At 42.6% G+C, this 57,671-nt stretch carries 57 protein-coding genes, 1 rRNA gene and 1 riboswitch (1 of these 59 running past the window's edge); of the genes, 2 read left to right on the top strand and 56 right to left on the bottom strand.

Translation table 11 applies throughout. The annotated features are described in order from the left end of the window. From cysK to AC1TO9_RS23465, 40 genes are all read right to left on the bottom strand, one after another. Positions 1–195, bottom strand: the start of a protein-coding gene (gene cysK / locus AC1TO9_RS23660; RefSeq protein WP_482057683.1) for a cysteine synthase A. The gene continues 744 nt to the left of window position 1, outside the view; only the first 195 of its 939 coding nucleotides appear in the window; it begins with the start codon at positions 193–195; its stop codon lies off the left edge, out of view. Between the two features lie 180 nt (positions 196–375). Then, the gene (locus tag AC1TO9_RS23655) at positions 376–1,296 is read right to left on the bottom strand and encodes a peptidylprolyl isomerase (protein WP_482060682.1); all 921 of its coding nucleotides are present in this window, start codon (positions 1,294–1,296) and stop codon (positions 376–378) included. A 10-nt stretch (positions 1,297–1,306) separates the two neighbouring features. Further along, positions 1,307–2,191 carry an Hsp33 family molecular chaperone HslO gene (gene hslO / locus AC1TO9_RS23650; RefSeq protein WP_482057685.1) on the bottom strand — a complete coding sequence of 295 codons (885 nt, stop codon included), beginning with the start codon at positions 2,189–2,191 and terminating at the stop codon, positions 1,307–1,309. Positions 2,192–2,235: 44 nt separating this feature from the next. Further along, entirely contained in the window at positions 2,236–3,003 is a 768-nt protein-coding gene (locus tag AC1TO9_RS23645) for a type III pantothenate kinase (protein WP_482057686.1), read from the bottom strand. Beyond that, on the bottom strand, positions 3,000–3,875 hold the full coding sequence (gene nadC / locus AC1TO9_RS23640; RefSeq protein WP_482057687.1) for a carboxylating nicotinate-nucleotide diphosphorylase: 876 nt from the start codon (positions 3,873–3,875) through the stop codon (positions 3,000–3,002). Before nadC ends, AC1TO9_RS23645 begins: the two co-directional genes overlap by 4 nt. Beyond that, positions 3,865–5,481 (bottom strand): L-aspartate oxidase, encoded by a 1,617-nt coding sequence (gene nadB, locus AC1TO9_RS23635; protein ID WP_482057732.1) that lies wholly within the window; start codon positions 5,479–5,481, stop codon positions 3,865–3,867. The genes nadC and nadB overlap by 11 nt, the downstream gene beginning before the upstream one ends. Positions 5,482–5,520: 39 nt before the next feature. Next, entirely contained in the window at positions 5,521–6,459 is a 939-nt protein-coding gene (gene nadA, locus AC1TO9_RS23630; RefSeq protein ID WP_482057733.1) for a quinolinate synthase NadA, read from the bottom strand. A gap of 293 nt (positions 6,460–6,752) precedes the next feature. Beyond that, positions 6,753–8,822: an ATP-dependent zinc metalloprotease FtsH gene (gene ftsH / locus AC1TO9_RS23625; RefSeq protein ID WP_482057688.1), complete on the bottom strand. Its 2,070-nt coding sequence runs from the start codon at positions 8,820–8,822 to the stop codon at positions 6,753–6,755. Positions 8,823–8,926: 104 nt separating this feature from the next. Continuing rightward, entirely contained in the window at positions 8,927–9,466 is a 540-nt protein-coding gene (hpt, locus tag AC1TO9_RS23620) for a hypoxanthine phosphoribosyltransferase (protein ID WP_482057689.1), read from the bottom strand. 44 nt (positions 9,467–9,510) lie between these two features. Next, positions 9,511–10,950, bottom strand: coding sequence for a tRNA lysidine(34) synthetase TilS (tilS, locus tag AC1TO9_RS23615; RefSeq protein WP_482060681.1), 1,440 nt, complete (start codon positions 10,948–10,950; stop codon positions 9,511–9,513). A 246-nt stretch (positions 10,951–11,196) separates the two neighbouring features. Beyond that, complete coding sequence (locus AC1TO9_RS23610) at positions 11,197–12,144, bottom strand: serine/threonine protein kinase (RefSeq protein ID WP_482060680.1); 948 nt, start codon at positions 12,142–12,144, stop codon at positions 11,197–11,199. Beyond that, positions 12,128–12,868 (bottom strand): vWA domain-containing protein, encoded by a 741-nt coding sequence (locus tag AC1TO9_RS23605; protein ID WP_482057692.1) that lies wholly within the window; start codon positions 12,866–12,868, stop codon positions 12,128–12,130. Before AC1TO9_RS23605 ends, AC1TO9_RS23610 begins: the two co-directional genes overlap by 17 nt. A gap of 95 nt (positions 12,869–12,963) precedes the next feature. Next, entirely contained in the window at positions 12,964–15,393 is a 2,430-nt protein-coding gene (gene spoIIE / locus AC1TO9_RS23600) for a stage II sporulation protein E (RefSeq protein ID WP_482060684.1), read from the bottom strand. Positions 15,394–15,812: 419 nt separating this feature from the next. Then, positions 15,813–16,349, bottom strand: a complete 537-nt coding sequence (locus tag AC1TO9_RS23595; protein ID WP_482057693.1) for a S1 domain-containing RNA-binding protein — start codon at positions 16,347–16,349, stop codon at positions 15,813–15,815. Between the two features lie 123 nt (positions 16,350–16,472). Then, a complete protein-coding gene (locus AC1TO9_RS23590; RefSeq protein WP_482057694.1) occupies positions 16,473–16,808 on the bottom strand; it encodes an FtsB family cell division protein in 336 nt (111 codons plus the stop codon). Positions 16,809–16,821: 13 nt separating this feature from the next. Further along, complete coding sequence (gene yabQ, locus AC1TO9_RS23585) at positions 16,822–17,391, bottom strand: spore cortex biosynthesis protein YabQ (protein ID WP_482060679.1); 570 nt, start codon at positions 17,389–17,391, stop codon at positions 16,822–16,824. Then, positions 17,388–17,672 carry a sporulation protein YabP gene (yabP, locus tag AC1TO9_RS23580; RefSeq protein ID WP_482057696.1) on the bottom strand — a complete coding sequence of 95 codons (285 nt, stop codon included), beginning with the start codon at positions 17,670–17,672 and terminating at the stop codon, positions 17,388–17,390. Before yabP ends, yabQ begins: the two co-directional genes overlap by 4 nt. Before the next feature lie 353 nt (positions 17,673–18,025). Then, positions 18,026–18,385: a hypothetical protein gene (locus AC1TO9_RS23575; protein ID WP_482060678.1), complete on the bottom strand. Its 360-nt coding sequence runs from the start codon at positions 18,383–18,385 to the stop codon at positions 18,026–18,028. Between the two features lie 201 nt (positions 18,386–18,586). After that, positions 18,587–18,868 (bottom strand): RNA-binding S4 domain-containing protein, encoded by a 282-nt coding sequence (locus AC1TO9_RS23570; protein ID WP_482057697.1) that lies wholly within the window; start codon positions 18,866–18,868, stop codon positions 18,587–18,589. A gap of 2 nt (positions 18,869–18,870) precedes the next feature. After that, positions 18,871–19,143 (bottom strand): HU family DNA-binding protein, encoded by a 273-nt coding sequence (locus AC1TO9_RS23565; RefSeq protein WP_438348304.1) that lies wholly within the window; start codon positions 19,141–19,143, stop codon positions 18,871–18,873. Positions 19,144–19,243: 100 nt separating this feature from the next. Further along, positions 19,244–20,758 (bottom strand): bifunctional methyltransferase/pyrophosphohydrolase YabN, encoded by a 1,515-nt coding sequence (gene yabN / locus AC1TO9_RS23560; RefSeq protein WP_482057698.1) that lies wholly within the window; start codon positions 20,756–20,758, stop codon positions 19,244–19,246. A 237-nt stretch (positions 20,759–20,995) separates the two neighbouring features. Further along, entirely contained in the window at positions 20,996–22,672 is a 1,677-nt protein-coding gene (locus tag AC1TO9_RS23555) for a putative polysaccharide biosynthesis protein (RefSeq protein ID WP_482060677.1), read from the bottom strand. A 322-nt stretch (positions 22,673–22,994) separates the two neighbouring features. Then, entirely contained in the window at positions 22,995–23,537 is a 543-nt protein-coding gene (spoVT, locus tag AC1TO9_RS23550; protein ID WP_482057700.1) for a stage V sporulation protein T, read from the bottom strand. Positions 23,538–23,714: 177 nt separating this feature from the next. Continuing rightward, entirely contained in the window at positions 23,715–24,791 is a 1,077-nt protein-coding gene (locus AC1TO9_RS23545) for a peptidylprolyl isomerase (protein WP_482060676.1), read from the bottom strand. Further along, positions 24,778–28,302 (bottom strand): transcription-repair coupling factor, encoded by a 3,525-nt coding sequence (gene mfd, locus AC1TO9_RS23540; protein ID WP_482060675.1) that lies wholly within the window; start codon positions 28,300–28,302, stop codon positions 24,778–24,780. Before mfd ends, AC1TO9_RS23545 begins: the two co-directional genes overlap by 14 nt. A gap of 180 nt (positions 28,303–28,482) precedes the next feature. After that, positions 28,483–28,713 (bottom strand): anti-sigma-F factor Fin, encoded by a 231-nt coding sequence (locus AC1TO9_RS23535; RefSeq protein WP_482057703.1) that lies wholly within the window; start codon positions 28,711–28,713, stop codon positions 28,483–28,485. 78 nt (positions 28,714–28,791) lie between these two features. Next, positions 28,792–29,352, bottom strand: a complete 561-nt coding sequence (gene pth, locus AC1TO9_RS23530) for an aminoacyl-tRNA hydrolase (RefSeq protein WP_482057704.1) — start codon at positions 29,350–29,352, stop codon at positions 28,792–28,794. Positions 29,353–29,460: 108 nt separating this feature from the next. Beyond that, positions 29,461–30,414, bottom strand: coding sequence for a ribose-phosphate diphosphokinase (locus AC1TO9_RS23525; RefSeq protein ID WP_482057705.1), 954 nt, complete (start codon positions 30,412–30,414; stop codon positions 29,461–29,463). A gap of 42 nt (positions 30,415–30,456) precedes the next feature. After that, positions 30,457–31,851: a bifunctional UDP-N-acetylglucosamine diphosphorylase/glucosamine-1-phosphate N-acetyltransferase GlmU gene (glmU, locus tag AC1TO9_RS23520; protein ID WP_482060674.1), complete on the bottom strand. Its 1,395-nt coding sequence runs from the start codon at positions 31,849–31,851 to the stop codon at positions 30,457–30,459. Between the two features lie 111 nt (positions 31,852–31,962). Next, a complete protein-coding gene (gene spoVG, locus AC1TO9_RS23515) occupies positions 31,963–32,256 on the bottom strand; it encodes a septation regulator SpoVG (protein WP_482057707.1) in 294 nt (97 codons plus the stop codon). A 208-nt stretch (positions 32,257–32,464) separates the two neighbouring features. Further along, positions 32,465–33,292 carry a pur operon repressor gene (purR, locus tag AC1TO9_RS23510; RefSeq protein ID WP_482057708.1) on the bottom strand — a complete coding sequence of 276 codons (828 nt, stop codon included), beginning with the start codon at positions 33,290–33,292 and terminating at the stop codon, positions 32,465–32,467. Between the two features lie 78 nt (positions 33,293–33,370). Beyond that, positions 33,371–34,225 (bottom strand): 4-(cytidine 5'-diphospho)-2-C-methyl-D-erythritol kinase, encoded by an 855-nt coding sequence (ispE, locus tag AC1TO9_RS23505; RefSeq protein ID WP_482057735.1) that lies wholly within the window; start codon positions 34,223–34,225, stop codon positions 33,371–33,373. Between the two features lie 361 nt (positions 34,226–34,586). Further along, positions 34,587–34,769: a protein sspF gene (locus tag AC1TO9_RS23500; RefSeq protein ID WP_482057709.1), complete on the bottom strand. Its 183-nt coding sequence runs from the start codon at positions 34,767–34,769 to the stop codon at positions 34,587–34,589. Positions 34,770–34,958: 189 nt separating this feature from the next. After that, entirely contained in the window at positions 34,959–35,234 is a 276-nt protein-coding gene (gene veg, locus AC1TO9_RS23495; RefSeq protein ID WP_438348317.1) for a biofilm formation stimulator Veg, read from the bottom strand. Positions 35,235–35,423: 189 nt separating this feature from the next. Beyond that, positions 35,424–36,320 carry a sporulation peptidase YabG gene (gene yabG / locus AC1TO9_RS23490; protein ID WP_482057710.1) on the bottom strand — a complete coding sequence of 299 codons (897 nt, stop codon included), beginning with the start codon at positions 36,318–36,320 and terminating at the stop codon, positions 35,424–35,426. A gap of 101 nt (positions 36,321–36,421) precedes the next feature. Further along, the gene (gene rsmA, locus AC1TO9_RS23485) at positions 36,422–37,306 is read right to left on the bottom strand and encodes a 16S rRNA (adenine(1518)-N(6)/adenine(1519)-N(6))-dimethyltransferase RsmA (RefSeq protein WP_482060673.1); all 885 of its coding nucleotides are present in this window, start codon (positions 37,304–37,306) and stop codon (positions 36,422–36,424) included. After that, complete coding sequence (rnmV, locus tag AC1TO9_RS23480) at positions 37,299–37,856, bottom strand: ribonuclease M5 (RefSeq protein ID WP_482057712.1); 558 nt, start codon at positions 37,854–37,856, stop codon at positions 37,299–37,301. The genes rsmA and rnmV overlap by 8 nt, the downstream gene beginning before the upstream one ends. Before the next feature lie 122 nt (positions 37,857–37,978). Next, entirely contained in the window at positions 37,979–39,136 is a 1,158-nt protein-coding gene (locus AC1TO9_RS23475) for a ubiquitin-like domain-containing protein (protein ID WP_482057713.1), read from the bottom strand. 269 nt (positions 39,137–39,405) lie between these two features. Then, a riboswitch (cyclic di-AMP (ydaO/yuaA leader) is annotated at positions 39,406–39,618 on the bottom strand. A gap of 201 nt (positions 39,619–39,819) precedes the next feature. Further along, on the bottom strand, positions 39,820–40,590 hold the full coding sequence (locus tag AC1TO9_RS23470) for a TatD family hydrolase (protein WP_482057714.1): 771 nt from the start codon (positions 40,588–40,590) through the stop codon (positions 39,820–39,822). Positions 40,591–40,758: 168 nt separating this feature from the next. Further along, positions 40,759–42,045 (bottom strand): HD domain-containing protein, encoded by a 1,287-nt coding sequence (locus AC1TO9_RS23465; RefSeq protein WP_482057715.1) that lies wholly within the window; start codon positions 42,043–42,045, stop codon positions 40,759–40,761. A gap of 288 nt (positions 42,046–42,333) precedes the next feature. Between AC1TO9_RS23465 and AC1TO9_RS23460 the strand changes: the two genes are divergently transcribed. Next, positions 42,334–42,588 carry an AbrB/MazE/SpoVT family DNA-binding domain-containing protein gene (locus AC1TO9_RS23460; RefSeq protein WP_438348324.1) on the top strand — a complete coding sequence of 85 codons (255 nt, stop codon included), beginning with the start codon at positions 42,334–42,336 and terminating at the stop codon, positions 42,586–42,588. A 280-nt stretch (positions 42,589–42,868) separates the two neighbouring features. On the opposite strand, the gene rsmI is transcribed toward AC1TO9_RS23460, so the two are convergent. The 10 genes from rsmI to AC1TO9_RS23410 form a co-directional block, all read right to left on the bottom strand. Continuing rightward, entirely contained in the window at positions 42,869–43,753 is an 885-nt protein-coding gene (rsmI, locus tag AC1TO9_RS23455; RefSeq protein ID WP_482057716.1) for a 16S rRNA (cytidine(1402)-2'-O)-methyltransferase, read from the bottom strand. Continuing rightward, entirely contained in the window at positions 43,750–44,511 is a 762-nt protein-coding gene (locus AC1TO9_RS23450) for a tRNA1(Val) (adenine(37)-N6)-methyltransferase (RefSeq protein ID WP_482057717.1), read from the bottom strand. The genes rsmI and AC1TO9_RS23450 overlap by 4 nt, the downstream gene beginning before the upstream one ends. Positions 44,512–44,677: 166 nt before the next feature. Beyond that, entirely contained in the window at positions 44,678–45,034 is a 357-nt protein-coding gene (gene yabA / locus AC1TO9_RS23445) for a DNA replication initiation control protein YabA (protein ID WP_482057718.1), read from the bottom strand. A 31-nt stretch (positions 45,035–45,065) separates the two neighbouring features. After that, on the bottom strand, positions 45,066–45,866 hold the full coding sequence (locus AC1TO9_RS23440; protein ID WP_482057719.1) for a PSP1 domain-containing protein: 801 nt from the start codon (positions 45,864–45,866) through the stop codon (positions 45,066–45,068). A 50-nt stretch (positions 45,867–45,916) separates the two neighbouring features. After that, positions 45,917–46,888, bottom strand: coding sequence for a DNA polymerase III subunit delta' (gene holB / locus AC1TO9_RS23435; protein ID WP_482057720.1), 972 nt, complete (start codon positions 46,886–46,888; stop codon positions 45,917–45,919). Between the two features lie 57 nt (positions 46,889–46,945). Continuing rightward, positions 46,946–47,389, bottom strand: a complete 444-nt coding sequence (locus AC1TO9_RS23430; protein WP_482057721.1) for a YaaR family protein — start codon at positions 47,387–47,389, stop codon at positions 46,946–46,948. A gap of 78 nt (positions 47,390–47,467) precedes the next feature. Next, the gene (locus AC1TO9_RS23425; RefSeq protein WP_438348331.1) at positions 47,468–47,797 is read right to left on the bottom strand and encodes a cyclic-di-AMP receptor; all 330 of its coding nucleotides are present in this window, start codon (positions 47,795–47,797) and stop codon (positions 47,468–47,470) included. A 76-nt stretch (positions 47,798–47,873) separates the two neighbouring features. Then, on the bottom strand, positions 47,874–48,542 hold the full coding sequence (gene tmk, locus AC1TO9_RS23420) for a dTMP kinase (protein WP_482060672.1): 669 nt from the start codon (positions 48,540–48,542) through the stop codon (positions 47,874–47,876). Further along, the gene (locus tag AC1TO9_RS23415) at positions 48,539–50,170 is read right to left on the bottom strand and encodes an aminotransferase class I/II-fold pyridoxal phosphate-dependent enzyme (protein ID WP_482060671.1); all 1,632 of its coding nucleotides are present in this window, start codon (positions 50,168–50,170) and stop codon (positions 48,539–48,541) included. The genes tmk and AC1TO9_RS23415 overlap by 4 nt, the downstream gene beginning before the upstream one ends. A gap of 180 nt (positions 50,171–50,350) precedes the next feature. After that, positions 50,351–50,542 (bottom strand): sigma factor G inhibitor Gin, encoded by a 192-nt coding sequence (locus AC1TO9_RS23410; RefSeq protein ID WP_482060670.1) that lies wholly within the window; start codon positions 50,540–50,542, stop codon positions 50,351–50,353. Positions 50,543–50,790: 248 nt separating this feature from the next. Here AC1TO9_RS23410 and AC1TO9_RS23405 point away from each other — a divergent pair, with 248 nt between their 5' ends. After that, a complete protein-coding gene (locus AC1TO9_RS23405) occupies positions 50,791–51,315 on the top strand; it encodes a hypothetical protein (RefSeq protein ID WP_482060669.1) in 525 nt (174 codons plus the stop codon). Between the two features lie 174 nt (positions 51,316–51,489). Here AC1TO9_RS23405 and AC1TO9_RS23400 read toward each other — a convergent pair whose 3' ends face one another. From AC1TO9_RS23400 to rrf, 6 genes are all read right to left on the bottom strand, one after another. Beyond that, positions 51,490–51,906 (bottom strand): hypothetical protein, encoded by a 417-nt coding sequence (locus tag AC1TO9_RS23400; RefSeq protein WP_482060668.1) that lies wholly within the window; start codon positions 51,904–51,906, stop codon positions 51,490–51,492. A gap of 188 nt (positions 51,907–52,094) precedes the next feature. Next, positions 52,095–52,982 carry an AraC family transcriptional regulator gene (locus AC1TO9_RS23395; RefSeq protein ID WP_482060667.1) on the bottom strand — a complete coding sequence of 296 codons (888 nt, stop codon included), beginning with the start codon at positions 52,980–52,982 and terminating at the stop codon, positions 52,095–52,097. Positions 52,983–53,274: 292 nt separating this feature from the next. Then, positions 53,275–54,351 carry a Gfo/Idh/MocA family protein gene (locus tag AC1TO9_RS23390; protein ID WP_482060666.1) on the bottom strand — a complete coding sequence of 359 codons (1,077 nt, stop codon included), beginning with the start codon at positions 54,349–54,351 and terminating at the stop codon, positions 53,275–53,277. A 121-nt stretch (positions 54,352–54,472) separates the two neighbouring features. Further along, positions 54,473–55,651, bottom strand: a complete 1,179-nt coding sequence (locus AC1TO9_RS23385; RefSeq protein ID WP_482060665.1) for a Gfo/Idh/MocA family protein — start codon at positions 55,649–55,651, stop codon at positions 54,473–54,475. Between the two features lie 17 nt (positions 55,652–55,668). Then, a complete protein-coding gene (locus tag AC1TO9_RS23380) occupies positions 55,669–56,535 on the bottom strand; it encodes a sugar phosphate isomerase/epimerase family protein (protein ID WP_482060664.1) in 867 nt (288 codons plus the stop codon). Between the two features lie 185 nt (positions 56,536–56,720). Then, positions 56,721–56,837: ribosomal RNA gene (gene rrf / locus AC1TO9_RS23375) — 5S ribosomal RNA — on the bottom strand. Positions 56,838–57,671: the final 834 nt, after the last annotated feature.

Below are 57,671 nucleotides of genomic sequence, written 5' to 3'. Positions count from 1 at the left end.
ACCTGGTTTAAGACTACCATCTTTCTCCGCTTCTTCCACAATGCTTATTGCAATACGGTCTTTAACACTTGCACCTGGGTTCTGGTACTCCAGTTTAAGATAGATCTCTGCACTATCTTCAGATACTAAACGGTTCAAACGAACAAGCGGTGTTCCACCAATTAATTCAGTTACATTGTTGACGACTTTTGCCATGGATAAGCCCTCCCTAGGATAATGGTTAATGAATATAAAGCGTTACTAATACACGTTCTTTATTTAATCCGACTAGATCAGTAGGTATTTCGTATCATCATATTATCAAACCTTTTAGTCCCTTGTCAACACAGTATATAAAAAAAAGATACTTTACTGACAGTCATCATAAACCGTACATTAAAGTATCCTAGCCTCATGCTTCTCCCTAAGACTGTCTTCTAACAGGATTAGAGGTATTGCTTCATTCAGAGCAAGCTGCTTGCGGATAGATTCACGGATCAAAGTCATGTCTTCTTGCTCTTCCACAATAATATCTATTAATTGAATAATGACATATTCATCATCCCATTTAAAAGGACCTGCGATATCCCCAATCTGTAGTGAATCTGCTGCACTCATCATTTCCTGAGGCAAGAATGGATCATTCCATTCCACTGCACCGATTCTTCCACCTTTATCACGACTGCTTAGGTCTATTGAGTGTTCCTTCGCCATCTGTGCGAAATCTGCACCCTCATCGAGTTGATTCAATAGATCTTCAGCCTTCATTCGCCTGGTTACTTTAATAATGGAAAGTTGAAACTGTTTACGAACCTCGAATTGATCCTCATTCTCTACAATATAACGATCAATCTGCTCATCAGTAATAACAATATCTGATATCGCAATTTGCTCTAATGTTAATCTGTAGTTCATCTCTGTCTCAACATCTTGAGGTGTAAGACCCAATTGCGTCTCCATCTCATGATAATAAGCTTCCTCGGAGTCGTAACCTTTCATATCCCGCTTCAATCTTCTTGTCACTTCATCATTGGAGATATGAATCCCCAACTCCTTAGCTTCCTCATATACAGCCTTACGGTTCAACATATGAAGTAGTACTTCTTGCCCATGCACCCGCTTAAGTTCTTTCACCCATTCACTTTCAGTGATCGACTCCTCTTTGAAAGAGGCTACTACATTTCTAGTCCCTTCGGTTGAGGGGATAAGGGGCTTAAGTCCGCGAAACAAAATCAAGCATCCCATGAATAGGACGCCTATCACCAAAATCACATTGACTGCCAATAGCACCCTTTCTTTTCTTTTGATCCTCATCATATGGTTATCGCTACTTCACGGATTGTTCCATAATTTGTTGAAGCTCTACTTTATCAAAAGAGAATGCCTCATTGCAGAAATGACATACTACCTCAGCTTGACCATCTTCTTCGATAAGTTGTTCAAGTTCACTTTGTCCTAGACTTATCAGCGTACTTTCCACGCGTTCTTTCGAGCATTGACATTGGAAGCGGAGATCCATTTCCTCCAATATTTCTGCATCAGGCAACAACCGATGAAGCATTTCTTCCAAATCCATACCTTGATCCATAAGAGAGGTGATCGGAGGGAATGCGCTAACTGCCTGCTCAATAGCAGTAATCTCATCATCACTTAGACCGGGCATAAGCTGAATAATAAATCCTCCTGCTTCCATAACAGCATTATCCGTTCCTACCAATACACCTAAGCCGACAGCCGAAGGCGTCTGTTCTGATATCGCGAAATAATAAGTGATATCTTCAGCAATCTCACCTGAAACAATCGGCGAACTACCTGTATAGAAGTCTTTTAAACCCTGATCCTTGATCACATGAACAAAACCAGTTCGTCCAACAGCACCTGCAACATCTAACTTACCTAGACTATTACTTGGCAGATGAACATGTGGGTGTGTCACATATCCGCGGATATCCCCTATGGCATTTGCTTCTGCATAGATTTGACCAATCGGTCCGTCGCCTTTAATTTGAACGTTGATCTTTTCTTTACCTTTAAGCATCGCACCCATCATGGCGGTAGCACTCAATGTTCTCCCCATAGCAGCCGTAGCTATAGGCCACGTATCATGTCTTTGACGAAGATCCTCTACGAGCTTTGTGGTCCGCACCACGAAGGCACGCACATGGCCATTCATGGCTGTCCCTCGGATTAAGCGGTCTTTTCTGTTATCCATGTCCTCACAGCCTCCTTTGTCTCTATTATGATCCTATTTTATTATTATTGGTTTCTCTCATAAATTAAACGTAATCCTTCAAGTGTAAGCATCGCTTCGACTTCATTGATGGTCGTCGTCTCACTTGCAATCAACTCCGCCATTCCGCCTGTAGCAATGACTTTCAGTGTTGGTGCTTCCATCTCAACCTTTATACGTTCAATAATACCATCCACTTGTCCGGCATATCCAAAAATAATACCCGACTGCATAGCATGTATTGTGTTACGACCAATAACTTTTTTAGGCTTCTCCAACTCAATTCGCGGTAATTTGGATGCCCGTTGGTAGAGCGCTTCTGTTGCAATACCTATGCCAGGGACGATGGCACCTCCAAGATAATTACCTTCATGATCAATGCAATCAAATGTAGTCGCTGTTCCGAAGTCAACAACAACTAGCGGCCCCTTATATTTACTCACAGCAGCAACGGCATTAACGATGCGATCAGCACCCACTTCTCTTGGGTTCTCATAGCGCAAATTCAAGCCAGTCTTGATGCCTGGTCCCACTACCAATGGAGTGATATGAATGAATTTCTGACACATCTCTTCAAAGACGTTGACGAGTGGTGGAACGACAGACGAAATAATGACACCTTCAATATCCTTTATAGATATATCGGACATGCGAAACAGATTATAGATCAATACACCGAACTCATCGACTGTCGATTGGCGAGTTGTACTCAGCCGAAAATGATGAGCCAGTTCACGATCCTTGTAGATCCCTAGCACGATGTTAGTGTTCCCTATGTCTAGTACAAGAATCATAAATCCTGAGCCTCCTTCTTAGCGTTGAGGTCAAGACTAATGTCTAAATTGTCAAACGAATATGTCAATTGCCCTACCGAGATAATATCTACGCCACACGCAGCAATCCCTTGAATCGTATCTAGGGATACGTTGCCAGATGCCTCTATTTTGACATGAGACGCCTTAGAACGGATGACTTTCACAGCCTCCTTCATGAGACTGTGACTCATATTATCAAGCATAATAATATCAGCTCCAGCCGAAATCGCCTCATGCACTTGCTCAAGATTCTCTGTCTCCACTTCAATGGTCATCGTATGTGGAATATGAGCGCGCGCGCGACTTACCGCTTGCGCAATACTACCTGCACCCTTGATGTGGTTGTCCTTAATCATGACAGCATCATAGAGACCGAATCGGTGATTGGCTCCACCACCTACCCGTACAGCATACTTCTCTAACATGCGATGTCCAGGAGTCGTCTTACGTGTATCAACAAGTCGAGTAGGCAATCCTTGAAGTGCATCAACGAAAGCTTGCGTCTTGGTAGCTACACCAGATAAACGTTGCAGTAAATTAAGGGCAAGGCGTTCACCTGTTAGAATGCTATGTGTGCTTCCCTCTACTTCTGCAAGTATCGTTCCTCTATTTATCCGTTCCCCTTCCGTTACATAGGACACAAAAGAAAGGGATGGGTCTACAACTTCGAATACAAGTTCAGTTAAAGGAATCCCGGCTATAATACCATCCGCTTTGGCATGAATAACGCCTTTAGACTCACTTCCTACAGCTATTGTTGAAAGAGAGGTAATATCGCCTGAACCTACATCTTCCCGCAACCATTGACGTATCGATTTCACTAAATCCTCATTATATCCATTAAACATCATCGCTGAGCTCCTCCACTATCTCATGGTCACGCTGCTGTAATAGATGCTTACGCCATACCCGATCATCTCGTTCTGGGTAATCTGACCGATAATGCGCGCCACGACTCTCTTTACGTGCCAAGGCAGCCCTGGTAATAAGCAACGAACATGTCAGCATGTTTGCAAATTCGAATTCTTCTTTCTTAAATAATGCCGATTGAAAAATAGGCATCTGTCGACTCAATTCTTCAATTCCCTTCGTCAACAGTTCTTCATTCCGACGGAGACCTGCATTTCGGACCATAACCTTTTGTAGCTTCAATCGCCGCTCTACAATCGCCTGCATAGGAACTTCCACCCTATTATAGTCTACCACGAGTGAGCCCGGACACCAATTCAGCGGTGGCAGTTCCCGTATACGATTCACAATCCTACGTCCAAACACTAGCGCCTCTGACAATGAGTTACTTGCCAAACGATTCGCTCCATGTACACCCGTAGAAGATGATTCACCACATGCAAACAACCGAGATATATTACTTTCACCATTTAGATCCGTCTGAACTCCACCCATCATATAATGGGCTGCTGGAGCAACGGGTATCCAATCACTCGTCATATCCAGACCGTATTGAATACAAGTCTCAACGATGGTTGGGAATCGGTGCTTGATCAATTCCGGTGTCTCATGCGTAATATCTAAATATATAAAGGTCGATGTCGTTTCTTCCATTTCGCTAACGATCGCGCGAGCTACGATATCACGTGGGGCGAGCTCAAGCATCTCATGATATTTATGCATAAACCGCTCACCTTTAATATTCCGTAGAATCGCACCTTCCCCACGTACCGCTTCTGATATAAGAAACCTAGGAGCACCAGGGTAACAAAGCGCCGTTGGATGGAATTGAAGGAACTCCATATCACGAATGTTAGCTCCAGCCCGATAGGCCATAGCAATTCCATCTGCTGTCGCTACCTCAGGGTTGGTCGTATATCGATATAATTGCCCCATCCCTCCAGAGCATAGAATCGTCGCATCCCCTTGAACAAAGATACGTTCCCCTCCTGGCCCCTGTACTAGCACTCCAACACATACGCCTTCATCCGTAATGAGATCTAGAACAAAGTGATTATCCCAAATCTCAATATTATCTTTCTTTATGGCTTGTTCAGATAATGCTCTAACAATCTCAAACCCCGTTGCGTCTCCATTAGCATGCAAAATACGTCTATGGCTATGCGCACCTTCTTGGGTGAGTGCTAATTCCCCATTATCCTCATCAAAAGTCGTCCCTAATCGGATAAGTTCTTGAACACCATGAGGACCCTCATTTACAAGAATATCAACCGCGCTAGAAGAACAAAGACCAGCCCCAGCGAGCAGAGTATCCTGTCGATGGTAGGCTGGTGAATCATCCTCTGAAATAACAGCGGCAATTCCACCCTGTGCATAGCGCGTATTACTTTCCTGTAAAGCACTCTTCGTGATCATTAACACTTGTCGATCCTTAGCTACCTTGATGGCTGTGAACAATCCCGCAATACCGGATCCAATCACAATCACATCTGTTTTTATTGTGGGTAGTGTCTCTAAATCGAAATCTACTAAATACCGTGGAATCATAACATTCCTCACCTGTCTTAAGAGAAAGAGTAACGCATGCTACTTAACTTGTAACATGCGCTCTAGGGAAATTCTAGCCTTATCTGCAACGGCTGGGGGTACGTATATTTGTGGTTTCATCGTCTCTAAACATTTCACAAGCTTTTTAAGATTATTGACCTTCATGTTAGGACATACTAGGAACTTAGTCGCGAAGTGAAAAGTCTTATCAGGACTATCCAACCGAAGTTGGTATCCCGTTCCGTCCTCAGTACCCACGATAAATTGTTTCACGTCTGATTTTCTACAGTATTCTAGAATAGCTGTTGTACTTCCGACGAAATCTCCCAATTCAACCACTTCAGGACGACATTCTGGATGAACAACAAATGGAGCATCTGGATACTTAGCCTTCATTTCATACACATCTTTGACCGTTAACATATCATGCGTATTACAATATCCTTCCCAAATAATCATCTTCTTGTCTGTATGTTGTTGCACATAATGACCCAAGTTCTTATCAGGCACCCAAATGATTTCATCCGAATCCACAGATTGAATAACTCTGACGGCATTCGCTGAGGTACAACAAATATCGGTCTCCGCCTTGATCTCAGCAGAAGAGTTAATATAGGTAACTACCTTTGCGTTTGGATGCTGTGCCTTCAGTTTACGAAGACCCTCTACATTGACCATGTCAGCCATCGGGCAACCTGCTCGTTCATCAGGTATTAATACGGTCTTATTCGGTGCGAGAATTTTTGCGCTTTCCCCCATGAAATGAACACCACAGAACACGATAACTTCTGCATCCGTTTGTGCTGCTTTTTGAGCAAGAAGAAATGAGTCTCCTCTAAAGTCAGCCACCTCTTGTATTTCATCACGTTGATAATAATGAGCTAAAATAATGGCATTACGTTCCTTCTTCAGTTGCATAAGCCTTTCGCGTAACTCCCTATTCTGTTCTGCCTTACGCTCTAATGCGAGAGCCTCCACTATCGTTTCCCCCTCTATATCTAATTGCATTGTATATGATCACCATCGTTGACTAATGAACGATATTCACTTGTCTATGATGGTATACCTAACCAGCGCAAGAAGCCATCGTTGTTTATCAACTAATCTACACAACGTTCATCGCTCTGTCAATCAATTCGCCATACCACACAATGATAAATATAATGGATTCAAAACTTACAATCCCTTATTTTTTAACAAAAGAGGCCCATATTACACGAATGTGTAATATGGGCCTCTTGAAAAATGTATCAATACGCGAGACCTACTCCTTATTTCTTGTCAGGAGGGGTCCCGCCCTCATTACCTGAATCGCTAGGATCTTCCTCAGACGTATTTGGTGTCGCTGGTATGTTTGGAATGTCTCCCAAAGGAGCAACATCATCCTCATCACGTTTAGGAACAATACGAACCGTAACATCACCCACTGTTTCAACAGTTGGTGTTGGTGTACCTTCTTGCTCCGTTGGAACTTCAGTCGGTATTACCTCAGGTGTCTTATCCTCTGGAAGGAAACCTTCATCAATCAGTTGCTTAATCTGATCAAACTCCAATGTTTCTCTTTCCAATAGAGTGTTAGCAATAAGATGCATTTCTTTCGAGTGCTTGATCAGTAGATCTTTACAACGTTCGTAACAATAGTTGGTGAAATTCTGCATTTCCTGATCAATTTCATAGGCAATGGAGTCACTATAATTCTGCTCATGTCCAATATCTCGACCCAGGAACACTTGCCCTTGGGAAGAACCGAACTGCATAGGTCCTAGCTTCTCACTCATACCGTATTCCATGATCATGCTACGTACAATACCTGTGGCTTGTTGGAAGTCACTATAGGCACCTGTACCGATTTCCCCGATAAAGATTTCTTCCGCTACGCGTCCAGCAAGGAGTCCGGTAACTCTATCCAGCAACTCATTCTTCGTCATAAGCATACGCTCTTCTTTGGGTAGCATGATCACATATCCACCTGCACGTCCACGTGGGATAATTGTAACCTTATGCACCATGTCGGCATGTTCCAAGAAATAACCTGCAATGGTATGACCCGCTTCATGGTAAGCTACGATTCGTTTCTCGCGGTCACTAATGACACGGCTACGCTTCTCCGTACCTACCATAACACGGTCAATCGCTTCATCCACTTCACTCATGGAAATATCTCGACGATTACGACGTGCTGCAATCAATGCAGCCTCGTTAAGTAAATTCTCCAAATCTGCACCGCTAAATCCGGTCGTACGCTTAGCAATAACACCCAATCTAACATCGTCAGTAAATGGCTTATTGCGTGCATGTACTTTCAATACAGCCTCGCGCCCCTTCACATCTGGTCGATCAACCGTAATTTGACGGTCAAAACGTCCTGGACGTAACAATGCAGGGTCTAATATGTCAGCACGGTTTGTTGCAGCAATCATAATAATACCTTCGTTACCACCAAATCCGTCCATTTCTACAAGCAATTGGTTGAGTGTCTGTTCACGTTCATCATGTCCGCCACCAAGTCCTGCGCCACGTTGACGACCTACAGCATCAATCTCATCAATAAAAATAATACATGGAGCATTCTTCTTCGCATTCTCGAACAAATCACGAACACGTGAAGCCCCTACCCCTACGAACATTTCTACAAAGTCAGAGCCTGAGATACTAAAGAACGGTACTCCGGCTTCCCCTGCAACTGCACGGGCTAACAATGTTTTACCTGTACCTGGAGGACCTACTAACAGCACCCCTTTAGGAATACGCGCGCCAACGGCTGCGAATTTACGAGGATCCTTCAAGAAGTCAACAATCTCAACGAGCTCTTGCTTCTCTTCATCAGCACCTGCAACGTCTTCAAATGAGACCTTCTTCTTCTCTTCGTTATATAAGCGGGCTTTGCTCTTGCCAAAGTTCATGACTTTGCCGCCGCCACCGCCCTGAGATTGATTGAAGATAAAGAAGAACAGGACGAACATAAGAATTAAAGGAATAAACGATGAAAGTAATGTCAGCCAAACACTCTGACCCTTCATCGGTTCCATTTGAAGACTAAAGCCATTCTCCTCACTGGATTGAACAATTTCCGCCAATGCAAACTCACTCGTCGGAATATAAGTCGTGAAAGATTCAGACTTACCATTTACAGACTTCTTATATTTACCAGTCACAAGATAGGCATAACCATCAAACTGAGCCTTCATTTCCTCAATATTATTTTGTTTAATCTGCTGACGTAACTCGTTATATTTAGGGGCGTCAGCGGCCTCCTGGCTATTACTGAGAAATTGAACGATGCCCACCACGACTAAAAATAGAATCAAATAAAAACCAGAATTACGGATGAACCGATTCATCCCGAACCTCCTCTCAAGACACTTAAGTTATTTTACCATAGCCAATCAGTCGATCTCAAATAGAGGAACAGTTACACAAGGACGATTGCCTTGGGATTACTGCATTACTGATTATAAATCTCCGGTTTCAGTATCCCAACGTAGGGCAAGTTCCGGTATTTCTCTGAATAATCTAACCCATAGCCAACGACAAAGGCGTCAGGCAGTATAAATCCAGTATAATCTGCTTGTAAATTTACCGTACGACCAACGGGTTTGTCAAATAGTGTAACGACACACGTTGATTTGGCTTTCCGATTATTTAACAACTCAATTAAGTAACTGAGTGTAAGTCCGCTGTCGATAATATCTTCTACGATCAGTACATCCCGACCCTCTACTGAAACGTCTAAATCCTTAATGATTTTGACTACTCCTGAAGATTGGGTGGATGCACCATAGCTGGACACTGCCATGAAGTCTATTTCTAAAGGTACGGTTATTTGTTTAACCACATCTGCCATAAAAATAAAGGCGCCTTTCAAAACGCAAATCACTAAAGGATTGCGTCCTGCATATTCGACACTAAGTTTGGCTCCAAGTTCTACAACTTTCTCCTTAATGTCTTCTTCACTGATGAGTACTTCTAGTATATCATTCTGCACTGACTGAACCCCCTAGTTTAACTTTAAGCCCACACTCTTCCTAATCAACCCAATTCCAATAATTTTGTATCTTCCAGGCATAAATGAAGAACAGAAATGGTCTCTTGATTAATAGGTGCATGGATGGAACGTCGTATGCCTGGCATCCAAATGATGTCGTTATTGCCATCAAGAAGTATAGGAATTTGAGATCGTATAGACGGAGGTATCTTATCATCAATAAGAATATCCTTCACCTTTTTACTACCGTTTAATCCCATCACTCTCATGGTATCTCCATCTAACCTGCAGCGCAAAGTCAAGGGCAATACGATTTGATCTGCATCGAACATGGCTTCATGCTCACCTAGTTCTTTTCTTGACCACGGCATCCCATTTCTCGGCTCTACCGACATTCTCAAGACTTTTCCAATCTCACTCACCATATGTTCTGGAACAGCTGTACTTAATTCATATGTATAGCTTAATCGTTGCATATGTGACTTAGGCTGAAATGTAATAATATCATATTCGCGTATGCACACAAACCCTCCACCTATATCTCGACTCCAAGTCGTGGGAAGGTTACTCATGATCGCTTCGCGAAGGGACTCGATCTTGTTATAATCAATAAGTTCAGAGTCCGCTGACATGTAATTTAATATTAGTTTAATCATCCTCCGTTGTAAAGCGACATGTAATTTCAAAAAGGAAGGCACCTCAAAGGTGAACCTTCCGTCACTTGTCTGTACGGATTCGCGGAACACTTTCCTGGCAGCTAGCTCCATGTATTCATCCTCTGCAGTCATCATACTTGCTAACTGATTCAATGACTGTATAATCTGCCCATTATATTGCCCCAAATAGGGTAGTATATCCAAACGGATGGCATTTCGTCTGTACTTGGTTTGCAGATTACTGTGATCAACGGCATATTGGAAATTTTCACTTTCACAGACATCGACCAGATCTGTTTTGTATATACGTAAAAGCGGACGAATAAGTTCCATATTTTTTATGTTTCTTTTAAACTTCATACCAACAAGACCAGAAGGACCACTTCCCCGCAGTAGATGGAGTAGCACCGTTTCTGCCTGATCATCTGCGTGATGTGCTAGAGCGATAGAACTTGCACCATATTTGAAAGCTATTTTCATTAGAAACTCATATCGCTTTTCCCTCGCGGCTTCTTGGGTTCCCTTACCACTCTCTTTCATATAGGCAGGGACATCCACGGCCTCCATCACAAATGGAATACCGAGCCCTTCTGCCGTTTCCTGCACCATCACAGCTTCATCGTCTGATTCCATCCGGAAACCATGGTGAACATGTGCACATATGAGCTTTAGGGGGATGTGCTTCCTTGATATTTCGTGCATAACATGCAAAAGAGCCACAGAATCCGGACCACCGGAGACTGCGACTACTATCGTATCATCAGGGATCCATAGACTCTGTTCTTTCGCAGTCTGAAGCACATGTTCTACTAATATGTGCATACTCATGTCCAGTTGCTCCTTTTCTAGAGGTTGTTCAAAAAATCATCTTTTGATCACGAAGTATACCAAGAAGCGTACTCGACATCGAATATTGAATTCAGCCGATCCTAGCGTATGCTTTCGAGGTATGTTTCGTTCCGAAACATTTCAGGTGCTCACGTAGGTACTGCCTACGCTCCGCTCCTCACTCCCTAGCTTCATCCAATCTTCTTGGTGCTGAAAAGCTGATTTTTTGAACTTTCATTTATAGTTTTATAACCATACCGCCACATAGACGACGCCACATAACAACAAGATGGACAAGGCAAATGCGACCCTTAACCAGCGTGGTGTCTTAGTTATGGGGCTACTAAGGGATACAGGTTTATATATCTGTTGCCTCCAATATTTCCACGCTTGATCGGACCCTTCAAATTCGCCACAAATAGCCTTCGTCAACCATGCCGCATAAGGCTTAAGCCTATGACTACGCTGCACAAGCGACAATAGATCCGACATGCTACGAGTCTGTGGAAGATGCTGAGATGATGTTGCCTTCAATGCGTCCTCATGAAGTAAATGAATACATAGAACCGCAAAGGAAAATAGATCATAGCCTTCGTCGCTAGTTCGAGTACCAGCATTCCAGTATCCCCGATCATACCATTCCGTAAATTGCTTCACGCTACGACCTATGGAACTTACACCACCATAATCAATGAGCTCAACTTCTCCATACTCCGATACCATCACATTCTCAGGTTTCAGGTCTCCGAACACAAATCCTAATTGGTGTAAATCATGAAGCTTTGCTAAGAGCCTCAGACCAACTATTCCTAGCCACTCTTTCCCACGCCTTCGTATAAACCAATGTAGGGGGCTTCCCTCTACATATCGCATCACATAAAAAGGTATATCGCGTTTCTGTACTGAATAATCATCCACTTCTAGTAAATAGGGACGATGTACAACACCATCTTTTTTATCCTTTTGCTTCCGCTCCGCCTGCAATGAAGTCAGAACATTCACTTCTGATTGTAGCTCCAGTGTATCATTGCCCATCTTTAGCGCATAATACTCCCGTTGACCTACCTTCTGAACCAAATACACAGTTCCATTCGCGCCACTTCCGAGTACTCGCTGGATTACAAAGCGGCCACTCCGCCATTTCCCCGCGATGACCGTACCGGGTGAGTAGTCGGCATTAGACGACTTTGCCACCGAGTATCCCTTCTCCCTCATCGGAATTTTCCCGCCATGTTTGATGTCTGTCTAGTGTACCATATTGAAAGAAATCAATCACCTTCATGATCGCAGGCCCCGTAGGTGTAGCGCCCTTCATTTGAATTCGATTGAACAAAGATTGTAACTTAGCAAGGTCTGTTGTCCAATTCACATTTATAATAGCATCCTCTTCACTGTTCCTTCCCGGATAATGAAATACAGCTAACTCACTAATTCCTTCCCTAGCTTGTAAACTCAACATCAAATCTCGGATCGCTTCTTCGACAGCGAACAGCTTAGGCTTCATACTTGCACTAGCATCAATAAGCAAAGCCACTTGAAGTGACGTAGTCTCTGTCAGTTCATCTACGACTTCAACAACCTGTGAACGTCGCTGTGGAGGTAAGTCTTCAATCGTTGAATCCCCTAAAATATGCCTCAATTCTTTATTCACTGCTTGTTGAATCGTTTGTACCACCGTCTTACGAGTCATCATTTGCATCGTCTGAGCTAATTTCTGAGTTCCAACAATACGACTAATCCCTCCGCCCGCTTTGGCAATCTCAGAAATCTCCAGACTGCCAAGTTCTCCAATGGTTCCATAATCTATAACTCCTACAACATTTACAGTAATCCCATCCTCCAGAGCATGTGCTGCCGCTACAACAGGACTTACCCCCATATTCGAACATCCATCTGTAATAAGCAAAATTTGCTTCATAATCGATCACCCTCCTATGGCTATATCCTTCTCTCTATCATTTCCAACAATGAGAGATTTCAAACCAAAGTTTAAAAGTGATGCCATACTACAAGCTAACTTACTGTGCGCGGTCGTTCTAGCCGTTCCAATCCTGGAATATGAAGTGTTGCCCACTTTGGCTGATAGCGTTCTACTTTGCCTACAACGACGGTCATGTCATCCATAATTTGATTCTGCTGATAACGAATCACTTTCTCTAACAAGCATTCTGCAATATATTGGGGATCATTACTCTCGATCTCTTGAATAATTCTCTTCATCCAGATCTCCTTATTCACCGCATGACCCGGAGCATCATATAGACCGTCTGTCATCATAATGACAATATCTCCAGCTTGAAGTTGTATCGTAACTAAATCTACTTCAATTTCCTGAATGATGCCGATCGGGAGATTACTAGAGGAGACGAGAATAACCTCTTGGCCTCTTTTAATAAAACTTGGAGTCGAACCAATCTTCATAAATGTCGTCTCCGCTGTGAATTGATCAATCAATGCCATATCAACCGTGGCATATATTTCATCGGGTGATCGAAGTAGTAATATAGAATTAACAGATTTGATTGCCAACTTCTCATCCATTCCCGATTGCAGAAGCTGTTCCAATATATTAAGGGCCGAGCTACTCTCTTGGCGCGCACGTTCTCCATTACCCATACCATCACTTAAAGCGACTGCAAAAGTACCATTACCCATCTCCACTGTGCTGAAGCTGTCCCCTGAGAACACATCCCCACCTTTGGCTGCGCCTGCAACTCCGGTCGTTATTTCGAATGCTTTGGCTGAGCCAAATACAACTGTCGCTAGTCCATCGCGGGTAGTAGAGGCTATCTCCTGTACCACAGCAATATGTTCATCTAGAATGTTAGAGAGTAGCGGAGCAATAATCTTGCGACACTCGTCATACCCTCTCATATAGGCATGAACAATCTCGATCTCCACATGTCCTGAGTCAAGGTTGATAATATCGATCCCATGTATCGATAACCCCATCTTCTCCAGTGCTGCCCTGATTTCTTCTTCCTGCTTATACATAGCCTGTCCTTCCCGTTTGATCTCCTGGGCTAGATCGTCCATGACCTGAGATACACCAGATAATTGTTCTGCTACCAGATGCCTACTATCGTATATTTGACGTTTCCACTGCATATCATGTTGATAGAGCTGATACTGTTTCTTCATGACTTCAAGAACATCACCTGTCTTATGACATACTCGATTCCACTCGGATGGCAACTTATCAGGAGAAAGATCCGGTTGATCCTCTATTGCACTCATCATATCCGTCATATATTTATACGTCTGATAGAACTTCGTATCCCAGCAGTGTTGGTTCTTAAAGCATCCCGCACATGTTCCCTCTGAGACAGCACTCATGAAGTGATCCATTTCTTCTGTACGCTTACTAACATCCGATGCACCTGAAATTTGACCAAAGCTTTGAGATAACTGTCTGAACACCTGAGAGAATTGCGTAACTCGATCTGCTGTCAAATCACGTACTCGCTTTGCATATTCATGCTGAGACTTCGTATGATCCTGGGTTCCAGGTACATATTTAGAAATCATGCCAATAATGGCCTTAGGTGTCATCATAAAGAGGATAATGGCCGCACATGTCTCCCAAGTAGAAGTCATCACAGTCTCTGGCCCTATGAAATAAATCGAAAGAATAGATGAACCTAAGAGCATCCCAATAGCTACCATAGCTCGATGCCCTTCGCGTAACATCCCCGCGAGCATACCGGAGAATGCGAGCAGACTCATCTGATAGATGGCTGCAATATTAGCTAAACTGAGAATAAGCCCTGTAATGACACCAACGGAAGCTCCTAACGATGCTCCACCCACGAAAGCAAATAACAGAATCAAATAACGAGAAAGAATATGCTCAATCGATAATGAATAGATATTCCAACCTACTGCCCCCGTCATAACAGATGCTAATAAAATGATTAGACAGAGAACTTCCTCATTTTTTAGATGATAGTTTTTATTGCGATAAGTAAATACCGGAATGGCTTGAATAAAAACCATCGTGAGCACGAAGCTCAGTACTGCATCCAATGTCATCATAAGCAATGTATACCATGTAAGTGATGGGCCTAAAAGAAGATAGAATACATTAACGCAGAAAGTGCATATAAATACCATCAGCGGCGCATACGATAATTCTGCATGTTCAAAAGATTCAAGTCCCTTATGAATGAGATAAAAGATGAACATCTCAGCTACAATTAACAACGGTACCGGAAATGGCGCGAATAAACTGCCCGCAATGATCGCAACCGTAACGATCGGGAGGTAATCTCTCCTCATAAAGACTATGACAGCAAAGAATGCTAATGCAAAAGGGGAGAGTTCATCCAATATCATGGCCTTGCCCAGTAAGAACCCCATGAGTGTCAGCAATAGCATCCACTTCTTTGTTGCCAAAAAATAACCCAGTCGTCGAATAACACGCCCTTGTGTTATTCGTGTCAACCAAGGTTCGGCCTGATAAGCTGACTGTGATCTTTCAGCCACCTGAACACCAGGAAAATCTACTATATTTCTCTTATCCAAAATTGTGACACCACCCTTATAAAGTTTGTTGGTATCATTATAGAGTGGTCTTCACGAGAAAGTTTGTCAGAACAGCGGACAGGCCTTTGAGAAATTTCCGACAAAAAAGCCTTGCCCGCAGAATGTCGCATATAGGCCCCAATCCCCTAACGTATAGCGCTTTAAATCTGCCATAATCATTCTCAATTGATTACGAATAGTGGGAAATCCGCCATTTCCAACTAGCGATTGAACATGAGATTACTGGAAATCAGTTGGAAGATGTCGCTAATTTATTCTATGCGACAAAAAAACCGTAGAGGCTTTCGCCTACTACGGTTATCTTATATTATTTACAATTACACGCGCTTAGCGCCACGTCCACCACGCTTGGATTCCGTGTTCTTCTTAATAGACGATGCCCGTTCTTCACTATCCTTTAGGAAGCGCGACACTTTATCCTCGAATGTAGCTTTGTTAACTGGAGGCTTAAATGAACGCCCGCCACGATCGCGATCACCGCCGCGATTGAAACCACCGCCACCTTCTCTGCCGCCGCCACCGCTAAATCGTTCTCCACCACCGCCGCCTTCTCTGCCACCGCCAGTACTACCGCTGCGTTCAGGTCTTGGACTTCTTGCTGGTCTAGATTCAACTGGCTTGTCAACAGTTTGTTTGATGGATAGTCCGATCTTACCGTCCTTGTCGACATTGATTACCTTTACGGTCACAACATCATGTATCTTCAAATGATCGTTGACGTCTTTAACGTAATTATCAGCGATTTCTGAGATATGAACGAGACCTGTGACACCTCCTGACAGATCCACAAATGCTCCAAAATGCGTTATGCCTGTCACTTTTCCCTCTAACTTAGTGCCTACTTCGATTGCCATAGAATAAAATGATCCTCCCTTAAAAATATACAGCAAAATTTATAAATCTTGGCTGTGGTGATTTGATTATACATAATGCGCAAAGTAAGGTCAATATAGTAATGACCTACATTATCGCTTATATTACGGGCTTGATACATCCGGACGAATCGGGGTTTCTTCAGGTCTATATAGACCATAATCCTTACGCGCCAGTTGCCCGATATATTCAGGGTCCTGTAATCGATTAACTTCATATTCTAATTGTAATACAGACTGGTCTGATTCGGCCTGAGTACGTTCCTTCTTCACCAACTCCATATTAATATCAGCTATCTGTGATCTCTGATTCATAAGAGTATAGCCTACCCAGCCCAGAAAGAAAATCATAAAGCACACCCATATGGTCAAACGTCTGCGCCCGCCTGCATATTTAGTTGACTGTTGACTTCTTGATGTTTGCGAGGCATATCTGCCCATGAATGAACCCTCCTTATGACCAACGATTCCACAACTCAACGCATACCTTCTTTACTTTCTTCATCCAGGTTTGATTACTTAGCCTAGATATCACCGGTAAAGTCGCCCATTTCAGCAGTTTCCAGAATGGATATAAACATCGTAATAGAATGCCCAGAATGAACATCAATAATGTCCCTATCACACGCAATATTCTTACGACTACACGATATATCGTTCTGATGGGTATCCATATGAGGACTATGAGTAATCGCTGCAGTGTATACAATACAAATTGAATTACCTTTATTAACATTACCACAAATCGTTGTGTTGTAACACTTAAGATTAAAAAATAGCTCCAAATCCCTAAAAACAATCCTAGAAATGCATAAAATCGTAGCTCTCCCTGGTTACTAATATAGAGCATTCGAAAAACAAAGACTGCCATCCCACACCAATATATCAGATCCATTAGATGGATTGTCCATTTGGGAAAGCGGAACTGGTTGGACAACACCCGGTAGCTGTCATAGACCAGTCCCATCATAGCCCCTGAGAATAACATCCAGAGCAATGTTATCCACTGAGCATAGGGATTCATCTAAATAACTTGCCTAGCATTCCTTTATTTTTACTATGCTGAGACCCGGGTTCCACGTACACAAGGGAATGCACTAGCCCATCGATAGAGAGCAAGCCATTCTCCAGACTTAAATTCTTGATATGTAAATTCTGACCCTTAATCGTCAAGTGACCCAGCTCGGTCTGCAATATAAACTGCTCACTGTCGAAACTCTCCACATTCTGAACGCCTGTCATATGAATCTGCCTACGGTTCTGCATTTGGAGATCATGGCTCTTAGCTTTACCTTGTTCAATCATAGCATGTACCCCTCCTTATACAGATAGCTTATGGCGGGCGCTATCGCATTAGAACTTCGGAAGGGGCAAGTATTTTAGGATCATGAAAAGGTTACTAGCGTGGGTATCATGCGATGGAAGTGGTAAGCTATCGCGGTATCGGATTTCTAACGGAACATAGCGACCTTATTTCATGAGAAAACACCAATATGAAATTTTAACGGAACCACAGGCCTCTATATACGAATAAACGGCCTAAATCCAGAGAAAAGTACCAAATAAGGTCCACCACTTCCGTTAGAATTTCAAAAGTGACGTTTTGGGAAGAATAGGGTCTTCCATTTCCGTTAGAAAGTTTATATAGTTTCTCTCCATTACTCTGCTCCCCCTAATAATTTCTTTTTTAATTTCGACTCAAGTGTAAGAACTACTGGGTATGCAAAAATTAAAATGAGAGTCAAATAAATCGAATTCTCAAACAAACTTCGAAACTTTCCCTGAGACCAGCCGTCTTTGCCAAGTATCCAGTACGCTACTTTATTTGAAACTCCAATTCCATCATTTGCTTCTGGGATGAGGCTCTGGGTATAGTTTTGGGCAAGGCAGACGACAGCTACAACGGATAAAACAATAGTCAGAACGAAACCTTTAGAATATGGATTTGAAATCCCGACTTTACTATACGTAATTGTCGAGATATTAACAAAAATAAGACAGATAAACATAAAGAACATCTACACATCTCCCTTTTCATTAATCGTAACGACGTATTTGATATACGAACTAAATGTAAAAAGATCAACAAACATACTTTTCTTATTCGACTTTGTATTTTTATATACCTTTCTATCTAAGTAACAAATTAACATAGCCTATATGTTAGAAAAGAGCGCCCTCTTCACAAAGAAGAGGGCGCTCCATCATCACTTGTATATCTATTGCCAGTCTAGAGTGTTATCTCTAGCAATTGGCTCTTCCTTAATCAAGGTGTAGAGGCTTGCAGCCTCTTCTTTACGAGTACTTTCGGCAAGCCTTTCAACTCGAACCGTGACCAGCTTTTGGCCAAATTGGACAGTGATCTCATCGCCCACTTTTACCGCGCTGCTAGGTTTAGACTCCCGACCATTGATGAGGACTCGACCTTGTTCCGAAATATCCTTTGCTACCGTACGCCGTTTGATTAACCTTGAAACTTTCAGGAATTTATCAATTCTCATACTTATTTTACGGCTTCTTTAAGTTTATTACCTGCTTTGAATGCTGGAACAGTAGATTCCGCTATTTCAATCGCAACACCTGTTTGTGGATTACGTCCAGTACGTCCTGCACGTTTGCGAGTTTCAAATGTTCCGAACCCGATCAACTGTACTTTATCTCCACCTGCTAACGCATCCGTAACCTCACTTAAAAAGCTGTTTAATACGGATTCCACATCTTTCTTAGTCAAACCGCTTTTGTCAGAAATGTTGTTAATAAGGTCAGTCTTGTTCATTATTCATTACCTCCTAAAGATATCTTAAACCAATTGCACTATATGGGTATTCTTGATTAAGGTTCATAATCCTTCTTTAACGCTGTAGTTTTTTATATTTTTAGTTCAGATTTTGATATTTATTGACGATTTGTGTCTTTGCTATACTCCATAGTTCTTCCATTTCTATAAGTGTACTATCTTCGATAGATCTTCCTTGTTCTTGTAAATAGGCCTCAATAAAATGAAATCGTTGCGTGAATTTCTGATTCGTCTTCGATAACGCTTCTTCAGGATCTGTATGAATAAACCGAGCTGCATTCGAAACAGCAAATAGTAAATCACCAAGCTCTAACACTTGCTCTTCCCGACTTTGTCCCTGCTCAATAGCTTCACGTAACTCGATTAACTCTTCTTCAATTTTAGCAAATACACCATCAATGTGATCCCAATCGAATCCTACTTTTGCTGCCTTTTTCTGTAGCTTGTACGCCTTCATCAAGGCTGGTAAATCGCGTGGTATTCCGTCCAGTACAGATACCTTCTCCGATTTCAATCCTTTGCGCAGCTTCTCCTCCGCTTTCATCTTCTCCCAGTTATTCAGAGCAGATTCGGCATCTCGTGCAACAACATCTCCAAATACATGTGGGTGTCTGAATATTAACTTATCATTAATGCCCTGAATAACATCATACACGTTAAATGTTCCATTCTCCTCCTCCATTTGTGAATGCAGGAGAATTTGCAACAGTAGATCGCCTAACTCCTCTTGCATATGCTCTGGATCATCCTCATCAATGGTCTCTAGCACTTCATAGGTCTCTTCAATAAGGTTCTTACGTATCGAGTCATGTGTTTGCTCCTGATCCCAAGGGCATCCCTCTGGGCTTCGGAGAATACCGACAATTTCATGCAGTCGCTCAAATGTACGTTGTCGAAGCTGATCCTCATCACTTTTAGGCACATATACTAGAGAAAGATTACCGAATCCCTCTACACGATCCAATTCATATAATGGCACATGTAAAATGCTTTCCTGTCCTTCTACACCCAAAGCATGACCCACAGTAACTATGTAATCATCTGGATAGACCTCCATAAGACTTAGCTTCACCTCCGAAGCCGTAAAGCTGTCATAGACCTGTCCAATTAAAGTATGGAGCTGTGGCTGTATAAGTATACTACTGAGTCCCACAGCATCTAATAGCTGAAAGCCTTCAATCGGATCGAACCCAAGTCTTGTAAAGGCTTCATCCAAGAAACTCTCTCCACCTAACACTTGTAATGTAATACCATGCTCGGGGCAACGTTCACGTAACAGTTGTACTGTGGACTCTGCCACCATAGGATGACCTGGAACGGCATATACAATTTCTGTCCCCGCTTCACCTTCAAGAGCCTTGCCGATCAATCGATTAGCAATCGTATCATACACCTCAGGAAAGGAATCATAAGTTTCATACACTTCATCAAAAGATTGAAGCGACACATTCCATTCTTCAAGCGTTGAAATAACAGGGTGCTCTTTGGTCCTCACATATACACTTGAAGCGTTCTGTAATATTTTCATAATCCCTACTGTGAGCCTATCGGAGTTTCCTGATCCTAAACCTACAACTGTCAATATGGAACTCATCACTCATCCCCCGCTATCATAATATAATGCCTATTGTTCTATTAGTGCGAGTTCAAAAAGTCAGTTTTTCAGCACCGAGAAGATTGAATGAAGATAGGGAGTGAGGAGCGGAGCGTAGGCAGTACCTACGTGAGCACCGGAAGGACCGGCTGAATTCAATATTCGATGTCGAATACGCCCCCTGCTATACTTCGTGATCAAAAGATGACTTTTTGAACTACCTCTATTATCCATTCCCTAACGCATGATGTGTAGTTGTTTGAGTAGATCTGCCAGTCTATGGCCAATCTTCGGTAGCATACGAAGCTCTTCTTCGCTGATCAACTTCGTAAGCGCGATGAGCACCACGAACATGGTCGCACCTGCGACGACCCCGCTAACACCTTCAATCGTAGCGACTAGCCGCCCCGAATGGAGACCAAGTGCTGCTAGCGTTACACCAGCCGCCCATTGGGCGCTGCCTGCGGCGCTGGCCAAGCCGGCAAGCACAAGCGCCGGCTTGGCCAGTACAGCGCCGGCGCGAACAGACAAGCCAGTGCTCCGGACAAGCAGCGCAACATTGAGCGCTGCAGCTAGGCCGTGTGCCGCTACGCCAGCGATAGCGGCACCAGTGATGCCCAACTGCGGCACCAATAGCAGATTGAGCAGTATCTTCGCTACAGCGCCGACGAGCAGATGCACCGCAGGCGCCTTCACCACACCGATGCCTTGCAGGAGCGCTGCAGAGATCAAGCTCACTGTACTGAACGCCGCCGTAAAGGCGATCCAGCGCATCGTATCCGTGCCTGTAGCATCCTGATACAACATTATGTTGATCGGTGTGGCCAGTACGCATAGCCCTACCGACGCGGCAAGTCCAATAAGCCAGAACCAACGAAGGGATAGACGAACCTGACTCTTTACAAGCATGCTATCTCCTTGGATTCTTGCTTCAGCTAGTGCTGGAATGAATAATACAGAGAGCGACGTCGCAAGCATGGTCACCAGTTGAACAAGTGGAATGCCGCGATTATAGACCCCGAACTGAATCATCGCTCCTGTCTCACTAAATCCATCTGATTTGAGTAAGCGGGGTAACGTAAATGTATCGACTAAGCTCATTAATGGAATGGCCAAGGAAGCTAGACAAATAGGGATGGCAAACACCAATATTCTCTTCAGGAGGCGCCAAGAGCTCTCCACGGATGTTGTTCTTTCTACCGTTTGAGCTGCCCTAGCTGCCCCCTTTAACTGTGTTCCCGCCGTCGCATCCAGCGCCCCTACCCTTGTAACATACCTTCGCCAATATACCAACATGACTAGAAACCCTGCAGCCCCGCCTGCAGCCGAACCAAGTAATGCCCCTGCTGCAATCGTCTCTGGCCCTGCTTGTCTTGCGGTCATATACAATAGCAGCAGAATCATCACACTCACACGTACACTCTGTTCTACAATCTGTGAAATAGCCGTAGGCACCATATTCTGATGCCCTTGAAAGAATCCGCGTAACAATGACATCATGGGAACAAACAAAAAGGCTAATGAAGCATACCTGATAGCAAGAACCACATGAGAGTTGTCAATAAGACGCGCAATTATTGGAGCACCGATATAGGTACAGATTCCAAGTGCAATGCCGAGCGAACCAATCAGCAATGAAGATAGACGAAGCACTCTCCTGCTTTCTCCGGCGTTTCCAGCGGCTTCATTCTCTGCTACGAATTTAGAAATAGCGATTGGGATTCCCGCCATAGCGATGGTAATCATTAGGGAATAGAAAGGATAAATGGTGTTATAAATCCCAAACACTGCATCCCCGCCTATATTCTGCAAAGGAATCTTCTGTAACGTGCCAATTAACTTCGAGAGAATGCTCGCTATCGTCAGAATAAATGCTCCGTGCAAGATTCTAGAAGCTGTATTGGTTTTCCTCATCGATTCTTCCCTACTTTATGTCCTTATTTGGAGACAACTACCTCTATTAATGCGAGTTCAAAAATTCAGCTTTTCAGCACCGAGAAGATTGATTGAAGCTAGGTACTGAGGAGCGGAGCGTAGGTAATACCTACGTGAGCACCGGAAGGACCGGCTGAATTCAATATTCGATGTCGAACAGACTCCTTGATACACTTCGTGATCAAAAGATGAATTCTTGAACTACCTCTATTATAGCTGAAAGTAGCGATACGCAAAAACTCCCGTCTCTTGTTCCATGAAACGGAACGAAGGATAACGGGAATTGGATGGTTTAGATATTCTATTGTTCCATTTGTTTGCCTAAGAACGAAGCTGCTGTCTCAGCCATCTTAACTTCCATCTGTCCCATCTTCACGGATTCATCTTTATTCATAAAGATAACGGACCCGATTGGATCACCACTCGATATAATCGGTGCAACGACAAAGGATGAAAGTGTCTCTTGGTGGTCCTTACAGACTTCATAGTCGCCTTGATTCGTTTCCAGTAATGTCTTGCGATTATCCATACAATTCTCAATAAGTACCCCAATTTGTTTATCTAGATACTCCTTCTTAGATCCTCCAGATACAGTAATAAACGTATCTCGATCAGAAATAACCGTTATATGACCCGTTCCTTCAAACAATGACTCTGCGTACTCTTTTGCAAAATTGCCAAGCTCACTAATGGGTGAATATTTCTTTAATATCACTTCACCATCACGGTCAACAAAAATTTCAAGCGGATCTCCTTCACGGATTCGCAGTGTGCGTCTAATTTCTTTTGGAATAACAACTCTGCCTAGGTCATCAATACGACGTACAATTCCAGTAGCTTTCATTTCACATGTTGCCCCACTTTCATAAGAAGATTTTTCAACTACTGTTTCAAAGGGGAAAAGGTGAATCCCATGAATCAATGTGATATCTGACCATAGTATTCAACCATTTCCTTTTCCTTATTCATACATTATTATATTGTCATATCATTGCAATTCCATCTTAGCTATTTCATGAAATTATTTGCCTGTTTCCGTTACGGGTACATCCTCTTTATCTGTACTAGCATCAGGCGTTGTCGGTACTTCTGTTTCCGTGGAGTCTTGTCCATTTTCAGGTGTTGTTGTTTCTTCTTCTACTGGCGCAGCCTTAGGTGTTTCCGGCAATTTCACTTTCTTAATTAGACCTGGTAAATCCTTCGTCATGAACTCATCAATTTTATTGGATCCAAGCAGGTTCTTAATAGAATCCTTCTGCTCTTGTGTTAGCTCGTCAAATGTCGTCTCGGTACGCGATTCCACCTTCATCACGTGATACCCGTGCATCGTCTCGATAGGCTCACTAATTGTATTCAACGGAAGGGTCAACGCAGCCTCCTTGAATTCTTCCACCCATCTACCTGCAGCAGTATCCTCATACAAACCACCGCTATCTACAGAGCCTGGATCATCGGAGTATTCCTTCGCAATCGTTGCGAAGTCGGCTCCGTTATCCAATTTGGACTTTACTTCTTTAGCAATTTTTAAAGCTTCTTCCTTAGAACGTTCCTTGCCCTCAGCATCAGTCGTTGAGATCAGGACATGTCTTACCGAAGCCATTGTATAATCTTGTTTCGTCAAGTCATATTGTGCCTTTACATCTTCGTCCTTTACCTTGAGAGTCATATCCTCCATAGAGATCATCACTTGCTCAAGATAGCCCTTCAAATCGGCTTCCGTTAACTTTTTCTCTTCCAACATCTGTGTAAAAATTTCATCCCCAACACTGGCTTTCATCTGTGTCAGCTGATCCGTAGCGGTTTGCCCGCCCTTCGTCTTCGCTTCTTCACTTGCCTTCGCACTCAAATATTCAAAAGCCACTTGTTGATTCACAAGATACGTCTTGAAATCTTCCAGTTCTACAAGTTGAGCATACTCCGGTGACAAGAAGGTAAGGACGTTCATACCAACATTATATTCTGCTAATGTAATTTCCCCGCCCTTATAAGTAGCTACAACATCTTTATTATCCTTACCGCATGCAGATAACAAAGATAGTGCCAATACCGCTACTAGCGTAATGGACAATAACTTCCATGACTTTTTATTTAACAACATTTTGAGGCTCCCCCTTTAATTTAAACGGCTCTTGGATAGCTTCAAGGAATTGTTCCAGAAGTTCCATTAGCTGCTTTTCTCCAAGTCCTTTACCCTTCACCCGGATGGTCATAACAGACTCTTGTTCAAATTGTACACGTCTTTCAAATGAATTTCCAATTCGCACAAGCTCAGATCGATTCACTGCCTTCTCTTGGCCGGCATAAAATTTAAGTGTGATGTCATCACCACGCTTCACGATCGATTCGATCCCCAGCATTTTACCGTATAATTTCATTCTGGCAACTGTAAGCAAATTTAGGACAGCTTCAGGCAATTCACCGAATCGATCCATCAGCTCATCTTCAAGCTCTGAGACCTCATCAAATGAAGCTGTAGCTGCCACCTTTTTATAGATTTCAATTTTTTGGATACTATCGTAAATATAATCAGCTGGCAAATAAGCATCTATGCCGATATCAATAAGTGTATTCCACACCTTCTCTGGTGCAGCTTCCTCCCCTAACATCGTCACTTTTCGTTTCTGGATTTCTTCTGCAAGCATTTGCGAATATAGATCGAAACCGACCGAAGCAATAAACCCATGTTGTTCCGCTCCAAGCAAATTACCTGCACCGCGAATAGACAAGTCCCGCATAGCGATCTTAAATCCTGATCCAAGCTCCGTGAATTCTTTAATGGACTGCAGGCGCTTCTCGGCAACTTCTGTTAATACCTTATCGCGCTGGTACGTGAAATAGGCATAGGCGATACGATTAGAACGACCCACACGCCCCCGTAGCTGATAGAGCTGGGATAGCCCCATTTTATCAGCATCATGTACAATTAGCGTATTCACATTAGGTATATCTACACCGGTCTCAATGATACTTGTACTAACCAATACGTCATATTCACCATCCAAGAAATCAAGAATCGTCTTCTCAAGCTCGGACTCATTCATTTGGCCGTGTCCTACACCTACTCTAGCCTCAGGTACAAGCGCTGTGATCTGACTTGCCATCTCTTGTATCCCCTGCACTCGATTGTATAAATAATACACCTGTCCACCACGAGCAAGCTCGCGCTCTATTGCTTCGCGAACTAGCGTATGGCTGTGCTCTACGACATAGGTCTGTACGGGGAAGCGATTCTCAGGCGGTGTCTCAATAACGGATAAATCCCGAACGCCGAGCATGGACATATGGAGTGTTCGTGGAATGGGTGTAGCAGTCAATGTCAATACGTCCACATTCGTCTTGAGCTTCTTCAGCTTCTCCTTATGCGTGACGCCAAATCGTTGCTCCTCGTCTACAATAACAAGCCCCAAGTCCTTAAATATGAGATCCTGTGACAACAATCGATGTGTACCGATAATGATATCCACAGTCCCCTGCCGAATTCCCTTGATCGCTTCGTTCTGTTCCTTGCGGGAGCGAAAACGACTCAGCACTTGAATATTAAGAGGATATCCAGAGAATCTCTCCTTAAATGTCTCGAAATGCTGCTGAGCTAGAATTGTCGTTGGGACTAATACAGCAACCTGCTTACCCTCAATGGCAGATTTGAAAGCTGCGCGGATAGCCACTTCTGTCTTACCATAACCCACATCACCACAGAGCAATCGATCCATAGGTCGAGCCTGTTCCATGTCTTCCTTGATCTCTTCAATCGCTCTCACTTGATCTCGAGTCTCATCGTACGGGAACATTTCTTCAAATTCTTGCTGTTCCTGTGTATCCTTTTCAAAAGCATAACCCTGCGTAGATTGACGCTCTGCATATAATTTAATCAAATCATCCGCAATATCCTGTACCGTAGAACGAACCTTATTCTTGACACGTATCCAGTCATTACCGCCTAGCTTATAAACCTTCGGTTCTTTGTCTTCTGAGCCTACATATTTCTGAATAAGATCAACTTGCTCAATCGGAACGGACAGCTTATCTCCCCCGGCATAAAGGATATGCAAATAATCCTTGTGAATACCGTTAATATCCAAGGTGCCAATCCCCATATATTTACCTATTCCATGATTCTGATGCACAACATAATCGCCGACCTTGAGCTCTGTATAGCTTTTGATGCGCTCAGCGTTATCAAGGCTCTTACTTAATTTACGGACTTTACGTTGTTTCTGGGAGAACATCTCGCCCTCTGTAATGACAGCTAATTGGATCGAAGGCAATTCAAACCCCGTCTGTAGGTTCCCCTGAAGCATCGTTGGCTCATCGATACCATAATCAAGTAGCACGCGACGCATGCGCTCCATACGCTCTTCATTGCTGGCTAGCATCATGACACGAACACCCGTCTTCTGCCAACGCTCCATTTCAGATTTGAGTACATTCATTTGACCGTGGAAGTCCTGCATTCCACGACTGGTAATATTCAGTATGTTCTGAGGCTGTGTGTGCGGTACTTGCCGTAGAAATATGGAGAGAAATAACGTCTGGAATCGACGTTTATAAATGACTTCCTCATTTTCAATAGATAATGCTAATTGAGGTAGCATTTTACCATGCTGCATCAAGTGTAAATTCCATTCAGACTCATCCCGTTCTAGCTGCTTAGCGGTTTCTAGCAATCTAGTAGGTTCATCAAGAACTAGAATTGTATCATCTGGAAGATAATCAAATAAATGGCACTTCTCTGGATACAGTAAAGATATGTGCTTATATATTTCAGGGAAATACACATGCTCACGCAACATATCGATCTCACGCCTCATCTCATCTTGGAGGCGCAGCTTAGCCTGACGATCTGCCATTTTATCTAGCTGTTGTACCAATAGAACATCTAATGCATCAGCCGCTTGCTCTAGCCGTCTATAATCTGCAATGATCTCCTTGCATGGTGTTATCACAACCTTGTTAACTTTATCAATAGAACGCTGATCCATTGGATCAAACGTACGGATAGAATCAACCTCATCATCGAATAATTCTACACGGTAAGCCAGTGGTGAGGTCATGGGATAGAAGTCCATAATACCACCACGAATACTCATCTCACCTTTGTTCTCTACACGTTCAACCCGCTCATATCCCATCTCAATCATGCGCATAAGAAAAGAATCCAGTTGCACGGAACCTCCACACTGGATTGCTATCTGAGCATTAGCCATCACTTCTGGGGCAGGTAGAAGCCTTCTTACACCCGCAAAAGGGGCTACAACAATTCCCGTGAACCCTTGTGCGCATTTCATCAATACATCAATACGTTGTGCCAGCGTCTCGGGACTGGATACTGCCGTCTCAGCTGCAACTAACTCATGTGCTGAATAGAGTAATACTTGATCAGGCGAAAGCGCTTCCTGTAAATCGTCAGCCATTTTCTGTGCAGAGAACATATTGTGAGTCACAATTAACATGGGGCGTTTAACCTCAGTATATAGTGAGGCCATCATAACCTGTCTTGCTGATCCAGATAATCCAGAGACGAGCTGTTCCTTCATACCTACCGAAATTCCAGAAACAATAGATTTTAAATCAGGGTCCTTAGAAAAGGATTCTATAAGTGCTTGTAGCAAAGGTGGCACCTCTCTTATACTTACTTTTTATCTCTAGATTGTGTAGCGTTACTTCCCTTTTCTTACCGTCAAAAGAAGCCTCAGCAAACTGCCAAGGCCCTGTAACGACGATCAATTCGCCGTCAAGACGGTAAACGTAAGTCTTAGGCTGTATTTCATTTACTTAACTTTACAAAAACTTCACTGAAGTGGACTACTTAATAAACTTAATTCGGGATGGCTTGTCAGCGCATCATTGCAATATTCACAAGTGACTGTAACCGTCATGTCGCCGCTTAAATCATACGCTATTATATCTTGGCGTTCTGCGGGGGTCAAGGAATGGAGCCCAAGCTGCGACTCAGTTACCGTCGTTGAGTCAATGGTTCCAAGTAAGGTTTGACAGTGTCGACAGATGTACTTTATAGCCATTTTATGCCTCCTGAAGGTTATTTATACCTTCATTATGCCCTGAATTAATTCTATTTAGCCTCTCCAGCATTCATCATTCTAACCATTATACTTAGCCATCGTCTGTTCAAAAGAATGATTAAGGCTGTACTCCATAGCATCACAGCTATGATCAATCATCTGGAGCACATATTCCTTCTCTTTCTTAGCAAAGGAAGACAGTACATAATCTACGACCGCAAACCCTGGATCCGGACGGGATATCCCCATTCGAATTCGGTTAAATGTTTGTGTTCCTGTGTGCTGGATAATCGACTTAATCCCATTATGTCCACCGGCACTACCTTGATATCGTAACCGAATTCTGCCTACTGTCGTATCTAAATCGTCATAAACAACCACGAGATCTTCCAATGTTGCTTTATAATAACTCATAAATGCATGGACAGATTCCCCTGAAAGATTCATGTAGGTTAACGGTTTGATGAGGGTGACCTTTGATCCGTTAATATGCCCCTCACCTATTCGTGCTTTACATTTACTCGGTCCAAAAGTAATACCATGTCTCGCGGCTAAGGCGTCTAGCGCCATAAATCCTACGTTATGTCGTGTCTTGTCATAAGTGGAACCTGGATTCCCAAGTCCTACAATCCATTTCATTGGGTATATATCCTCCATCAAACTTTATTGATACTACAACACAATGCACGATAAGGGTTATATCTCCTTACGTAAGGAGATATAACCCTGTGCTTATGTTCTACTTTACTACTCAATCTCAAACAGTTTACTAATCGACAATTCTTCATGGACACGAATGATAGCCTCACCCATCAGAGGAGCTACTGACAGTACTCTGATTTTGTTACTTAGGTTCGAGTGTTTAATCGGAATCGTATCTGTTACGATAACTTCTTTCAGTGGAGAGTTCTCAAGTCGTTCCATGGCTGGTCCTGATAATACAGGGTGTGTGCAGCATGCATAGACTTCCTTTACTCCACCCTTCATCAGTGCGTTAGCACCAAGTACAATCGTACCTGCCGTATCAATAATATCGTCAATCAATATCGCTGTTTTACCTTCAATATGACCAATAATATTCATGACTTCACTGACGTTAGGCTCAGGACGACGCTTATCAATAATAGCAAGCGGTGCATTGAGGAAATCAGCCAATTTTCTTGCACGAACAACGCCGCCGTGATCTGGTGAGACCACAACTGGATTCTCAATCTGTAATGATCGGAAGTATTGGGCTATAATCGGAACCCCCAACATATGATCTACAGGAATATCGAAGAATCCTTGGATCTGCATAGCATGCAAATCCATCGTAATGACACGATGAGCCCCAGCCTTCTCAATCAGATTAGCTACCAATTTGGCAGTAATAGGATCACGAGAACGAGCCTTACGGTCTTGCCGGGCATATCCGTAATAAGGAATAACCACATTAATGCTCTTCGCAGAAGCGCGCTTCAAAGCGTCAACCATGACCAATAGTTCCATCAGGTTGTCGTTCACCGGACCACAAGTAGACTGCACAATATAGACGTGACAGCCCCGAACACTTTCATTCAATTTGACTTGAATTTCGCCATCACTGAAACTTGTCGTATGGGAATCCCCCATAGGAATGCCGATATAATCCGCAATTTGATTAGCAAGCTTGGGATTAGAGTTACAAGTAAATATTTTGAGTTTGGAATCACAATAAGTCATAAAATAAAAACCCTCCGTGCGGATTCATTGAATTCTTGTCTACTATTCATCTTTATTCTTCTTATCTTTAGCCTGATTACGAATTTTCTCTGCATATCCAGGTTTATTTACCTGCCGTTGTCTCGCAATCGCCATATCATTCTCACCAACGGAATCTGTTATCGTTGAACCTGCCACGATAAAAGCCCCCTTACCAATTTTAACTGGTGCAATTAGATTGACATTACTACCTATAAAAGCGTCATCTTCAATCTCTGTCATAAACTTATTGTACCCATCGTAATTCACTGTGATCGCACCACAGCCAACATTGACATTCTTCCCAATCGTAGCATCTCCAATATAACTTAAATGAGATACTTTGGATCCATTACTAATGACAGAGTTCTTCACCTCGACAAAATCGCCAATCTTAACGTCCTCACCGAGCTTAGATCCTGGTCGCAAATACGCAAAAGGGCCCACCGCTGTTCGCATACCTACCTCAGCATGATCGAGAACGGAATGCTTAACGATTACGCTATTAGCAATCACCGAAGAATCAATATCACTGTTTGGACCAATGACGCAATCCTCACCTATAACAGTATATCCTTTAATGATCGTTCCTGGAAACAAAATGGTGTCCGAACCAATGGTTACATCTGCGCCAATGATCGTCGAAGATGGATCAATAATAGTTACACCATTCAACATATGACGCTTTGCAATTCTTTCTCTCATAAATCCTTCTGCTTCAGAAAGCGCTAGTCGATCATTTACACCAATAGATTCCGAAGCATCATCTGTGATATATCCGAGAACCGTTTCGTTAGCGTTCACCAGAATACCAATCACATCTGTTAAATAATATTCCTGCTGTGTATTCTGATTCGTCACCTTCTCAAGTGCTGCGAACAATTTAGCATTGTCAAAACAATACGTACCTGTATTAATTTCCTGTACCGCATCTTCTTGTGGCGAACAATCCTTTTGCTCCACAATCCGTAGTACGTTACTATCTTCTCCACGAATAACACGTCCATACCCCTTAGGGTTATCCATTTGGGCAGTCAATACCGTCGCTGCTGCTTGGTTGCTCTCATGCAACTGCATAAGTCCTTCTAGCGTCTCCGGTGTAACTAAGGGTGTATCTCCGCAAATCACTATCGTAGAGCCTGTCTCATGACTTAGTAGAGGTGCAACCTGCTTAACTGCATGCCCTGTTCCTAACTGTTGCTCTTGAAGCACATATTCTGCAGCGTCCCCAAGAAAGGCTTGCACGGCTTTGGCACCATGGCCAACGATCACAATCACTCGCTCACTGTTGACCTGCTTTACCGTATCCAGTACATGTCCTACCATTGGTTTCCCACACACAGGATGAAGTACTTTGTATAATTTGGATTTCATCCTTTTGCCCTGACCTGCAGCAAGAATTATAGCCATTCTTTTCAAGGGTCTTAACCTCCTGCTTTTAAACTCACTACTGAATATATCTCATTCTAGGTAAAAAGAAAAGAGAGCCATAGTTATGGCTCTCTTTTCTTCAAACCCCAATAGTAAAACTTAAGCACCTTCTTCAATCGCGTCCTCTTGTTCCTCTTCAATCGCGGCACGTTCGTATTCAGCCAATACAGCAGACTGAATCTTCTCCCGAGTACCAGAAGAGATTGGGTGCGCAATGTCGCGGAATTCCCCATCGGGAGTACGTTTGCTCGGCATTGCAACAAACATTCCGTTATTTCCATCAATAACCCGAATGTCATGAACAACAAATTCGTTATCAATGGTAATGGATGCGATTGCTTTCATTCTTCCTTCGGAGTTTACCCGGCGAAGTCTGACATCCGTAATTTGCATGTGTGTGTTCACCACCTTTTTCCATACAGAGACTTGGTGTATAATTCCACACAGCAAACGAAAATCCTTTATTTTTATTGAAAAAATATCCTAAAAACAGGAATTTCAAAAAAATATATATATTTCGACAGTCTTTTTCATTTTTCACTCTAAGACTACCTAGATTTGACCCTTTGTTTCGACAAATTTCTCAATTCTCGGAAGAGATTTATGATTCAAAATAATTACCTGGTTTAACTAAAATTTGTTTACTTTTGAAATCCATAGCTGTTAATTTAGCAATGGACACATAATCATGTAGTAATCGTTCTTCCGTCTCCACAGCCTCGGATTCTACCAATACACCAACACCAGCTACCTCTGCATCAAACTCAGCTAACAAATCGACCATCCCTTGAATGGTGCCACCAGCCTTCATAAAGTCATCCACAATAAGTACTTTTGATTTATCCTTTAAAGCACGGCGAGATAAGGACATCGTATGAATACTCTTGTGTGAGCCAGATACGTAATTAATACTTACTGCTGATCCTTCCGTCACTTGATGATCCCGGCGAACGAGTACAACGGGCAGGTTAAGCTGTGCTCCTGTAGCGTAGGCCAAAGGAATACCCTTCGTTTCTACCGTCATGACACAATCGATCTCTTTATCTGCAAATGCTGTTGCAAAAATTTTGCCCGCTTCGTTCATGAGCGATGGCTCTCCCAGTAAATCGGACATATATAAATATCCACCTGGTAAAATCCGATCTCGCTGCTCTAGCTGAGCGCATAAATTATGTGCATACATCAGCGCTTGCTCTTTCGTCATCTTAGGAATAAACCTCACTCCGCCCGTTGCTCCTGCGAAGGTTAGAAGGTCTCCTATCCCTTCATCCTCAAACACCTCTTTAATAATGCCCAAATCTTCACTAATAGAGGATTTGGCAGCTCCATAACGATCTGCAAACGTGGTGAGAGGAATCAATATATGTGGTCTGTTTAACAGATATTGTGTCATTTCTACTAGTCGTGCGCTTCGTTTTAATTTTTTCACGAAATACTCCTCGCTAAATCCGGATATTATATATAGAATATACCATTTTCATACGTCTTTGCACAAGAGTTGTGAAGGTTAGGTTAATAAACGAACAGCATATACCTCACGACAGAATCCTCGTAGCCCATTGTAAATTCTAGGTACTTTCGACTCTTTCGAAACTAGCCCAAACACCGTTGGACCACTGCCAGACATTAGAGTTCCATCAGCACCCAACCTCATCATAGCTTCTTTCAATTGTTGGACTTCAGGATGTAACTTAAGTGTAACATCTTCTAGCACATTGCCAAGTTGACCACAAACCTCGTGGAAGCTCCCCGATTGGATGGCAGCAATCATACCAGATGCTGACGGATGCCTCGATATCTGATTACTGTTCAACCGAGTATATACTTCCTGTGTCGATACGTTAATAGGCGGTTTGGCTAATATAACCCAACATTGTGGAGGATTAGGAATAGGGCGTAACACTTCTCCTCTACCTGTAGCAAGCGCCGTCCCACCAGTTACACAGAAAGGGACGTCAGAGCCAAGTTCCGCTCCCAACTGTTGTAGCTCCTGAATTGGAATATGAAGCTCCCAGAGGCGATTCAAGCCCCTAAGCGTGGCTGCTGCATCACTGCTACCCCCAGCTAGTCCTGCCGCCACTGGTATTTTCTTGTCCAAATGAATATGAACGCCCTTCTTAACATCATACCGATCTTTGATTAGTCGAGCAGCTTGGAAGGCCAGATTCTTCTCATCAAGTGGGATATACCCCACCTGACTCGAAATAATGATTGTGTCCCTAGGTAATTCAACCATCTCTAAACGATCTGCCAGATCGACCATCGTCATTACCATTTCTACCTCATGATAACCGTCAGGACGCTTATGTAATACATCCAGCATTAAGTTAATTTTTGCTGGTGCTTTCTCATAGGTTTTTATGGCGCTCACCCACCCTTAAGTTTTCGCTCGTAATAACTTCACACATTATAACAAACTGTCTCAATCAAGTCATATAAGTTTATGATGATCATACCTTCCAAGATGAGACAAAGTAGTTAACGCGAACTGTATAGCCGCTATTACGAGAAAAAGACCCTCATCTTTCTACATGAAACAACTACATTTTTTGCAGCTACTCGCACTTGCTATCTTAAATCTCCATTGCTACAGCGAGAGTATCATGCAATGAGGGTAATGAAAAAAAAGACCAACCCCATAGGGCTGATCTCCTTCTTAAACTACAAACAAGCATAAGTCTTTTGAAAAAGGACGGCATCGCCGTATTTACTTGCCTCTAACATTAATCGGGATTTCTAGCTGCGGCCTTCTCTGCAAGCTCAATTGCTCGCTTAACCATGTTCCCTGCATCTTTCGCCCTAATTCCGCCCCATCCATCTTTCTGGACGGTATCATAGAAACCTAAATCCTTAGCAAGCTCATTCTTGAGATCCTCTGACATCACACTACGCTTCCTACGGCTCATTAATAGTCCTCCTTCTCTGCAATGGGGATGAATGACCCTGATAGTATAACTCAGTGAACCCCTTCTCATTCACCATCCATTAAACGGAGTAAACAGACCACAATTTAGCATAGCTTTCTTTAATTTTGAATTCCCTTAAAACCAAAACAGCCCTCACTAGGAGGACTGTCGTTGGTGTTACACATTTATTTACACTTTAATATACTCAAGCAAAGTTTCAATGTTATCTTCGCAAATCGTTACTTCTACTGAAGAAGTAAGAATATCCGCATAACTGTATGAAACACGTTTAAAAGTTTCTTGTTCTTGATCCAGCTTTACAATAAATACAGAAGGGTACGTTTCTTCCAAAACACCAGTTCGCTCAATAGTCTTCCGGCGTCCACCATTGGCACGTAACATAATTTTTTGACCTACATGAGCATCGAGACTGTGCTTGATCTCTAACAGTGCATTTTTAGCCATGTCTAACGACCACCTCTTTCCTTGTCCATTATAACGAACAATTGGCAGGTTGTCAAATCAAAACAATAATTATATCAATAGTATTTTTATGTTGTCAACGATTTTTTTTTGGAACTGTATTGTCGCCTTCTAAATTGCATCAAACAAGTAGAAACCCGAATCTAAGAAACAGATTCAAGGTTAATAAAATTACATCGCAGATGGCGTTACTTTTAGTGTAGATAGATCATGAAGACGTGGTAGGCCCATCCTATAGCTTCCACGAGACTCAATTCCACCTACACCCTGACTACCGCTAATCGTATTACTTAATACATCGTTCATGTTGATGGTTTCTCTAATCGATGTGAATGACGCCTTGACAGCTACGTATACTGGATCAAGCGCATGAATAAGAATTCGACCTGGTGAACTAGCAAAGTTAGCTCCAGACTGAAGCAATGCCTCGAAATGGGATTGGCAGGCACCCGCAACAATCGTTAAAGTATCCAAATGACGATCGTACTTTCTCGCTGCTAGAATAGCGGATACGAAATTTTGTGAGTTTTTGTAGCTGCTCAAGCTGTAGAGATCTCGATTTAACCCGTGCTTTAACACACCATCATGACCTGTAATCACTACGATATCAGGTTGTACTTGTGGCAACAATCGATACAAGGCTTCAGCCATGCCTGACTCCCTGACATAATAGCCCTCCGCTGGTACACGTAGTTGCTCATAGACACGAAGACTCTTTTGCAAATAATTAGGATCTCCATCTAAATGAAGCACTTTACCAGGGACTTCGAAGTAGGAAGCTTCCTTCGATTGTTCCCTACCCCCACTTATTTGAACTTGATGACGTAATGACTGCTCCTTTCGCTGACGCGAAAAAGAAGATAAGGACTCATTGGCTCTCTCCTCGGCTTCCTGGACCTTTTCACTTACAAATACTGATGTTGCTTTCACCAAATCCTTAAGTGGGGAATCCGCCAATAGTCTAAATTCCGTACCTTTCAGGATGGCGTGGTCTTGTTGTAATTCTTCGATACGAAACGCAATATCGCCACCATACGATCGGCGGACAACCAAGTCGCCTAAATTCATCAGAACATCACCCCTACCCCCATGATATGGGCGATGATCTCTATTGGTTCATCTTTTTTGCATAATTAACCCTCTCGAACTTCCTTTTGAAAGTCCATATCTCACATAATGCCGGCTTCTAGAAGCATATTGCTAAGAGTAGCAAATTCCTGCAGACTAAGTGTCTCTCCACGCCGTGATGGTTCAATACCTGCTTGCACTAACAATGCATCGATCCGCTCACGTCCTTCAGGAAGCGTAAAGCGACTCTTGAGGTTGTTAGAGATCGTCTTACGCCGTTGAGTGAATGAGGAGCGTACAAGATCAAAGAAATGCGCTTCATCATGTGCATCCACTGGCGGTTGTTCTCGGACCGTGAGTCGGATAACGGCAGAATCTACATTCGGCTGGGGTATAAATACGGTATTTGGTACAATACAGACCAGCTCAGGCACACTATAGTATTGAACAGCAATACTAAGACTACCGTAGTCCTTACTTCCTGGGGATGCGGCCATGCGCGCTGCTACTTCCTTCTGGATCATGACCACAATATGCTCTAACGGAAGCTTCTCTTCCAGTAACTTCATCAGAATAGGCGTTGTCACATAGTAAGGCAGATTAGCGACCACACTAACCTTCGATACATCTTTGAAATTCGACTCAAATAATGCCTTTAAATCAACATCAAGCACATCTGCTTGTTCAACATGAACATGCGGATAGGGCTCCAACACTTCTTTCAATATCGGAATAAGACGTTTATCAATTTCCACCGCAGTTACTGTACCTGCATTCTGTGCGAGCCTTTCTGTGAGCGCCCCAATCCCTGGGCCAATCTCCAGTGCCCCTTTCGTTTCATCCAACTCTGCTGCATCAACAATTTTATCCAGTATATTCTGATCAATTAGAAAGTTCTGACCTAGACTCTTTTTAAAAGAGAAACCATGCCGTCTTATAATATCCTTCGTTCGCTTGGGTGTTGCAATGCTATCGATGTCATTCATTTGATCCTTGACCTCCCTCTTCAATTTGGGCGAGGGCACTAACGAATTCATCACGCGTAATTTGAAATATAGCGAGACGCTTCAGAAACTGCTTCCCATTACAATACCCAATTCCTAGTATATTACCCATTTCCATTCTGCGGGCAGATGCATCAGGATGAACCATTAGCCCTGCTTGTATAAGATCCTCCATGTCAATCATACTCTGCGAACCCTCATAAGAGGTATGTACTCGAGCTAATGCGTGGCGGATCGCTTCAGGTGATGCATTCTCCACCCCGATATCACCTTTACGTGTTGCATCTACTTCGGGAATGAACGCATGCTTACATCCCGGCACCTTGTTAGAAATGATCTTACGAATCCTTTCGCCTGCATGATCAGGGTCAGTGAATATAATAACCCCTCTACGCTCTTGTGCTAATGCGATCCGTTGGATCGTACGTGCATTAATAGCAGAACCACCCGTCTCGATCGTATCCGCCTCTACGGCCCTCTTAATTGCTGTCGTATCATCGCGACCTTCCACGACAATGATTTCTTTGATCATAACGATTCTTCCCTTCAGAGCCTGTATCACAACAGCAAAAAGAAGAGGATTCATCCTCTTCTTTAGTATGGCTTCCATTATGACCTTAATAGTATAGGAATAGAAAGCTGTTGTAAAACAGTTTAGTTTAGTTCAGGCTTAACGGGCCCGATCACATATATTGTTCCACCCTTCTTACGACCGAAATTACGAGCATTCTTCACTGAATCATAATACACATCGATCTTGTTGCCTTTGATTGCACCACCTGTATCTTCTGCACGGCGGAAGCCAATACCTTCGATATATACCCACCATCCCATAGGGATGACACTGGTATCCACCGCAATCGTACGACCTTCCGTTACACGTGTGCCTGATGCGGTTCGAGTTCCTATACCTGGCTCTTCTGAAGAGTACGCAGTCATAGTTACATTCTTAAGCACCTTTTTATAACTAAAATCAACGCCAGCCTTGCTAGCTCGATTATTCTCTTTATTCACATTCGTAGCCTTTGCTTTGTTACTAGTAGCTGTCGTAGATGCTAAAATGATTTGCTTCGGCGGCTCTACCTTCGTACCTACAGCAACAATTTTATCCTGCACTTGGCTCTTCACTTCTTTGCCAACCAGGCTCATCGTTACGAATTGCCCATCTTGATATATTTTCTCGATCTGTTGGACTATTGCCCCAGACTGTCCGTTCTGTACCACCTTGACGTTTCCTTTCACAATCGTTGGATCGGAAGTCTTGATGACTCGAAAAGGGATCTCTTCTACACGCTCAACAATCTGTTTGTTTATCCGGACAACCTTGATGTCCAACTTATCTGTGATCTTTGTATTCAAATCAGGAAATACTTTGTCGTGTGCATCTAGAGTAATGCCTAGTTGCTTAACAGCATCCTTTACAGTCCCTTGTGTAGTGAACCGAGTAGCCGACTGACCATCAGCAGTTACATTAATCTCGACAGCACGTTGAATATGAACTTTATCGCCGTCTTTAAGCGGGCTGTTCAACGATACGGACACCTGATCTTCCGGTCTGAGAATAATGGCTTGTTCATTCAGCATTTCTTGTAACATAGCATGATGGGTTTCTATAGCACTTACATGTCCATCAATCACTAAATACACTTGTTTACGTTCTTGAATGCTGGCAAACAATAGAACGGTCAGGCTAATCGCTATTAAAGCAATAGCCGCAACTGAGATCTTACTTAAACTTTCATGCTTCCAACGTGTTGCGTAAGTCATGCTGGATGATGATGAATCATGGGTTTGTTCTTTAAAAATGCCCACTTTCCGATCCTCCTTCATAGCCTCGCCGTCTGAAAAATAAACCATATGTGTAATTGACGCGACTATAATAAAATTTGTACAGGATACTAAAATAATATCTATCCTGCATCATGTACCGGTCTGCTCGTCATGATTGTCACCCCCTAATAAATAAGAGTATGATGACAAAATTGTCTTTATTCAAAAAAAAGAAGCCTAAAGAAAGAGTTAGAGGAACTCCTTCGCGGCGGCCCGATATTTTCTAAATAACGGAAATCCATGCACGAGTTTGCCTCTCTTCATAGCGCCTACGGGGTTAGCTGTCGGGTTTGGGCAAAAGAGAGATGCCCGATCTTAGGTCAACCGCTCATGGCGATTGCCCTTGAATTCACCCCAAAGACCCAATAAAAGAAGTCATATATGACCTTTACCAAGTACAATCTGGATTGGTCATATTGGTTCCCCCGTTCTCCGATCATCTGGAGATTTAGCGAGACTGGTTCAAGAAAATAATAAGCTGTCCAATTACGATCAGCTTACATCACTGAAAAGATGATATCGCGTTTCGATGCATGTTGTAAAGCATCAATCAACCACAAATTTCTGAATAAATGGTTAAATTTTTGTAATATTCGCTCTTTACACGATAATAAGGCATGATTAAGTCGTCCGATCTCACTCTTTCAGCTAGTTTGCTCACTCTTTCACGAAATACCAAATAAATACAGGGCATTTTTAGTGGTTATTTGGGCAATTTCCTCGATTTCAACACCTTTAATCTGGGCAGCGGCCTCAGCTACTAGTCTCACATGTGCGGACTCATTCCTCTTCCCTCTAAATGGATGCGGAGTCAGATAAGGGGAGTCTGTTTCAATCAATAATCGATCCATTGGTACCTTCGCCAACACCTCTTTTGGTTGTTTGGCATTTTTGAACGTAATCGGACCACCAAATGACAAATGAAATCCCATATCAAGGCATACTTTAGCTGTTTCCCAACTACCAGAGTAGGAGTGCATGATGCCCCCAACTTCACTTGCCTTTTCCTCGCGTAGAATTCTAACAATATCTTCATGTGCATCGCGATTATGAATGACAATCGGCATCTTTAATTCACGGGCTAGTCCAATTTGCTGGCGAAGTACCCGCTGTTGTATATCCTTAGGCGATGTATCCCAATGATAGTCCAATCCGATCTCACCGATGGCTACCACTTTCTCATGTTTACAAAGGGATGCAATCCATTCCAAATCCCCCTCTTCCATCGTGATCGCATCTACTGGATGCCAACCTACTGCCGCATAAATAAAGTCATATTTCTCAGCCAATTCCATCGTTGTAGGGATCGTATCTCGATTAAAACCAATATTAACCATTTTCCCTACACCATCTTCAACTGCGCGCGCAATAACCTCTTCACGATCTTCGTCGAATTGTGGTGCGTCTAGATGAGTATGTGTGTCGAACAACATCATATATATAATCTCCTTTTATAATTGCAATTTCCAAGTGGAAGCGGCTTCGCTAGGCGCGAAGTATCATTTGCAGGCGAACGCTTACGCTTCTACAGGACCATTCCGTCCCACTTCGCTATATTCTGCATTTTTAATTATTTCTACACGTACTGATTTTGACTTAAAACATCAATAATCTTTGAAAATACGAGCAACCGAAGGGGAAAACGACGATAATGCAGCCTCTATCTTCTGTTCAGGGTAATATAAGCGGAACTTACCGCGTTGGAGACCACTTATGGAACGTACAATATCCGACACTTCAGATATTTCCATTAGCTTTTCTTGTCGATCTAGTAATATAATTTGCTTCTGACTAGCTTCATCACCCGAGTGAAATACATCATAAGGAAGATCGCTTGGAGAATCAATAATTAGATCATATTGGGGATTCAGTCCACTTTGATAGAACTGCTGGCGAATCTCATGAATCATATCTCTATCAAGTGGTTCCAACTCTACATATTTATACAGTCTGCGATGCATGAAGCGGCTACAGAGCTCGCTAAGTATGGGATCCTTTTCCGAGGTCCACTGCATAAATGCAGTCTGGATAAGAGCCTCATCTAATTTTAAATACTCCTCAACACTCACTTCATCCTTAAATAAACTAACCAATGGCTTCATCATAAATTCAAAATAATATCCACTAATGTATAGCTCCTTAGCACGTAGAAAAATAAGTCTCAGAATGATTTCTGAGCTACGTGTCACAGGATGGAAATACACTTGCCAATACATTTGATATCTAGCCATAAGATAATCTTCAACAGCATGCATTCCTGATTCTTTCACAACGATTCGCCCATGATGAGGTCTTAACATTCGTATAATTCGATCGACATCGATTGTACCGTAATTTACCCCAGTATAGTATGCGTCACGTAACAAATAATCCATGCGATCCGCATCAAGTGCACTGGATACGAGATTGACAACGATAGGTTTATGATAGGTTTTTGCAATAACAGAGGCAACCTTTTCTGCAAATCCATGCTCAACCTGACTTAAGATATCATGTATATGCGTATCTCCCATAATAATCCGAACTGTCCATTCTTCGTGATTCATATGAAATGCCTCTTCTATAGAATGGGAGAATGGTCCATGCCCAACATCATGAAGTAGCGCAGCACAAAGTGTGACTAATTTCTCTTCCTTCGGCCAATCAGAATAATTATTTCTTTCAAATAATGAAATAATTTGTCTTGTAATTTCATATACGCCTAGCGAATGTGAGAAGCGGCTATGTTCAGCTCCATGAAACGTTAGATAAGATGTTCCTAATTGACGTATACGACGTAAACGCTGAAACTCGGCTGTATTGATCAATCTCCAAATGGTTGTATCCTGCACATGTATATAATTGTGAACTGGATCTTTAAATACCTTTTCTTCATTTAAAGGTTGCATCATATCGTTTTCCACTCCTTTGGTATACTACTTATACTTAAATAATGTCGTTTAATGTCGAATAAAGTCGTATGTTTTAGCGTCAACTACCCATTTAATTTAAGACTCATTTTTTATAATTAAGTTATGTAACATCATACACGACAACATTTCTCTAATCATTTGTGAAATTTAGTTCTAATCTTATGTTGACTAAACTGGTAATGCTTGGTACTATTAATATCATAAAAGTAGGAACTATGTCGAATCATGACATTGTTAAACACACGTTCGAGAGGGGCAAGACTTAATATGATGAAATCTACTGGAATTGTAAGAAAAGTCGATGAACTGGGACGGGTTGTCATTCCAATTGAATTACGCCGTACATTAGGCATTGGTGAGAAGGACGCTCTAGAGATCTACGTTGATGGTGAACGAATTATTCTGAAGAAATATGAGCCGGCATGCATCTTCTGTGGCAACGCCGACAACGTTATTTACTTTAAAGGGAAAATAGTTTGTAATGAATGTGTCTCAGATATCCCAACACCTGTGACAAACTAAGAAAAATAGGTTATACTAGGAATAATTAAATTGTTAATTCAAACCTTTATTATATCTCCTTAATGTCTTCCTAAGCTTTGTCTCAAAGCTTGTGGGAGGCATCTTTTTTATATAAGGAAGGACTGTCGCTCATGACCTGACAGTTCTTCCTTATATTCTTGAACAAGTTATTCTACAAGAGGTAGTTCAAAAAGTCATCTTTTGATCACGAAGTTATAGCAGGAGGCTTATTCGACATCGAATCTTCTCGGTGCTGAAGAGCTTACTTTTTGAGCTCGTATTATAACAAGGCATTATAAATATCTCGTTTCGATACGCCGCGATCTGTAGCAGTTCTCTTCATCGCATCTTTCCGGGATTCTCCATCCCGCTCATAGCGTGTCACATGCTCTTCCAAAGACAACTCCTGCCACCAAGCATCCTTCCGCTTCTGCTCTTCTTCCTGACTTGCCCCTTCCACAACTAACACATATTCTCCAATTGGTGGGTGTTCACCCAGCCATGTTAGACATTCCTCTATACTGCCGCGTACCATTTCTTCATATCTTTTCGTCAATTCACGTGCAAGCACAATCCGGCGATCACCTAGAAATTCTAGCAGGAATCCTAACGTCTTGATAACCCGATGTGGTGACTCGTAGAATAATAACGTTCCTTGTGCGTACTGCACAGAAGATAGTACTACCTGAACATCCTTACGCTCTCGAGGTAGAAACCCAGCAAAGGTAAACCGCTCTGTTGGAAGACCTGACACAATTAATGCTGATAAAGCAGCATTCGCACCTGGAATGGGGACTACTGGAATTCCCTCAGCAATAGCTAACTGTACAAGCTCTGAACCAGGATCAGAAATGGCTGGTAGACCAGCATCACTGACCAATGCTAAATTTTTTCCTTCTATTATATACCGAATTAATTCTGGCCCACTTGCGGCCTTATTATGTTCGTGATAACTAAATAAAAGCTGAGGTAAGATTTCAAAGTGAGTCAATAATTTACGTGTCTGACGTGTATCTTCTGCTGCAATAATATCACATTCCTTTAATACTCTTACTGCACGAAAAGTCATGTCCTCTAAATTCCCAATGGGTGTTCCTACAAGATACAACACTCCGCTACTACGTGACGTTTCTCCTTGAAAGCTACTTTGTTTCGTTATACTCATACTTCACCTTCTTTTGATCCATAGTAAATTTCCAATAGTTCAGGACAATATTCATTCTGCTCGTTATACACGATAAGTGGAGGTAGAATTCGCACCTCTGGCTTTCCATCTCGTAATGCTTCAATTAATACCATGTTAGCCTCTACATTAACACGGGGATGAACGAATCGAATTCGCTTCGGTTCAAGACGATACTGCCGCATAAGGCTCATTAGGTCACCTAAGCGTTGAGGTTTATGAACCATGCTAATCTTTCCACCTGGACGTACTAGCCTTGAACATGCCTGCAATACATCCTCTAATGTACAATGGATCTCGTGACGTGCTATGGCTTGATGTGAATTAACCTTAATATCACTACCATTCAATGGCATATAAGGCGGATTGACGGTAATCGCATCATAGATACCATGTCCAGTCTCTTTATAAAGATCACGTAAATCACCTTCGCGAATCACAATGGAGTCTTCTAGTCCGTTCAGTTGGACGCTACGACGCGCCATATCGGCAAGTCTGGGTTGTATTTCAATACCTTCTATTGAAGCCTTGCTTCGAGTCGTTAACAGTATAGGAATAACGCCATTTCCTGTACATAAGTCTAATATTCGCCCTCTGGGAGGAACACTTGCAAATCGAGCTAATAAAACGGCATCCATAGAGAAACTGAATACTTCATCGCTCTGAATAATCTGTAAATTATGCGTTAATAAATCATCAACTCTTTCTGATTCTTGCAGGATAACATTATTTATACTCATACACCCAGTCCTTACATCGTTATTTGAAAATAAACGGCTTCGCCGTTCTTCGCTTATGCGAGGAAGGGCCGTTTGTCCAAAAATATAGGAAATAAAAGCAATAAAAACTTATACTTTCCTATATTTCAAAAAAAACCGTAGGCAAATTCCCTACGGCGCAACATTGTTATTTGTTCAAAAAGGAAAGACAGAACAGACAGTCACCTTCCGTTCGCAAATGCCCATAATAGACATTACAAATATGGAAGCCTTCATGATATAATCTTGCAAGGTTATCATATCCCTCTCCCACCACATCTTCTGGTACGACATGCTGATGCGGTATAGGAGACATGTCTCCTTCTTCCTTCAGTTGAGCTTCTCGTTTCAGTATAATACGAAGCCGCTCATTCTCTAAAGCTAGTCGATTATTCTCTTCTAATAGCTCTTTAACAAGTGATTTCAAATCACCTAAGTCATTGTGCAGATGATCCACTTGTCCTTCCATATCCTGTATGCGCTGAAATACATTCTTTTTCTCCATATTTCCACCCCGAACAGTAACCTATTATGGTCTACTTGATGACAACGTCATCTATTGGAAGTTCCTTAACTTTGCCAATCTCGAACAATTGTACGTGAACACTTCGGCTGCCAGCATTAATCCCCACTACTTTACCATCTCCTAATGAGGTAACAACTATCTTACCTATGGAAGGTAATTCTTCTCTTACGCTTTCATAGTTATCATGCTCAAACTTAAGGCAACACATGAGTCTTCCACACAACCCTGAAATTTTGCTTGGGTTCAACGATAATCGCTGATCCTTCGCCATCTTAATAGATACGGGTTCGAAATCACCGAGCCAAGATGAACAGCATAGAATTCGTCCACATGGACCAATTCCCCCTAACATTTTGGCTTCATCTCGAACACCAATTTGTCTTAGCTCAATTCTAGTTCTGAAGATACTTGCCAAGTCCTTAACAAGTTCCCGGAAATCCACTCTTCCTTCAGCAGTGAAATAAAATATAATTTTGTTTCTATCAAAAGTAAATTCTACATCCACAAGCTTCATCTTGAGTTCATGTTCCCGAACTTTATTTAAACAGGTTGCAAACGCATCCTTTGCTGCCTGTTGATTCTCTTCAACAATACTTGCATCAGAATCACTGGCGATACGAATGACTTTCTTCAGTGGCAGTACCACATCAGATTCGCCCACCTCTTTCTTTCCAATAACAACCTTTCCGTACTCAATCCCTCGCGCTGTCTCAACGATCACGTGATGGTCCTTTGTAATAGGAAAGTCCAATGGATCGAAATAATAGATTTTGCCGGCCTTTTTAAACCGGACACCCACTACGCTGTACAAAGACTAACCCCCCTACCCTTACTAGATAATAATCCTGAGGTCCACGATCATCAACCTAGACCAATCAAGAATTGTTCCAGACAGAGTTGTCCATTCACATTATAGCGCAGCTTCTTCTTCCCTTCCGCTGCCAGATCCATATAAGAGACCCATTGCGCATGACTTCGTGAAGATGCATGTGTTGACAAAAATTCTATCTGATCTATAAATACGATACTTTCATGCCTATCATATTGCACATGCAGCATATCTTTGAACCACAAATGAAACAAGTTGAAAAGAATATCTAGATGTTCTGAGAGTCCTGATTTGAAGAGTTTCGTTCCCGCCGTAATAAGAGACGTACTTCCTCTACTCATTGACTCCTTTCCTAATTGTAACACTACGTTTCTAATTTCTGCAAACCAATTCTGCTCTAAGAGCTCCCTACATCCTTCCAAGCCAGAAGATAAATGGACTGCACAACGAACTAATGATGAAGGATATCCTTCATGAACAAGCACCTCAAGCATCATTGTCGGGCTTACAGGTCTAAAGGGAACCCGCTGAGACCTCGATTGAATGGTTGGAAGCAATGCTTGTACATTCTCTGATATCAGAATGGCTACAGCAGGAATAGGTGGTTCTTCTAGAAACTTAAGTAAGCTGTTGGCCGCCTGATTGGTCATCGTATCGGCCTGGTCAATAATATATACTTTCGGATTTCTCGATTCCGAACGATAGGAAAAGACCCGCTGTAATCCACGGATCTGGTCAATTTTGATAGATGCGCCATCAGGAATGATGAGGTGTAAATCTGGATGATTACCATGTTCAACTTTACGACATTCCAGACAAATTCCACAGGCGTTATCTTTACTTTCCGTACAGAATATCGTCTGGGCAAAGGCACGTGCCGTTGTCATCTGACCACATCCCGCTGGTCCAGTAAACAGGTACGCATGACTCACAGCATCTCGACGCAGTCCATTCTGAAGCATTTGTAGCGCCGCATCTTGTCCTACAATATCATTAAAAGACATAAATCATAAATCCTCTTTTCCTGAAGTATAGTCTTCACACTATACTCTTATCCTTAGTCATAGACTTAAATTGATCAGCATTCCACGAATTTCTCCCATTTGTTGCAGAAGAGCTATTTTACCCTCTTCACTCTCTAACAATTCATCAGCCATCGCTAATAAAGCTGAATCCAACTCATCTATTAATTTGTAACGTTTCCCGCGTCCACGTCGATCCCAACCTCTTGTTTCCTTCATGGTGACACCGCGACGAACCGTATCTTCTAAAAATCGCTTAACCATCAATCGATATATCTTCAGCTCGCGAATCGTCATCGATCTTGCTAGACGATCTCCTTGCATCTGAATTTCTCTAAACCGTCGACTAAGTTCCTCCTGTGACGCATGTTGGCCCTGTTGTTGAATAACATCAGAGAAAGACTTCTGTTGAACAATCTTTGTGTTCCCATCTGTGATAGGCACCTCGCTTTTAAAGGGCCTAAAACCTGGATTTACTTTCAATGGAATCGCCTGCCTTCATGATAGATCCCGTTACCCTTGACGGTACGTATTCTGTGTGAAATACACAACTTCCTCTATTTAGAAATGTTCAAAACGGTCTACTGGCATCACAAACACGGTCGCCCCGCCCACTTGAACTTCTACTGGAAGAGGTAAATACGAATCTGTCGTTCCACTCATTGGAGTCACTGGAGTGACAAGTTGTTCACGAACCTTACAGCTCTTATTAATGACACTCATGACAGCATCGATTTGTCCGTCATCGACTCCAATCATAAATGTCGTATTTCCTGCACGTAAGAATCCACCTGTGCTCGCTAGTTTTGTTGCACGAAAGTTAGCCTTAACTAGTTCTCCTGACAGTCTATTGCTGTCTTTATCCTGTACGATCGCAATGATTAATTTCATCTTGATTTCCTCCTCATTATAAATAGAGTTCTTCTCATAAACTGAAGATTTGCGGAGTAACCTATTCTTTCATCTCTTAATCTATATTATTTGACAAAGAACCCGTAAATTCCTTTAAAATACCCTTTTCCATTTCATAAATCAGTTCATTTACAACCTGCGTTGGTGTCTGCTTCGCATCAATAGTTATGATACGGTGGGGATTCTGCTTAGCAATAATGTGATAGCCCTCTCGTACCTTATAATGAAACTCCATCTTCTCTAGATCCAATCGGTTCACTTCCCGCTCCTTGCTTGCCGCTATACGTGCTAAACCTACCTCGGGATCAACGTCTAAGTAAAAGGTTATATCCGGCATGAGAGAATCAATCGCGAATTGATTAATACTCCATACTTCATCCATACCTAAACCTCTGGCGTATCCTTGATAAGCAAGACTGCTATCTACGAAACGGTCGCAAAGAACGACTTTTCCTGCTTCTAGAGCTGGTTTCACCTTTTCCACTAAATGTTGGCGGCGAGCAGCAGCGTATAATAATGCCTCTGTCCGAGCATCCATCGCTGTATGTTGCGTATCCAGAATAACATCTCTAATCCTCTCGGATATTTCAATACCGCCTGGTTCCCGCGTCAGGATGTAGGGAATGGACTGGCTTTCTAGGTAGGAGCTTATCTTTCCAAGAACGGTTGTTTTACCAGATCCCTCTCCACCCTCAAAGGTTATAAACTTACCTCTAATATTCATGAATATTCCTGCTTTCTATCATTCTTGAAGACCATAATGTGGTGCAAGTCAGGATCTGTCGCCGCATGACACTTGGCTCCCGCCGCTTCTAGAGCAAGTAGTCGTTCATACGATTGTGCGGTGATGACCTCGCCCGAATATAACATAGGTATTCCTGGTGGATAGGGAATAATCATCTCAGCCGCTACTCTACCTGCACACTGATCTAGAGGGATACTCTCGACAGCATCAGCAGACACAGGCTGCAGACTAAAGGGGACTACTGTCGAAACAGATTCCTGTATAATGTTCCACGTGAAAAATTCGACACCATCCTTCATGACATGCACATTATGTTGATTATCATAGGCATCTACCCCTGATATAGATATATGCTGAAGGGCACCTAAAAGGTGCTTAGCGTCCTCCAAAGTGGACCCCAAGCTGAAGAGTAAGACGACGTACTGTTCGTCGCTCATCTCGGGAATGCAGCCGCGCGCTTCTAGCTGGCGCTGCAGTTCGTACCCACCCAAGGCCCCTGTGCTGTCATAAATGACTGCTTTGAAGGGGTCTTGAGTGGCGTATGCGCCCGCCATAAGCGTAGCTGGCGGCGCATCATGTCCCGCCGCGGCAGCGTCGGCGGGACACTTCGGCTGCTGCAGCGGTTGCAGCAGCGTAAAGCGCGGGAGCTCCGCGAGTCCGCGCTTGAAGGCACTCACGGCGGCGAGCCCCGCCGTGAATGTGGCCGCGCCGCCCAAGTGGAGCTGGCGGCGTGCCAGGTCGAGCGAAGCCATCACGGGGTATGATGGGCTAGAGCTCTGGACCATTGCTAGCCGCTGGCGTAGCAACGCACGGTCAAGCCTTGGGCCCTGCACATGTAGCATAGAGCCCATCGTGAGAGCAGATAGCATCTTGTGCGTCGATTGTACTACACCATCTGCACCGCAGGATAGAGCGCTTGCTGGCAGATTTGGATGCTGCCCATAATGCGCACCATGGGCCTCATCCACCAATAGCGGCACACCGTATTGATGGCAAGTCTCTGCTATTGGCGTAATATCTATGCCCATACCATAGTAGTTGGGCATCGTAAGTAACACGCCTTTGGCATGAGGATAAGCCGCTAGCGTAGCGGCAACAATTGCCACCGTGGGGGCTGTCGCAAGCCCACTGATTGGATCTATCTGTGGTTGTAAGAATACCGCATTCGCGCCGGCTAGCATTAGACCATGTAACACCGATTTATGTACATTCCGTTGCACTAGTAGAATATCACCAGGCGTCGTACATACGGTGAGAATCAAAGCCACATTTCCGACCGTGCTCCCCCCTACAAGAAAATAACTCTCCTCCGCACCGAAACAATCTGCCGCAAGTTGTTGGGCCTCTTGAATGACACCCTCAGGATGATGAAGATCATCGGTTCCTGTAATCTCTGTTACATCGATCTCCATCACCTCTGACAACATTCCCGCTCCCCCGATGGAAGCGTAGGCTTGGCCATTCTTATGACCAGGAACATGAAAGGAGCTTTCCTTCTTCTTTCTATAATCAAGCAACGCCTCATAGATCGGTGCCTTTGCCTTATTCAAACCATCCGCATTTGGAATTCCATTCCGAACCTGTTTTAACTCGCGTTGTATAGGCATGAATCATCCGATTCCTTCCCATGTGATGTGTATTCTATCTCTATTTTATCTTAATTCAAACGTGGCGCAAATTCCTACTCTTCCTAGCGTCATATCCTTAGTACTCATCTATTATCTCATAAACTTCCCAATGTAGGTCAAAAAAAGAGTAGCCATAGGCCACTCTTGGTTTTTCGAACATCAACTAATGTTGGCCTGCATGCTAATTCTTCTCATTTGATGAATAAAATATTGATACTTTTCTTCCCCCGCATTCGTATGCACCATTTCCGATTCGCAAGATTCACAAATGAATTGAGATACGATACATATCCCCTCCTCTTTGCCTTGCCCGCAAATAATACAGACGTGTTCGGTATGATTCTCCATCATCCATCCCACCTTGTCCCTTTTCCTATCAGTATGAACTAGTTTCTATTATTTTAAACCGTTTCATAGAACTTTATAGAGGTTATTCAAAAAGCCATCTTTTTGAACTCGCACCTACGTTATCACCTGTACCCCTATATATGTATTCCAATATAGCCGCGGTGGTGCCTATCCCTTAATTTATCTTTACAAATAGTCTATTAAAGCCGATATATTACTTATAGATGATCTCAAGGGGGTTAGTGTACTATATGGTAGAGGAACTCGGCTCAAGCGCTACTTTTTATCAATATAAACTTATCAAAAAAATTTTACTTTCAAAAAAAATGAACATTATCTATTGGATCATTCCCTATATTGTAGCCATCTTAGTGATGATATTGGTCTCTTGGACTAGCATCTTTTATTTTTTATTAGCTGCTCCTATTGTGCTTTGGATTCAATATGTCATTTCACGCTCGGCATTGTTAATCGTAGGGTCCCGTTACCACAAGCGATGGGCGTTCTCCAGAAAATCCCCATGGTTAGGATACATGCCTAATCAATTCATTGGCTACTCTCTATTTCGTAAAATAAATTCAATCACGATGTGGATCGGTTTATGTCTATTTGCTATTCTCGCCTTTTGGTCGCCCCTCTCGTTTACTATAGGTATGCTATTCTGGCATCTATGGTTTCTGTTACCTCGGCTTTATACCATTATAAGTCTATCTGGGCAGCGAAAAGATGGGATGATCAAATTTAACCCTCAAGATATTTCCTACTATAAACAGTGAGTCCACCTGCTTAGGGTACATATTTCAACAAATAGAAGCGGTTGCCCTTCCCTTTTAAAGGCGGCACCCGCTTCAACGGAAATAAAAAGCACCCTATAGAATAGACTTTTTAAAACGTCTATTCTATAGGGTGCTTTTCTTAATGATAAGAATGAAATCAAGAGTCCTCTTCTTCTATTTAACTTCCAAACTTCTCACCGTTGATTTATCACTGACTTTAGGCATCATAATCACCAAATAATCATCAAGTATAGTAACCTGTACTACTTTATTATCCTTTTTAAACACACGAACTACATCTTCCTGATCTTCCTCTTCCTCTACCCATCCCCACTCACTAATCGCCTCTAAATAGGCTGTTGGGAACAGATCATCTTCCTTAAGTCCTGGCAAAGAGTAATTCGCCACATTCATTTCTAAATTGATTGTAGAACGATCTCTCTGATTGGCTTCCTTAGGTACAGGAAAGCTCTTCTCATTTGCTGCAGCTTCAAAGGATGTCCAAGAAGGCTTGGTACTCCCACATCCTGAAAGAAAAACTGTTATTATACACAACAGAACGAGAGCGTGCAGCCATGCTTTTAGACGCATGAATGTCCTCCTTACTTCAATTCGCGATCCACGCGAAAGTATCGTATTCCGCTCTGTAGATGCTATCCCCAATGGATACAAATTATAATAGTTCTTAATTATACTTTATTATTATACTTGGAAGACTATAACCAACGGTTACAGAACTGTTACATTTTTTCCAACCTTTATCTCATAAGACTTCCAGCCTAGCTAGTTACATTCCCTTCATAACCGAGCTGTCTTTCCTTCATTTTCCCCCGATACATTTCTGGTGTGCAACCAACAGTCTGCTTAAATATACGACTAAAATGGGGTAAGTGCTTAAACCCGGATTGTTTACTTACCTCCGTAACCGAACGTTCTGGGTTTAGCCAGAACAATAATCTAGCTTGATTAATTCGCCGATCTGACAAGTATTTAAAGATTGTAGTACCTGTCATATCTTTAAATAGAGTTGCCAAATAATGCTTATTCAAATGTAACCCTTGGGAGATTTCACCCATTTCCATCTCATGCATATAATGCTCTTCGATATAAGTTAGAATATGCTGTACATGTTTCTCTTTATCGGAACGTAATTTACCTTCCATCACTTTAGTTCGGCATAAATTAGCAACCATATATAATAGATCGCATAGTCGTAAAATAAATCTTTCCATACCGTATCCAGCCTGCATACGATTCAGGGAATCCATCTGAGAGAGTAACGACTCAAATTCTTGCCTTTCTGATTCAGATAATGAGATTCGACAGTTACGGAGTTCCTCAAAGGGCAGAATCAATTGAGTTGCCATAGCATCCTGTAAATATTTACCTAACATAGATGGTTCGAAGTGAATGATCGTTCGGATGTAAGGTATGTCTGGGGCAGGGTTAGGCTTATGTAATGTCATTCCATGCATTAATATTAAATCACCTGGATCAAGTACGTAGACTCGATCCCCAATAAGGTACGTACACTGCCCCTCATGGAAATAATACACTTCATAGCATGTATGTGAATGAAATCCTTCTCTATCATCTGAATCTTCAAGAGGTTTCTCAGAACGATGACTAAAACTAAAGGGATGCCCCATTTGAGAGGAATATGACATGAACAACCACCTCCTATCTCTTCAAATTAACTCTATTCTATCATGGAGTCATTTCAAGAAGATATCGCTGCGATGACGGATTGTCCTTACGATCAGGGTTGCCCTCTAATCTCTTGATTTGATTCCAAGGTTGAACCACTTATATTCACTTAAAAACGCTGTAAGCAGATTTATCTACTTACAGCGTTCGTTAGGTCTTCCTTATTAATAATCAATTGGATGCTCAATTTTCAATGTCGAGTCAGATTCCTAATATATTCCGTGATTAAAAGATGGGTTTATGAACTTCCTCTTATACCAATGTCACAGCATCTCTTTGGGCAATTAAACATAGTTCCGCTGCCTTAAAGGCATGAGCTTGCGTCATGGCATACTCTGTCCGTGCTATACAGTCCTTGATTAACTCCCCGAAGAATGGGAAACCAACCTGACCGTGAACACCAAATCGATACTCGCCTTCATGATTAACCAGATATACCTGATCCCCTTGTGAATCCCGAGCTATGTCTGTATACTTTCTCAATTCAATGTATCCATCCGTTCCGAGAATGGTCGTACGTCCATCCCCCCACGTTCCAAGACCATCAGGTGTGAACCAATCAACGCGGAAATAATTCGCGGCACCATTATCGCCAACAAGCATCGCATCACCGAAATCCTCCAGTTCTGGATACTCTGGATGATTATAATTTCCAATTCGGCTGTGAGACACCTTCGCATTCTTACATGAAGCAAAAGATAGAAACTGCTCAATCTGATGGCTACCAATATCACATAGAATGCCACCATATTGATCATGATTGAAGAACCAGTCCGGACGAGACTTTGCATTTAAACGATGTGGCCCGGTGCCCATCACTTGAATGACTCTACCAATGGCTCCATCCTTAATCAACTGACTAGCATACACAGCGCTTTCAACATGCAATCGTTCGCTATAATAGACCATATACTTACATCCAGTCTTCCCAACCTGAGCCTTAGCTGCCTCTAACTGTGCTAACGTCGTAAATGGGGCCTTATCTGTAAAGTAATCTTTGCCATGCCCCATGACACGAACGCCCAACGCTCCACGTTCAGAAGGAATCGCTGCACTAGCAACTAACCTTACTTCTTCATCTTCTAGTACTTGTGATTCGGATACGGCGACTTTCACATCCGGAAATACATTACAAAATGCCTTCACCTTACTCTCATCGGGGTCATAGACCCATTTCAGAGTTGCGCCAGCTTCAATAAGTCCATGACACATCCCGTAAATATGTCCATGATCCAAAGCAACAGCACTTATAATAAACTCACCAGGTCCACATACTGCCTTTGGCTTCTGACTCTTCGGTGCATAGAACATTCCATCCTGAGATGCCATATTTTCTTCTCCCCTTTTACTCTTTTCGCAAATATCGTTCATACGATCTTTTGGAAGTACTTATCTTTATACTACACCTATTTTAACTAGGTACTGTTCAATGGTACGCTATCTAAAGGACCTAACTCCCAAACGTATTAGAGATATCCACAGGCGGCTTGTTCGTAACAGATTCTTTATTTTTATCCACAGTGGATGAATTAATCTTTTCCTGAAGTTTCTCTAGAAATAATTCCTCATCGATCGGTAATGTAACCCAATCATCCATCCATGTGGATAAGTACATCGCATTAGACAGCGTTAATCCTTTTATACCTTCCTCACCAGGAGCTAATAGCGGGGTACCCTCAGTAATACTTTCGATCCAATTCGTAATAATACCAGGATGTCCTGACTCCTTGCCTGTAATAGGAATATCACACTTCCAGCATTCAGGCTCTCCGAAGCCACCTGTATACCTTTCATTGAACTCTTTCTCCGATTCCCTTAGACGCCAGAATGTCAATTGACCATCCTCAATAACAATCTTGCCACGATCACCTGTAATCTCTAAGCGATTCGTACCTGGTGCTTCGCCTGTCGTCGTTACAAAGACGCCCGTAGCTCCATTAGCATACTCAACATATGCTGTTACGTCATCTTCAACCTCTATCTTTCTATACTTTCCAAAAGAACAAAATGCTCGTACTCTAACAGGCATCATACCGATTGTCCATTGCCATAAATCAAGCTGATGGGGGTCTTGATTAATCAGAACACCTCCACCCTCACCACTCCAAGTAGCCCGCCATCCACCTGAATCATAGTAACTTTGAGAGCGATACCAATTTGTGATAATCCAATTCGTCCGACGAACTTCACCCAGCTCACCTGAAGAGATTAGATCTTTTAACTTCTGATATAGTGGATTTGTACGTTGATTGTACATGATCGCGAATACTTTACCACTCTTTGCAGCAGCTTCATTCATCTCTCGTACTTGCTTCGTATATACTCCAGCAGGCTTTTCAATGAGCACATGAAGTCCACGCTTAAACGCCTCAATGGCTTGCTCAGAGTGATTGTAATGAGGGGTAGCGACAATGACAGCATCGATCGTACCTGAGTCCATCATTTCTCCAGCATCACGGAAGCAGAGTACTGAATCTGGTAAATGCTCCTTACTCCATTCCTCTGCCGACTCCAACACATCACATACAGCTGTCAAAATAGCATTTGGAATAGAACCTGATGCCAGAGTACGAGCATGCACAGTACCCATATTCCCAATTCCGATAATTCCTACCCTTACTTTATCCAACTGACTCTCCCCTTTGGCTACAATTTACTTTTAAGGTCTCTGAATAGATCTGCTGCATGTTCCAGCATCTGTTTCGATTCATACGTTCCACTGAAATCTTCAATACCTACATACCCTTCATAGCCGACAGAATGTAAATCTTTCATTACCTCAAGCCATGGAACAATTCCCTTATCAATTTGGGTCCATACGCCTTCCCAATTAGCCTCACCAGGTCGAATAGGTTCATTCCCTTTCACTGGTGCCCAGAGCGCATTCTTAATATGTACATGAGCCAAATAGGGACCTAACAGCTCAAGACCCATCCTATAATTCTCAAATCCTTCATACACCATATTACCTGGATCATACAGTACACCTATATGTGTAGGATCGAATGATTGTACCAATCGATGAGCTAGACTTGCACTAGGTGCGATCGTTACGTGATGTGTCTCAATCATTGCTTTTACATCATATTGCTGTGCATATTCCTGCACTTGAGAAAGATAACGTGTTGCTGAACTATATAAATCACCATAAGGAGTACTTCGATCATAACTAGGAACACCAACTCGAACCAACGAAGCACCTAAGCGTGAAGCAGCTTGGAAGGCCTTCTCTGTTGCCTGGAGATCTAAATCATTTAAATAAGGAACTAGAGCAATTGATTTTAAATGATAGGCCGACGCCACATCTACGCATTCAGAAGTATCCTCCTCCCATCTTTCAGGATCAATAGAACAACGATTATGCCGCCAAAAGGATGGTGCTTCTTCTAATGCATCATCAGGAATCCCTTTGAAACGCCATTCTATTCCCTCAATTCCTGTAGCAGATGCTATGGCACCCAACTCACGCGGGGTCAAATCAGGTACAGATACAGTAAATACTGATAATTTCACTTATTTCATCTCCTCTAGCTATCTATTTATATTAAGTGTAGCACGAATACTGACACAATATCGTCCTATGGAGAAAGAGATCACTCACAGTTAAAGTATTCGCTTCATACACCATTCTCATATAAACATTCCTCTAAAAACGCAAAGAAAAACCACCATTGATATAAATCAACAGTGGTTCTTATGCTTGGCGACGTCCTACTCTCCCAGGACCCTGCGGTCCAAGTACCATCGGCGCTGGAGGGCTTAACGGTCCTGTTCGGGATGGGTACGTGTGGAACCCCTCCGCTATCGCCACCAAAGCCAACGAATAGATAATTAGTTGTAGAAAGGACAGTTAGTTTGAAGGAAAAGTAGCTATAGTGAGTTTTAGTTGCAGTAAGCGTAGTTAAATGTTGCAATTCGCAAATAAGTAATGATTTTCAAGTAATTAAGTGTAGATTTACAACTAGATCAGAACCTAAAGCAATTTAGCCGAATTTAGTTGTAGTTTGTGCAACTGCATGGTGAGTTAGGGGAAGTGTTGGGAATGAAGTCTAGCGGTTGGAGCGAGTTGATGGATTGTGGGCTGAGGTGCAGTCGTTGGGTAGCTGAGGAATTGGGTAGCAGTGGTCGAAGCGCAGAAAAATGAAGCCTTGAGCCGCTGTAGAAAATTAAATAAATAATTAGTTGTAGAAAGGGCAGTTAGTTTGAAGGAAAAGTAGCTATAGTGAGTTTTAGTTGCAGAAAGGACAGTTAAATGTTGCGATTTGCGGATAAGTGGTGATTTTCAAGTAATTAAGTGTAGATTTGCAACTAGATTGGCGTCAGAAGCAATTTAGCTGAATTTAACTGTACTATGTGCAACTACTGCATCAGGAGGTACTGATGATTGGAGTTGGTGAGTGGTACTGGATGGTGCGCGGGACAAATGGGAAGTTGATGGTTGATGGTTGATGGTTGATGGTTGGTGGTTGGTGGTTGGTGGTTGGTGGTTAAAGTACGCTGGGTGAAGTGGTGGATAGAACTCCTTAATACTTATACAGCTTTAAACACAAAAGAAAAACCACCGTTGATCGAAATCAACAGTGGTTCTTATGCTTGGCGACGTCCTACTCTCCCAGGACCCTGCGGTCCAAGTACCATCGGCGCTGGAG

The organism is Paenibacillus sp. Y916 (assembly GCF_056786435.1).
This window is presented reverse-complemented; position numbering and strand designations above follow the sequence as displayed.

Bases quoted from the DNA above. Each gene is read 5' to 3' on its own strand.
- AC1TO9_RS23655 (WP_482060682.1), bottom strand. From the start codon at position 1,296: ATGATGAGGATCAAAAGAAAAGAAAGGGTGCTATTGGCAGTCAATGTG.
- hslO (WP_482057685.1), bottom strand. From the start codon at position 2,191: ATGGATAACAGAAAAGACCGCTTAATCCGAGGGACAGCCATGAATGGC.
- AC1TO9_RS23645 (WP_482057686.1), bottom strand. From the start codon at position 3,003: ATGATTCTTGTACTAGACATAGGGAACACTAACATCGTGCTAGGGATC.
- nadC (WP_482057687.1), bottom strand. From the start codon at position 3,875: ATGATGTTTAATGGATATAATGAGGATTTAGTGAAATCGATACGTCAA.
- nadB (WP_482057732.1), bottom strand. From the start codon at position 5,481: ATGATTCCACGGTATTTAGTAGATTTCGATTTAGAGACACTACCCACA.
- ftsH (WP_482057688.1), bottom strand. From the start codon at position 8,822: ATGAATCGGTTCATCCGTAATTCTGGTTTTTATTTGATTCTATTTTTA.
- tilS (WP_482060681.1), bottom strand. From the start codon at position 10,950: ATGAGTATGCACATATTAGTAGAACATGTGCTTCAGACTGCGAAAGAA.
- AC1TO9_RS23605 (WP_482057692.1), bottom strand. From the start codon at position 12,868: ATGAAGCAAATTTTGCTTATTACAGATGGATGTTCGAATATGGGGGTA.
- AC1TO9_RS23595 (WP_482057693.1), bottom strand. From the start codon at position 16,349: ATGGCAATCGAAGTAGGCACTAAGTTAGAGGGAAAAGTGACAGGCATA.
- AC1TO9_RS23590 (WP_482057694.1), bottom strand. From the start codon at position 16,808: ATGGGCAGATATGCCTCGCAAACATCAAGAAGTCAACAGTCAACTAAA.
- yabQ (WP_482060679.1), bottom strand. From the start codon at position 17,391: ATGAATCCCTATGCTCAGTGGATAACATTGCTCTGGATGTTATTCTCA.
- yabP (WP_482057696.1), bottom strand. From the start codon at position 17,672: ATGATTGAACAAGGTAAAGCTAAGAGCCATGATCTCCAAATGCAGAAC.
- AC1TO9_RS23575 (WP_482060678.1), bottom strand. From the start codon at position 18,385: ATGTTCTTTATGTTTATCTGTCTTATTTTTGTTAATATCTCGACAATT.
- AC1TO9_RS23570 (WP_482057697.1), bottom strand. From the start codon at position 18,868: ATGAGAATTGATAAATTCCTGAAAGTTTCAAGGTTAATCAAACGGCGT.
- AC1TO9_RS23565 (WP_438348304.1), bottom strand. From the start codon at position 19,143: ATGAACAAGACTGACCTTATTAACAACATTTCTGACAAAAGCGGTTTG.
- yabN (WP_482057698.1), bottom strand. From the start codon at position 20,758: ATGAGTTCCATATTGACAGTTGTAGGTTTAGGATCAGGAAACTCCGAT.
- AC1TO9_RS23555 (WP_482060677.1), bottom strand. From the start codon at position 22,672: ATGAGGAAAACCAATACAGCTTCTAGAATCTTGCACGGAGCATTTATT.
- spoVT (WP_482057700.1), bottom strand. From the start codon at position 23,537: ATGAAAGCTACTGGAATTGTACGTCGTATTGATGACCTAGGCAGAGTT.
- AC1TO9_RS23545 (WP_482060676.1), bottom strand. From the start codon at position 24,791: ATGTTGTTAAATAAAAAGTCATGGAAGTTATTGTCCATTACGCTAGTA.
- AC1TO9_RS23535 (WP_482057703.1), bottom strand. From the start codon at position 28,713: ATGGCTATAAAGTACATCTGTCGACACTGTCAAACCTTACTTGGAACC.
- pth (WP_482057704.1), bottom strand. From the start codon at position 29,352: ATGAAATGGATTGTAGGACTTGGGAATCCAGGTTCCACTTATGACAAG.
- AC1TO9_RS23525 (WP_482057705.1), bottom strand. From the start codon at position 30,414: ATGACTTATTGTGATTCCAAACTCAAAATATTTACTTGTAACTCTAAT.
- spoVG (WP_482057707.1), bottom strand. From the start codon at position 32,256: ATGCAAATTACGGATGTCAGACTTCGCCGGGTAAACTCCGAAGGAAGA.
- AC1TO9_RS23500 (WP_482057709.1), bottom strand. From the start codon at position 34,769: ATGAGCCGTAGGAAGCGTAGTGTGATGTCAGAGGATCTCAAGAATGAG.
- veg (WP_438348317.1), bottom strand. From the start codon at position 35,234: ATGGCTAAAAATGCACTGTTAGAGATCAAGCACAGTCTCGATGCTCAT.
- yabG (WP_482057710.1), bottom strand. From the start codon at position 36,320: ATGAATTTAGGCGACTTGGTTGTCCGCCGATCGTATGGTGGCGATATT.
- rsmA (WP_482060673.1), bottom strand. From the start codon at position 37,306: ATGAATGACATCGATAGCATTGCAACACCCAAGCGAACGAAGGATATT.
- rnmV (WP_482057712.1), bottom strand. From the start codon at position 37,856: ATGATCAAAGAAATCATTGTCGTGGAAGGTCGCGATGATACGACAGCA.
- AC1TO9_RS23470 (WP_482057714.1), bottom strand. From the start codon at position 40,590: ATGATGTTGTTCGACACACATACTCATCTAGACGCACCACAATTCGAC.
- AC1TO9_RS23465 (WP_482057715.1), bottom strand. From the start codon at position 42,045: ATGATGCAACCTTTAAATGAAGAAAAGGTATTTAAAGATCCAGTTCAC.
- AC1TO9_RS23460 (WP_438348324.1), top strand. From the start codon at position 42,334: ATGATGAAATCTACTGGAATTGTAAGAAAAGTCGATGAACTGGGACGG.
- rsmI (WP_482057716.1), bottom strand. From the start codon at position 43,753: ATGAGTATAACGAAACAAAGTAGCTTTCAAGGAGAAACGTCACGTAGT.
- AC1TO9_RS23450 (WP_482057717.1), bottom strand. From the start codon at position 44,511: ATGAGTATAAATAATGTTATCCTGCAAGAATCAGAAAGAGTTGATGAT.
- yabA (WP_482057718.1), bottom strand. From the start codon at position 45,034: ATGGAGAAAAAGAATGTATTTCAGCGCATACAGGATATGGAAGGACAA.
- holB (WP_482057720.1), bottom strand. From the start codon at position 46,888: ATGTCTTTTAATGATATTGTAGGACAAGATGCGGCGCTACAAATGCTT.
- AC1TO9_RS23425 (WP_438348331.1), bottom strand. From the start codon at position 47,797: ATGAAATTAATCATTGCGATCGTACAGGATAAAGACAGCAATAGACTG.
- tmk (WP_482060672.1), bottom strand. From the start codon at position 48,542: ATGAATATTAGAGGTAAGTTTATAACCTTTGAGGGTGGAGAGGGATCT.
- AC1TO9_RS23415 (WP_482060671.1), bottom strand. From the start codon at position 50,170: ATGCCTATACAACGCGAGTTAAAACAGGTTCGGAATGGAATTCCAAAT.
- AC1TO9_RS23410 (WP_482060670.1), bottom strand. From the start codon at position 50,542: ATGATGGAGAATCATACCGAACACGTCTGTATTATTTGCGGGCAAGGC.
- AC1TO9_RS23405 (WP_482060669.1), top strand. From the start codon at position 50,791: ATGGTAGAGGAACTCGGCTCAAGCGCTACTTTTTATCAATATAAACTT.
- AC1TO9_RS23400 (WP_482060668.1), bottom strand. From the start codon at position 51,906: ATGCGTCTAAAAGCATGGCTGCACGCTCTCGTTCTGTTGTGTATAATA.
- AC1TO9_RS23395 (WP_482060667.1), bottom strand. From the start codon at position 52,982: ATGTCATATTCCTCTCAAATGGGGCATCCCTTTAGTTTTAGTCATCGT.
- AC1TO9_RS23390 (WP_482060666.1), bottom strand. From the start codon at position 54,351: ATGGCATCTCAGGATGGAATGTTCTATGCACCGAAGAGTCAGAAGCCA.